Below are 55,465 nucleotides of genomic sequence, written 5' to 3' on the forward strand. Positions count from 1 at the left end.
TGCCGTTGGTCTCGTGCCAGAGTTGGAAGGTGGCGCCGGCCAGTGGTTGTCCGGTGGCGGAGTCGACCTTGGTGACCGTGGTGGAGCCGGTCGGGGCGGTGGCTTTGGTGTCCTGGACGGTGATCGGGACGTTCTGTCCGTTGGTGTCGAGGACGACGGTGGTGACGTTGAGTTCCGGCAGGTCGTAGCCGGGGGGAGCGGCGGTTTCCTGCCAGTAGTAGGTGCCCAACGGGAGACCTGTCGTGGAGCAGGCGCCGTTTGCTCCGGTGGTGCAGGGGGAGCCGACGGGGGTGTCGGGGTTGGTTCCGGTGGTTTGGAGGCCGGGGACGCCGTTGGTCTCGTGCCACAGCTGGAAGGTGGCGCCGACCAGCGGTTGCCCGGTGGCGGAGTCGACCTTGGTCACGCTTGTGGACCCGGTCTCGACGATCGGGGACTTGGTGTCCTGGACGGTCACCGGGACGTTCTGCCCGTTCGTGTCGAGGACCACGGTCGTCACCGCGGGCTGCGGCAGGTCGTAACCGGGGGGAGCGGCGGTCTCCTGCCAGTAGTAGGTGCCCAACGGGAGACCGGCCGTGGAGCAGACGCCGTTCGCCCCGGTCGTGCAAGGGGCGCCCACCTCGGTGTCCGGGGTGACCCCCGAGGTCTGGAGGCCGGGGACGCCGTTGGTCTCACGCCACAGCTGGAAGGTGGCCCCCGCCAGGGGCTGCCCGGTGGCGGAGTCGACCTTGGTCACGCTGGTCGAGGCGGTGGGAGCGGGACTTCCGCACGCCGGAAGGTCGCCGTTGAAGGGATAGGCGTGGAACTCGGTCCCGGTCATCCCCGAGCCGGAGTTCTGGAGCAGCGAACCGGTGGTGAAGAACCGTCCGTTCAGACCGGGCAGGCTCATGGTGGCGGTGCTGGCCGGGTTGCCGACCAGCACACTGCCCTGGAACTGCCCCGATCCCTTGAGCGTGACGGACGTCGCGGCGGGGAAGTTCCACAGGAGGCGCTCGCGCAGCCGGTTCCAGGGATCGGTGTCCTGGAGGCTCCCGCTGTAGGTGTTGATGGTGCGGGCGCCGCCCACGAGGTTGACGAGTACCGTCGCGTTCGCGGGGATGCCGGCGAACGCGATGCCCTGAGTGGAACCTCCGTTCCCGGCGATGTCGAAGTCGACGTTGAAGACCTGGAGTGCGGAGGTGCCGTCACCGGTGAACAGGGTCTGGTACCCCTGGTTGACCGCGGTTCCGGTGACGGGGCGGGGTGTGCCGACCCCGGCGTAGCACTCGCTCGCCGTCTGCAGCTGACCGCGCAGCGGCGTGTAGGCGGCCACGGCCTGTGCTTCCTGGACCTTCGTGCCGACGATGGTGCCCGTGGCCGTGCCCGCGTAGCGGACGACGCCGCCCTCCGCCAGGAGCCTCTGCCCCGGGGCCACCGTGACGTTGCCTCCGGCGGTGAGGAAGTCGGCGCCGTTCGGCGGGGGGACCCGTGAGCCGACGCCGACGATGCCGATGTTGTAGACGGAGCTGCCTCCCGGGGCCTTGTTCAGGTCGAAGTTGCCGAGGGTCACCACGTGCCCCTCGGCCTCCGCGGCGGAACCGCCGACGTTGAAGTCGCCGCCGACGAAGATGTTCACGCCGTCGTCGCGGCCTGCGAAGGGACCGTTGTTGACCGGGGGGAACGTCGCGGGACAGTCCGCACCCAGGCACGGCCCGAGGCCGCCCGGAAGACCGGCCGCGTACGCGGCCGGCGGTGCGACGAGTGACATGCCGAAGGGCACGAGCGTCAGGGCCAGGACGGAACCCACCGTCCTGCCGAGTCGGCGTCTCCAGGTGACGGTGGTCACCGGGTTCTGACTGGGCTTCACCTCAGTCCTCTCACCATGTGGACACAATGGGGCCCTCGGAGTGTTCCGGGCTGGAGGGCCGAGCATCGTGACTCGTTGGTGTTGTCATCTGAAAATCGTGTTAATGCACCCGTTCGGCTGTGTGTCGACGGGTGATCGGTCCGAGCGCGAGGGACGGCCTCCGGCCGTCGGCGGTCACTGGCCCTGCTGGTCCGCGGTGTACGACTCCATCGCGTGGTTGAAGCGGGCCAGCAGGGCGCAGAACGCCTGCTGTTCCTCGGGCGGCCAGTCGGCCGTCAGGCGGCGGGTCAACTCGGCCCGCCCGTCGCGGACTTCGGCCAGTCGGCCGGAGCCGACCGGGGTCAGCGCGAGGCGTACGGCGCGGCGGTCGGCCGGGTCCTGGACCCGGCCGACCAACCCGCCCGCGACCAGCGGGGCGACCTGCCGGGTCACCGTGGAGGAGTCGACGCCGAGCGACTCGGCCAGCGCCTTGACGTTGGCGGGCCCGTGCCGCTCCAGGCGGTCGAGCAGCAGGTAGGCGGCCCGGTCCAGCGCGCCGAGACCGCCGCCGGTGGTCCGGACCTGGTCCATCCGGCGGGCGAACACCGCCAGCTGGTACTGGAGTCGGGCGTGCACGGGGTCGGTGCGGTCGGTGGCCTGGGGCGAGGTCGTCGTCATCGCGGCTCACGATCGTCGTGCGGTGAGGGAGGCTCAGAAGCAGCAGCGTACGCGGGCGGGGCGGGCCCGGGAACAGCCCCGGCATCCCGGATTGCCGGTGTCGACCACCGTAGGCTGGCGTTATGCACAACTGGCCGGTCACCCTCGACGACGTCCGCGGCGCCCAGAAGATGCTCGCCGGAATCGCCCGGGTGACGCCGATGGAGGGCAGCCGGTACCTGTCCGGGCTGATCGGCGCGCCGGTCCACCTGAAGTGCGAGAACCTCCAGCGCACCGGTTCGTTCAAGCTGCGCGGCGCGTACGTGCGGATCGCCGGGCTCTCGCCGGTGCAGCGGGCCGGCGGGGTGGTGGCGGCGAGCGCGGGCAACCACGCGCAGGGGGTGGCGCTGGCGGCCTCGCTGCTGGGGGTGCACTCGACCGTGTTCATGCCGGTCGCGGCACCGCTGCCCAAGGTCGCGGCGACCCGGGAGTACGGCGCGCAGGTGAGGCTGCACGGTGCCACGGTGGACGAGGCGTTGCAGGCCGCGCAGCGGTACTCGGAGGCGACCGGCGCCGTGTTCATCCACCCCTTCGACCACTGGGACGTGGTCACCGGCCAGGCGACCGTCGGGCTGGAGATCCTGGAGCAGTGCCCCGAGGTGCGGACCATCCTGGCCGGGGTGGGCGGCGGCGGCCTGCTGGCCGGGATCGCGGCGGCGGTCAAGCCGTTGCGGCCGGACGTCCGGGTGGTGGGGGTGCAGGCGGCGGGCGCGGCCGCGTACCCGCCCTCGCTGGCGGCCGGGCGGCCGGTGTCGCTGGAGCACTACGCCACGATGGCCGACGGGATCATGGTCGGCCGGCCCGGGGACATCCCGTTCGAGGTGGTCAACTCGCTGGCGGACGGCGTCCGGACGGTCTCCGAGGACGCGCTGTCGCGGGCCCTGCTGCTCGGCCTGGAGCGGTTGAAACTGGTGGTCGAACCGGCCGGGGCGGCCCCGATCGCGGCGCTGCTGGAGCAGCCGGACTCCTTCGAGGGGCCGGTGGTGGCCGTGCTGTCCGGCGGCAACATCGACCCGCAGCTGATGCAGCGGGTGCTGCGGCACGGGCTGGCGGCGGCCGGCCGGTACCTGTCGCTGCGGGTGCGGCTGGCGGACAAGCCGGGCTCGCTGGCCGACCTGCTGGGGGTGCTGACCGGGCTGGACGCCAACGTGCTGGACGTCGCGCACGTGCGGATCGACCCGCGGCTGGGGCTGACCGAGGTCGAGGTGGACCTGCACCTGGAGACCAAGGGGCCGGAGCACTGCGCGGCCGTGGTCGGCGAGCTGCGGGACGCGGGGTACGTCGTTTCCAGCTGAGTCCCGAAGGTGCCTGAGGAGCCTGAGGAGCCTGAGGAGCATAAGGAGCCTGAGGCGCTTGGGGGGCTTGGGGGCCTGGCGTCTCGGGCGCCGGATGGTGCGGGGCGGGCCTCAGCGGATCTCGGTGGATGTCAGTGGTCCCTGTCACTATGGCGGAGCCCTATGCCTTGACGCGATATATCGCGTGCTGCCAGACTCGCGATACATCGCGTTCTGTGCGCCGGTAGGCGAAAACCGAGTCGCCCGCATGCCCGAAAAAGGGGCAGAGTGTGACAGATCGCCCATATTCGTCCGAGGAGATGAGGCAGGCCATGGCGCCAGCCATCCAAGCCGAGAACCTGGTCAAGACCTTCGGCGACGTACGAGCCCTGGACGGCGTGAGCCTCGACGTCCCCGAGGGCACGGTGCTCGGGCTGCTCGGCCCGAACGGCGCCGGCAAGACCACCACCGTGCGGATCCTCACCACCCTGCTGCGTCCCGACTCGGGCCGCGCGGTGGTCGCCGGCGTCGACGTGCTCAAGCACCCCAACAAGGTCCGCAGCCTGATCGGCCTGTCCGGCCAGTACGCGGCGGTCGACGAGTACCTCACCGGCTTCGAGAACCTCCAGATGGTCGGCGAGCTCTACCAGATGAGCGCCCGTCAGGCGAAGGTCCGGGCGCTGGAGCTGCTGGAGTGGTTCAACCTCGCCGAGGCCAAGGACCGCACCGCCAAGACCTACTCCGGCGGCATGCGCCGCCGCCTCGACCTCGCCGCCGCGCTGGTCGTCCGGCCGCCGGTGATGTTCCTCGACGAGCCGACCACCGGCCTCGACCCGCGCAACCGGCTCGCGCTCTGGGAGGTCATCGAGACCTTGGTCGAGCAGGGCACCACGCTGCTGCTCACCACCCAGTACCTGGAGGAGGCCGACCGGCTGGCGCACGACATCGCCGTCGTCGACCACGGCCGGGTGATCGCCCGCGGCACCGCCGACCAGCTCAAGGCCCAGATCGGCGGCGAGCGGATAGAGGTCGTGGTGCACGAGCCGGGCCTGGTCACCGACGCGGTCGCGGCGCTGTCCGGGTACGCGCTGGGCGAGCCGGCGGTGGAGAAGAACACCCGCCGGATCACCGTGCCGGTCAGCGGCGGCGCCCGGGTGCTCGCCGACGTCATCCGCGAACTGGACGCCCGCGGCATCGAGATCGACGACATCGGCCTGCGCCGCCCGACCCTGGACGACGTGTTCCTCACCCTCACCGGCCACGTCGCCGAGGCGGTGGAGGAGGAGAACGGCTCCGGCGGCCGCGGCCGGGGCGGCCGGGGCAAGGTCGGGCCGTCCGCCGAGGGGCCGCCCGCCGAGGGGCCGCCCGCCGAGGGGCCGCCCGCCGAGGGGCCGGACGGCTCCGACGGCCAGGGACCGGACAAGCGGGCCGTCGCGGCCGGAACGGAGCGCTGAGATGAGCACCGCCACCGAGCACGCCATCGGCGAGGCGATGCCCAGGCAGCGCCGCGGCGTCGCCGCCACCCTGCACGACTCCTGGGTGGTCGCCAAGCGCAACCTGCGCCGGATGACCAGGATCCCCGAGATCGTGGTCTTCGGGCTGATGCAGCCGGTCATGTTCGTGCTGCTGTTCTCGTACGTGATGGGCGGGGCGATCAAGATCCCCGGGGCGAGCTCCAGCTCCGACTCGTACATCCAGTTCCTGATGGCCGGCATCTTCGCCCAGACCGTCACCTTCGCCGTCGCCGGCGCCTCCGCCGGGATCGCGGAGGACATGACCAAGGGCCTGGTGGACCGCTTCCGCTCGCTGCCGATGGCCCGCTCGGCCGTGCTGGTCGGCCGCACCCTGGCCGACCTGTGCCAGACCGCGTTCACGGTGGTCGTGCTGGCCCTGGTCGCGCTGCTGGTCGGCTGGCGGATCCACGACGGCGTGCTCAACGCACTCGGCGCCTTCGGCCTGCTGCTCCTGCTCGGCTACGCGTTCTCCTGGATCGGCGCGCTGATCGGCCTCTCGGTGCGCAGCCCCGAGGCGGCCACCTCGGCCGGCCTGATCTGGCTGTTCCCGCTGACCTTCGTCTCCAACGCCTTCGTGCCGGTCAGCTCGATGCCGGGCTGGCTGCAGGCGGTCGCGTACTGGAACCCGTTCAGCGCCACCGTGCAGGCCTGCCGGGACCTGTTCGGCAACCAGGTCGGCCCGGTGGACGCCACCTGGCCGATGCAGCACGCCGCACTGGTATCGGTGCTCTGGTCGGTGCTGATCACCGCGGTGTTCTCCTGGCTGTCGGTGCGCAAGTACCGCTCGGCCGTGGGCTGAACCGCGCCCGGTACGCCGCGAGGGCGGCCGCGGAGTCCCTGGACTCCGCGGCCGCCCTCGTCGGTCGGTCAGGCCTGGCTAGGTCGGATCACGCCGGATCACGCCGGATCACGCCGGATCACGCCGGATCAGGCCTGGTCAGCCGGCGTGCGGCACGACCTTGACGATCTTCACCATGGCGGGCTTGCCGTTCGGCAGCTCGTAGGTCGCCTCGTCGCCGATCTGCTTGCCGTCGATCGCGCGGCCCAGCGGCGACTGCGGCGAGTAGACGTCCATGGTGTCGGCGCCGGCGACCTCGCGCGAGGCGAGCAGGAACTCCATGGTGTCGTCCTCGTCGCCGTCGAAGGCGACCGTGACGACCATGCCCGGGGCCACCACACCCGAGTCGGCCGGGGCCTCGCCGACCTTGGCACGCTCCAGCAGCTGGGTCAGCTGGCGGATGCGCAGCTCGTACTTGCCCTGCTCCTCCTTGGCCGCGTGATAGCCGGCGTTCTCCTTGAGGTCGCCCTCCTCGCGCGCCGCCTCGATCTTCTGGGCGATCTCGATGCGCCAGGGCCCGGTCAGGTGATCCAGCTCGGCCTTCAGCTGGTCGTAGCCGGCCTGAGTGAGCCAGGTCACGTTCTCACTGGTCTGGGTCACGGGTGCTCCTCGTAGGTGCTGGGGCTGTGCTGAGGGTGTGAGTCGTCAGCAGGGTTGGTGGTGATATCGGTCGTAACTACAAAGCAACGCCCGCTCCCGTACCATCCGGTGCGGAAGGGGCGAAACCACGAGCCTAACAAGTCCTGCCGACAAGCAGAAGGGTCGTTGGCGCGCCATTGACGTCGGCGTTGCGCCACGGTGTACAGCGAATGCGCCACGGTGTACGGGGGCGGTGCGTGCCGGGCCGGGTGCGGGACTTCCTACGGATGCCCGTTCTCCCGATCGGTTATGCGCCGGTGCCCGGCAGAGTACCGGTGGTGCCCGGCAGAGTACCGGTGAGCGCGGCGCGCTGCCGGTGCGACTCGGCGGCCGGGCCTCCTCCTCCGCGCTCCTTCGGGGGCTTACTTCTTCGCCGGCGTGCAGCCCAGCAGTTCGGCGGTGGTGCCACGGGCGGTGGTCCGCAGCGTGACCACGGCGTCGTAGCTGGAGCCGTCGGCCGGCACCGGGAAGTCGGCCACCCCGACCACCGAGCCGTCCGAACCCTGCGAGCGGACCGTGCAGCTGCCGGCCGTCCCGCCGCTCTTGCGCACCGCCAGGTGCAGCTCGACCTCGGAGTCCGAGACCGCCTGGAAGGTCGGCACCGAGCCGTTGATCGTGGTCTCGCGCAGCAGGTAGGAGCCGCCCAGCCAGGCCACCAGGCCCAGGCCCAGCACGCCGCAGACCGCGCCGACCACCTTCAGGCGGCGGTCCGAATCGCGGTCGCCGCGCCGGCCGTAGCGCCCCTCGGGCAGCTGCGGGGTGGTGGTGCTCGCGTTCATCGGACCCAGTCCTCTCCTGACGGGAGGGGCCGCGCGGGTGGTGCGGGGGAATGCGACGCTCCTCCAGTCCGTCACTATAGGAGGGGCACGCCCGCGGCCGGTCCGGCGGGGGCGGGGCTCGACCGGGCCGGGGTTCGTGCGCGGCCGGTCCCGCGGCGACGCGGCCCCGACGTGAGCGGCTCGTACGGTGGGCGGACCGGACTTCGCGGAACGCCCGATATGTGGAAGGAACGCAAGGCGTTGACTGAGCAGTTGCGACTGATGGCGGTGCACGCCCACCCGGACGACGAGTCCAGCAAGGGCGCGGCCACCATGGCCATGTACGTCGAGCAGGGAGTGGACGTGCTCGTGGCCACCTGCACCGGGGGCGAACGCGGGTCGGTTCTCAACCCCAAGCTCCAGGGGGACCCGTACATCGAGGAGAACATCCACGAGGTGCGCCGCAAGGAGATGGACGAGGCCCGGGCGATCCTGGGCGTCAAGCAGGCCTGGCTCGGCTTCGTCGACTCCGGCCTGCCCGAGGGCGACCCGCTGCCCCCGCTGCCCGAGGGCTGCTTCGCCCTGGAGGACGTGAAGGAGGCGGCCGAACCGCTGGTCCGGCTGATCCGGGAGTTCAAGCCGCAGGTCATCACGACCTACGACGAGAACGGCGGCTACCCGCACCCCGACCACATCATGACTCACAAGATCACCATGCTGGCCTTCGACGCCGCCGGCGACCCGGACGCCTACCCGGAGGCCGGCGAGCCCTGGCAGCCGCTGAAGGTCTACTACAACCACGGATTCCCGATGGGCCGCATCCGCGCCCTGCACCAGTACCTCACCGAGCACGGCCACGACTCGCCGTACGGGGAGTGGATCGCGGGCTGGGAGAAGAGCGGCCGCCAGGAGCGCGAGATCACCACCCGGGTGAGCTGCGGCGACTGGTTCGAGACCCGCGACCGCGCGCTGATCGCCCACGCCACCCAGATCGACCCCGACGGGCCGTGGTTCCGCGTCCCGCTGGACGTCCAGCGCGAGGTCTGGCCCACCGAGGACTACGAACTCGCCCGTACCCTGATCGACGTGGACCTGCCGGAGGACGACCTGTTCGCCGGCCTGCGCACCCCCACCCTGGCCGTCGAGGCCGCCGACACGCGCGACTGAACCACCCCCCGATGGCCCGGCTCCCCGTGAGCCGGGCCACCATAGAGATATGAGCGCCCCCGTGAACCTCGTCAACCTCGCCGCCGACCTCGCCGTCGACGACGCCAAGGTCACCCCCGGACTCCTCGGCTTCGTCGTCTTCGCCGCCCTCGGCGTGGCCACCTGGTTCCTGGCCAAGTCCATGAACCGGCAGTTCAAGAAGGTCGACTTCGCGGAGGAGCCGGAAGCCCCCAAGGAGTAGCGCGCGGGCGCGCGCGGGGCCCGGCTCGCCGCAGCCGGTGTCCCGGCGCCCGGCCCCCGATGCGCGAGGATGGGGGGCATGCCGAACCGTCTCGCGGACGCGACCTCGCCGTACCTGCTGCAACATGCCGAGAACCCGGTCGACTGGTGGCCCTGGGGGCCGGAGGCGTTCGCGGAGGCGGAGCGGCGGGGGGTCCCGGTGCTGCTCAGCGTCGGGTACGCGGCGTGCCACTGGTGCCAGTGAACTCGTCAACCGAGTAGTCGGTCCGGCGGGACGTTACCGGCACCGCCCGGCCCGGGCTGAGGACCCATGGCGAGCCACCCGCCCGGCAAGCAGGAGACGGGCGGATCAGAGTTTCCGCACCCCGAGGTCAGCGAAGAGCTTCCTGGTGGCGGGGTCGACCGAGTAGAGCACCAGGCCGCGGATGGAACGGGTCATCAGCACGCCGTAGGCCCTGCACAACGCTCGGGTGAGTTCGGTGTCGTCCTCGATGCGTGAGGCCTTGCTCTTCACGTGCTCGCGTTGGGCGACCCAGGCGCCGTCCTCCCACGTGAGATCGGGGCCCACGATCACGCCGCCCCACTCGTACTCGAGCCCCTGGGCCGTGTGCACGCACCCGATCTGCCCGAAGCCTCCGGGGTCGGTCGCCCAGAACTTCCGCTTGGGTATTCCCTGGGTGCTGTGGTTGTCGCCGGCATTCCAGGGGCGTGCCCAGTCGGGATCGGGGCTGACGTCGGGGAAGGTGCCGGTGTCGTCGGTCCAGCCCCAGCACATTCCGGCGCTCATCCGGGCGCTCACGCCCGCCGGGTCCCTGCTTTGGAGGAAGGACTCCATCTCGGCGGCACTGTCAGCGTAGTAGAGCTCGAAGGGTTCGGGATCGGTGGCGCCGTCCGGGCGCCACGTGATGGGGTCCCCGGCCATGAGTCGGCTGACCCAAGTGTCGTAGGTCGAGCTGCCGACGGTTCGGAGTACCCGGTCCAAGTTGATCGGCACGATCTCCACGCCGAGGCTCCAGAGCTCGCTCTTGAGTCTCTCCGGAGACCAGACCTCCTCCGCGAAGAGGCGTTGATCGCCGTCGATGAAGAAGACCGGCACGCGAGCGCGGGTGACGACTACCTCCACCGAGCTCGGCCCCGTCGACCGCATACTGAAGGAGCCGGTCATGGGCCGCTCGCTGAGGCGGTGGGCTTCGTCGCAGACGATCAGGTCCAGTTCGTCGGGTCCAAACTTGTCGGCGACCTGCACCAGCGGCCTGAAAACCTTCTGGTACCCCTTGGCGGCCCGCTTGAAGGTATCGCGGGAGGCGACGCCACCGGAAACGAAGGCAGCAGAGCGCCCGGCTTGCAGCGCGTCTCCCAGAGCGGTCAGCGCGACGAGCGACTTGCCGCTGCCCGCACGTCCCTCGATGACGAAGACCTTCTTCACCCCCTGAGGCTCGACGGCTCCGGTGGCATCGGCGATCGCCCGGACCGCCCGCAGTTGGTGTTCGACGAGACTGAATCGGGTGTGCCCGTTGACGATCGCCCCGGTCTCGTCGGTCAGAAGGTTGCTCGAGCGTCGACGCCCGAGCAACTCCTGCGCGGCCTCCGCGCCGGAGTCCGAGCTGAAGTTCGCGGTCAGGAACTTCTCCAGGTCCCCTGGCTGCCGCGCGGTGAATGTGGGGATCCCGGGGCGAGGGGACACCTGGCTGATCCACTGGTGGTCCGGATCCATCAGGTTGTGCAGGTAGGCCGCGCCCACGAGGTTGACGTAGCGGTCGTCGAACATGCTGTGGTGTCTGAGAAGGTCGTCCATGTTGTTACTGACCTGGACCGCAGGATGCTTGACGTGCCTCTCGTACTCAGAGAACGGCGCATAGACCAGATCCCTGGCGCAGCGCTCGCAGAGCGTGCTGTTTCCCGCGGTCCTGCAGGAGGCGCAGAGCCCGGCCGTCTTCGAGACGGTCGGACGCTCGATACTGCCCCACTGCTTGAGCTCGATGACCGCGTAGCTGAGCCGTCCCGACGGATGCCGGCCGGCCAGGACCACGTCGATGTGGTTCATCCGGCCGTCGGCTAGGTACTCGATGAACATCCGCACCTGGCCGAGCCCGAGGTTGTCCAGTGTGGTTGCCAGCTCGTAGACGCTTTCACGCCAGGCTCTGACCTCGGCGGGACTCGGCTTTTTGTCCTTCGGGTGCGCGGCGGTGTAGCACTCGCTGATCTTCCGGACCAACTGATGGCGGTCTCGTACCAGACGCTGTACGGACCAGAACGCCTCCAGCGGCTTCCAACCGCCCCCGACCGCCATCCCGTTTACCCTCCAGCGAATGGAAACTCTCCCGAGCCGATTCACTGGAACCTAGCAGAATCGTATTGTCATTCAATCTGGGTTTCCCTGGCCGGGTGCGAGTGCAAGGGTTGCGACGGCACCGGGATGGAATCCACGCCTCCGTGCGCCAGAGGCAAGAGAGGTACTCCGGTTGTGGTACCCGGACCACGGCGGCGCCGGCCCGGGTGAGCCCTCAGGGCTGAGCCGCGTGAGAGGCTGGTTCGCATGAACCGTCTCGCCGACGTGACCTCGCCCTATCTCCAGCAGCATGCCGAGAACCCGGTCGACTGGTGGCCCTGGGGGCCGGAGGCCTTCGCGGAGGCGGAGCGGCGAGGGGTCCCGGTGCTGCTCAGCGTCGGGTACGCGGCGTGCCACTGGTGTCACGTGATGGCCCACGAGAGCTTCGAGGACACCGGGGTCGCCGGCTACCTGAACGAGCGGTTCGTCGCCGTCAAGGTGGACCGGGAGGAGCGGCCTGACGTCGATGCCGTCTACATGGAGGCCGTGCAGGCCGCCACCGGGCAGGGCGGCTGGCCGATGACGGTGTTCCTCACGCCCGACAAGGAGCCGTTCTACTTCGGCACCTACTTCCCGCCGGAGCCCCGGCACGGCATGCCGTCCTTCCGTCAGGTGCTGGAAGGCGTCGACGCCGCCTGGCGGGGCCGGCGGCAGGAGGTCGCGGAGGTCGCCGGGCGGATCCGGGCCGACCTCGCCGAGCGCGCCGCCGTCTACTCGGCCGGTGCCCACCATCCGCCCGCCGGCGCAGATCTGCACCAGGCGCTGGTCGCCCTCAGCCGGGAGTTCGACGACCGGCACGGCGGCTTCGGGGGCGCGCCCAAGTTCCCGCCGGCCATGGTCGTCGAGTTCCTGCTGCGCCACCACGCCCGCACCGGCTCCGAGGCGGCCCTGGAGATGGCCGTCCGCACCGGCGAGGTGATGGCCCGCGGCGGCATCCATGACCAACTCGGCGGCGGCTTCGCCCGGTACGCGGTCGACGCCGGCTGGGTCGTGCCGCACTTCGAGAAGATGCTGTACGACAACGCCCTGCTGCTGCGCGCCTACCTGCACCTGTGGCGGTCCACCGGCTCCCCGCTGGCCCGTCGGACCGCGCTGACCACCGCCGACTTCCTGCTGCGCGAACTGCGCACTCCCGAAGGCGCGTTCGCGTCCGCGCTGGACGCCGACAGCCTCGACGAGGAGACCGGGCAGTCCACCGAAGGCGCCTACTACGTGTGGGAACCCGGCCAGTTGGTCGACCTGCTCGGCCCCGCCGACGCGGCCACCGCCGCCCGGCTGTTCACCGTCACCGCCGGCGGAACCTTCGAACATGGCACCTCCGTTCTCCAACTCCTCGCCGATCCCGAGGACTTCACCGAGTACGAGACCATCCGCGCCCGGTTGTTCGAGGCCCGCGCCCGGCGGCCCGCCCCCGCCCGCGACGACAAGGTCGTCGCCGCCTGGAACGGCCTCGCCATCGCCGCCCTCGCCGAGACCGGCGCCCTCCTGGAGCGCCCCGACCTCGTCGAGGCCGCCGAACGCGCCGCCGACCTGCTGCTCGCCGTCCACCTCACCCCCGACGGCCGGCTGCTGCGCACCTCCCGCGACGGCCGGGCCGGCACCAACGCGGGCGTCCTGGAGGACTACGCCGACACCGCCGAGGGCTTCCTGTCCCTGTACGCCGTCACCGGCGACGCCGCCTGGCTGCAACTGGCCGGCGGACTCCTCGACACCGTGCTCAAGCACTTCACCGACGAGGCCTCCGGCGCGCTCTACGACACCGCCGACGACGCCGAGGAACTCATCCGACGCCCCCAGGACCCCACCGACAACGCCACCCCGTCCGGCTGGACAGCCGCCGCCGGCGCCCTGCTCACCTACGCCGCCTACACCGGCTCCGACCGGCACCGGACGGCCGCCGAACGGGCCCTCGGCATCGTCGGCGCGCTCGCGTCCCGGGCCCCCCGGTTCATCGGCTGGGGCCTCGCCGTCGCCGAGGCGCTGCTCGACGGGCCGCGCGAAGTCGCCGTCGTCGGCCCGGCCGACGACCCGGCCACCGCCGCACTGCGCCGGGCCGCGCTGCTCGGGACCGCGCCCGGGGCGGTCGTCGCGGTGGGCGCGCCGACGGGCCCGGCGGATGGTTCGGTGGAGAACCCGGCGGATGGTTCGGCGGACGGTTCGGTGGAGGACGGCGGCGCGGAGGTGCCGCTGCTGGTGGGCCGGCCGCTGGTCGGCGGAGCGCCCGCCGCCTACGTCTGCCGGCACTTCGCCTGCGAAGCGCCGACCACCGACCCGGCGGTCCTCGGCGAGCGGCTGGGCGTCGCCGTCGAATAAAACGCTGGTGGGAGGGGTGCGGCCGGGCCAGAATGGGCCATGACCTGGACCTTGAGCAGCTCGTTCGACGACTTCCGGCGCCACGCGGAAGAGTTCCTCGCCGCCCGCCCGGCCGAGAGCACCGTCCTGCTCACGGTCGTACACCGGCTGGCCGAACGCGGCCTGGACGTGTTCGGGCAGCGGCCACCGGTCTTCGGCTGGTGGCGCCCGACGGACGGCGGTCCGGTCGAAGGAGCCTTCCTCCAGACGCCGCCGTTCGGCCCCCGGCTCTCCTGCACACCGGCGGCGGCAGTCGAGCTGGCGGTCGAACTGGCCTCCGCCGGGAGCGAGTTCACCGAGGTGTCCGGCGTCGGCGGAGGCGCGGACGCGGTCCGGGCCTTCGCCGCGGCCTGGACCGCCGCCACCGGTGCCGGCCAGTCCGTCCGCTTCAACGAACGGCTCTACCGGCTCGGCGAGTTGACCGACCCGCCCCGCCCGCCCGCCGGCCACCACCGGCCCGCCGCCCCGGCCGACCGCGAACTGGCGATCCGCTGGTACGAGGAGTTCCTCGTCGAAGCCGGGGTCGACCTGCCCAACGTCCCCCAGGCCGTCGACGACCGGATCGCCACCGGCGGCCTCCACCTGTGGGAGGACGGCGGCCGCCCCGTCGCCCTGGCCGGCAGTAGCCCGGTGATCGCCGGCATGTCCCGCATCGGCCCCGTCTACACCCCGACCGACCAGCGCGGACGCGGCTACGCCAGCGCCGTCACCGCCGCCGCCTCCGCCCACGCCCTCGCCCAGGGGGCGGCCGAGGTCCTGCTCTACACCGACCTCGCCAACCCGACCAGCAACTCCATCTACCAGCAGATCGGCTACCGGCCGGTCGAGGACTGCCTGACCCTGGACTTCACGACGCGGGGCGGAAATTACGCGTAGTCGACCGGGCGGCCGCCGACCACCTTCGTGTCGAAGGGGTCGACGGCCGCTGTCGCGGCGGGTGCCGGCAGGTGGTCCGCGTTCACGTACGTCTGCGCGCAGGTCAGCAGATTGCCGCCGGCCGACTTCATGTCACCGGCCAGGCCGTCCAGCAGCGCCTTCCAGGCCGCCCCGCACCCCTGCAACGCCGCCCCGCTCCGCCAACCCGCCAGACTCGCAGCCGCCTTGGCGCTCGGCTCGGCCAACTTCGCGGTCTCGTCAGGCACTTTCCCGGCGACGGTCAGCGCACTGTTCCCGGCTGCGGTCAACTCGCCCGGTTTGACGGTGAATCCTGGGTCGCTCGGCACGATGTCCCCCCGGACGTCCGATGTCGGTCGTGGGTTATGGTAGCGGCGAGTACTGGGGGGTGCACTCATGGTTGACACGGATCGGCAAGCGGGAGAGAACCGCCTCGATCTCGCGAGCCTGAAGAACGCCAAGCCGGAGGACCTGCACACGGCGGCGGACGCCTACGACGCGCTGCACAAGGCGTACACGCAGCACACCGCCGACTGGAAGAGCGGTACCGCCGACCGGGTCCACGGATCCGGCTGGACCGGCCCGGCGGCCGACGCCGCCTTCCACTCACTGGACGGCACCACCAGCCAACTGCACGCCGCCGAAACCGAACTGGCCGCCATCGGCCAGACCCTGCGAGACCACGCCGACCTCTTCGGGCTGGCCCAGTCGAAACTCCGTCAGGCCCTCATCGACGCCACCGCCAAGGGACTGACGGTCAGCGACACCGGGACGGTGAGCTGGCCCCCGGCGACCGGCCCCGTGGACGCCACCTGGGAGACGAAACAGAAGACGGCGGCCGAGGACGTCGCCAAGCGGATCAATGCCGCCATCACGGAGGCGAGTGCGGCCGACCAGACCCTGGCGGGGCTGCTCAAGGGCTTCACCCAGCACGCCACCAGCAAGTCGGGGCTGACCCTCGCCGTCGCCGAGGCCGACCAGAAGGCGGCGAACAGCCCGGGCTCCCCCTACCTCAGGGACATGCCCGCCGTGGGGACGCCCCCGACGGAGGTCAACAACTGGTGGAACGGCCTCGACCCGGCGGGCCGGCAGTGGTACATCGACCACCACCCGGAGAACATCGGAAACCTGGACGGGGTTCCGGCGGAGATGCGAAACCGGGTCAACCGGGCGTACCTGGACAAGCGGATGAGGGAACTCGAAGGTAGGAACCGGACGAAGGAAGAAGAGGCGGAGTACCAGAAGCTCAGGCCCATCCAAGAGCGCCTCGCCCAGGATGCCCGGGCGAAGGACGGTCGGCCACCCACCTACCTGATCGGCGTCGGCACCGAAGGCCAAGGCCGCGCGATCCTGTCCTTCGGAAACCCTGACACCGCCACCGACATCTCCTCCTACGTGCCGGGGATCACGACCACCCCCGATTCGCTCGGCGCGGCGAAGCCAGGTACCACGCCCGGCACCAACGAGGCGGAAAACGCGTTGAACGTCTGGCGAGAGGCCAACAAGAAGATCAAGCCCGGTGGATCGGCGGCCTCCATCATCTGGCTCGGATACGACCCGCCGGACATCGACATCAAAGCGGCCACGTCCGAGCGGGCGGTCAAGGGCGCACCCGATTATGCGAGGTTCGTCACCGGGCTCCGGGCGACCAACATGAGCGGCCAGAGCCCGCACATCACCTCGATGGGGCACAGTTACGGCTCGCTCCTCGTCGGACAGGCCACGAAGATGGCCGCCCACCAGGGGAACTACACGCTGCCGGACGACGTGGTGATCATCGGCAGTCCCGGTGTCGGCGTGACACACGCCTCGGACCTGGGGATGCCCGCCGGGCATGTGTGGGCGGGCGCGGCCGGCAACGACCCGGTCACCCAAATCCCCTCGGCGAACGCCGCGACGGTGCCCTGGCCCTTCGGCGGCTTGGTCGGCGCCGACCCGCACGACCTCTGGTACGGGAGAGACCCAGCGAGCGAGTCCTTCGGGGCAAAGCGCTTCACCGTCGACGGTTGGAGCAAGTCGTGGAGCTGGGAGGACTTCGGGATGCACACCAAGTACCTGGCCCCGGAGACCGGCGGCCCCTCGTTGGGCAACATTGCCTCGATCGTGACGGGCAAGGCAGACGACGTTCACCTGACGGAGGGCCGATGACGACCCGCTGGAAGGTGATCGGCTCGATCGTGCTGTCGTTCGTCGTCACGGTGGCTCTTGGTGCGGTGCTGTTCGCCAACGGGTACGGGCCGTTGGCGTTGGCCGATCGATCGGGCCGGGTGAGGACAAGCGAGGGGAAGGGCCGGATCGACCATGCCCTGCGCGCCACCATGGATGGAGTTTCGCCTTCATTCACCTATGCGGGGGCCGAGTTCGAGGTGCGAAGGGAGGACGATCTCTGGGACGGCGAGCGGAGTATGGGTTCGGCCGTCACCGAGATCGTCACCGTGCGGACCGCGGTCTCGCGGGCAAAACTGCCGACCTTGATGGATCAGGTGACCCAAGCCTGGAAGGCACTTGGGAGCCGGGTGGTCGATCGATCGGACCCCGCCGATGAGATTCAGGCCCTGCGCGGTATGGGAGACGTGGGTGGGGAGACGTTCCTGACGTTCTACGCGAGGGCCCAGCAAGACTCGACCTACCTGGTGACGTTCAGGGCAGAGGCCATTGGGGTGCTGTACCAGCCCGCCCATGAGTACAAGCCCGTGCCCCCGCTCGTCCGAACATCGCTCGACGCCAAGGTCGATGTGGTCGACGACCCGTACTGGTCGCACTGACGCCGCGCCCGTCACTCCCAGTCCCACCTGATTCCCAGCAGGCACGGCCGCAGTGCCGTCGCGACCAGGTGGACGCAGTGGTGGCCGTCCAGGGTCAGTTCCTCCGTCTCGTAGGGGGCTTCGCCCGGGGAGTGGAGGGCGAAGCGGTGGCAGCGGACGGGGAGGGCGGCGGGGTGGAAGGTGATCTGGAGGACGTACTGGCCGGCGCCGGAGTTGAAGCCGCGGACGTATTCGCAGCTGGGGTCGGGGGAGGGGGCGTCGTCGAAGCCGTAGCCGAGGAGGTGGGTGTCGCCGGCGCGTAGGCGGCGGTCGAGGAGGAGTTCGGCGACGAGCAGGTGGTGGGTCTGGTCGCGGCGGATGCGGCCGGGGCGGCAGTTCTCTTCGGCGCGGACGCCGACGCGGGTGATGTCGCTGCCGGGGTCGCCCTGGTAGAGGGCGAGGTAGCGGTCGATGCCGTCGCGGTGGGCGCGGAGGGCGTGTTGGGAGTCGCGACGGGCGAGTTGGCGGTCGGGGCCGAGGCGGATGCGTTCGATGTGGGTGATGGTGTGCAGGCCGGTGTCGCGGGGGCCGGCGATGGTGGCGAGCAGGTCGTCGACGGCGGTGGCGGGGGAGATGAGGTCGCGGTAGGGGCGTACGGGTGGGCCGGCGGGGGTGGTGTCGGCGGCGCGGCGGGGGCCGAGCAGGCGGGTGAGGGAGTGTTCGGGGAGGTCGAGGACGTCTTCGAGGGCGGCGACGGCGCGGAGGGATTCGGGGCGTTCGGGGCGGCGGCGGCCTTGTTGCCAGTAGCTGAGGCTGGTGAGTCCGACGTGGACGCCGCGCAGGGCGAGGTGGCGTCGGATGCGGTGGAGGGCGAGGCCGCGGGTGGCGATGGCGGTGCGCAGGGCGAGGTGGAAGGGGCCGGTGCGGAGGGCGGCGGTGAGGTCGGCCTGGTCGGTGCGGTGGATGACGGCCTCCTGGGGGACGGGCGCGGGCAGACCGTGTTTGACCGTGAATATTCACATCAGGGCGGCGGTTTGTCACCGGTCCTGGCGTGCCACGCGGGGGTTTTCGGGGTGGCGTTCACACCCGTGGCCGGTCGTTCACACCTGAACTGTGATGGTCCTGGGGGCCGTTGACCGGCTTCCGGGGGCGGCGGGATGCTCATGGCGCGATCCGGACCGCGCCCCCACACAGCACCTCGCTCCGCTTGTGCAAGGAGGCATTTCCCCCATGCCAGTTCCACGGATACGGCTGCGCCGCGCGGTCTCGCTGCTCGCCCTCGGCGTGCTGGGCCCGGCGTTGACCGCGGCGGCGGCCACTCCGGCGCTCGCCGCCCCCGCCCAGGATCTCGCTCCCGTCCAGGACCGTGCCCCGGCGCAGGTTCGCCAGGCTGCCGCGCCCGGCAGCACGGCCGATCTGGCCGGCACGTTCAAGAAGCTCAACATCACCATGCAGCAGCAACAGCAGACCAACTGGTGCTGGGCGGCGAGCGGGAACACCATCGCCACCTGGTTCGGCTACAACTACAGCCAGAACCAGTTCTGCAACGCCGCGTTCGGCCGTTCGGCCAACTCCAGCTGCCCCAACAGCCAGGCCTCGCTGGCCGATGTGCAGAACGGGCTGGACTGGGTCGGCATCAACCCGGGTTCGTACGTCACCGGCTACCTGCGCTACAACACCGTGCAGGCCGAGGTGGACGCGAACCGGCCGATCGAGACTCGGATCCAGTGGAGTTCCGGCGGCGGGCACATGCACGTCGTCTACGGCTACGACACCAGCAGCAACTGGGTGTACTGGGGCGACCCGTGGCCGTCCAACTACCGCTACAACTGGGCGGACTACAACTACTACGTGAACAACAACACGTTCTCGTGGACCCACTCCCTGTACCGGATCGGCGCGTGAGGGCGACCATGACTGACCTCGGAAAGGCCCGTCGGGCCGCCGTCACCGCCCTGCTCGCCGCCGGCCTCGGGCTGGCGCTGGCCCCGGCCGCGCACGCGGACGGGCCGGCCGGCGCCCCGGTGCCGGTGCCCGTCGCGGATCTGGCGAAGGCCCGTGGCGTGGTCCAGGACCAGGCCGTCCTCGACAAGGTGGGCCACTTCTTCGCCCGCAAGGGTGTCCCGCCGACCCAGCAGCTGACCATCGGTGCGGCGCAGGAGGCGCAGGCGGCGAGCGCGGCCGCGCCGCGGCTGGCCGGCGACACCGTGCCGGTGTACACCCTGGACGCGGGTTTCGTGGCCGGCGCCCCGGGTGCGCCGGTGGCGACGGCCGAGTTCACCGCGAGCAAGGTGGTCGCGGCGGACGGGCAGACGGCCTCGGTGTGGACGATCCGGCAGGGTGACTCCTGGCGGGTGGTCAACATCGCCTCCGGCGGTGACGAGAGCGACTACGCGGCGAAGGCGGCCGGTGGCGGTGGCGGTACGGCGTTCCGCGAGCCGCAGGTGAACGCCTGGTACGTGCTGCGCGACGGCCGGGTGCTGCCGCTGGACGACGAGGCCCGGCGCTCGGTGGGCGCGGGCGGGGTGTCGCTGGCCGCGTACCAGAAGCTGGTGCACCAGCGGTACGGGGACAAGCTGCCCGGCTCGGCGTACGACCGGGAGGGCAAGGGCGGCGGCTACCAGCTGGCGGCCGACCGGGAACGGGCGGCGGGCGGCGGTTCGGCGCTGCCGGCCGTGACGGCGGCCGCGGCCCTGGGCGTCACCGCGCTCGTGGGCGCGGGTGCGGCCGTGCGGCGCAGGGCGGGTGTCCGACGGGGGTAGGGCCTCTCGGGCGCGACGTGCGCGCCACACGTGGGATGCGGCGGGGTCCGGCTGACACAGCCGGGCCCCGCCGTGCTGCGTGCGGCCCCGGCACGCCAGCCCGTAGTCGAGCGGGCGTGCTGCGTGATGTGTCCTGGAAGTAATGCTTCCGCACAAGGAATTGACGCAACGTTGATCTGTCGTTCGCCGCCCGGGGGCAGCTCCGGGTGACGGACGGTAGATACCATGTGGCAATCGGTCAGTGCTGACTGACGCGTGCCGAGAGCGGAGAAGGGGTGGGGCGGCCGGAGCCGACCACGAGCCCGGCGCCGGGAAAGGGGAGTCGAATGGCCGGCAGGGAGTCGAACGCCCAGGTGTGGGGTGCGGCGGTGGTGGTGGCGTCCGCGCTCGCCGTGGTCGCGGCCTACCTGATCAACGGGGCGATGCTGGTCCTGGTCGTCGCCGGGGTCGAGGTGCTGCTGCTCATGGTCTACGTGGGCCGCCGCTGGCGGGCGCTCCACCGGCCGACCGCCCCGCGGGGGCACCGGCCGTCGGCCGTCACCCCGGACGCCGCGCACTGCGAGCGCTGCCGCCGGGCCCGCGAGGCGCTGGACGCCCGGCAGGCGCGCGGCCGCACCGCCGGGCCTGCGGTGGAGCCGTGGCCGGAGGCCGACGTGGCGGACCACCCGCCGTACCCGCGCCGCCCGCAGGGCCGGGCGCCGTACGAGCGCCCCTGGACGGCGGAGCGGGCGGTCGCCCGGTCCGTGGACCGCGCGGCCGCCCGCCGTGGCGCGCCGGGTTCAGCCGGCCGCGCTGTACGCCACCAGTGAGACCCCGACGTACTGCACGATGAACGCGCCCAGGGTGAAGGCGTGGAACACCTCGTGGAAGCCGAACCAGCGCGGTGACGGATTGGGCCGCTTGAGCCCGTACACCACGCCGCCGATGCTGTAGAGCACCCCGCCGACGATCATCAGCACCAGGACGGCGACGCCGCCGGCGTGCAGGAAGTCCGGCAGGAAGAAGGCGGCGGCCCAGCCGAGCGCGATGTACACCGGTGTGTACAGCCAGCGCGGCGCGCCGACCCAGAACACCCGGAACGCTATTCCGGCCAGCGCGCCGCCCCAGGCCACCCAGAGCAGCACCTGCTGGTCGGCGCCCTTGAGCAGCAGGATCGTGAACGGCGTGTAGGTGCCCGCGATGATCAGGAAGATGTTCGCGTGGTCCAGCCGCCGCAGCACGGCGTCCCCGCGCGGGCCCCAGTCGAAGCGGTGGTAGACCGCGCTGACCCCGAACAGCAGCCAGGCGCTGATCGAGTAGATCGCGCAGGCGATCTTGGCGGGGGTGGAGTCGGCCAGGCAGATCAGCACGATCCCGGCGGCGACGGTGGCGGGGAACATCCCGGCGTGCAGCCAGCCGCGCCACTTCGGCTTGCGTCCCGAGGCCTCGTTCTCCGCGCCCTCGTTCTCCGTGCTCTCGATGAGCTCAGCAGTCATGCGCAGCATGCTACCCGCTACCTACGGGGCCGTAGGTTACTGACGCGTAGGAAAGTGGTGATCATCACTCTTGGACGTTTTGGAGTATTCGAGGTGTCCGCGAGGGTGTCCGGGCCGGGATGTGGACGACCTATTACTGGCCGGTAATCGTACTTACTGTAGTAAAAGATAAGTCAATTTCGACGCTGTGCCGCAGTTTGGCGTTGGAGCCGGAGCTACGCTGCAAGCACCCTCAGACCCCCGCTACGCCACCTCCTCGCCGAGATGGTGTGAAACGGAGCGATCGTGTCGTACGAGATCTCTGCTCTCAGCGCCTCCGCGCCCACCCGCCACCAGCGCCTGCTCGCGTGGGTGAACGAGATCGCCGAGCTCACCCAGCCGGACCGCGTCGAGTGGTGCGACGGCTCCGACGAGGAGTACCAGCGCCTCGCGGACCTGCTGGTGGCTCAGGGCACCTTCAAGAAGCTCAACGAGGAAAAGCGCCCCAACTCCTACTACGCCGCCTCGGACCCGACGGACGTGGCGCGCGTGGAGGACCGCACCTACATCTGCTCCGAGCAGGAGAAGGACGCCGGTCCGACCAACAACTGGAAGGCCCCGGCCGAGATGCGGGAGGTCTTCCAGGGCGAGAAGGGACTGTTCCGCGGCGCGATGAAGGGCCGCACGATGTACGTCGTGCCCTTCTCGATGGGCCCGGTCGGTTCCCCGCTGGCCGCGTACGGCGTCGAGATCACCGACTCCGCCTACGTCGCCGTGTCGATGCGCGTGATGACCCGCATGGGCAAGGCGGTGCTGGACCAGCTCGGCGAGGACGGCGACTTCGTCAAGGCCGTGCACACCGTCGGCGCCCCGCTGGCCGAGGGCCAGGCGGACGTGCCGTGGCCGTGCAACAGCACCAAGTACATCTCGCACTTCCCGGAGACCCGGGAGATCTGGTCCTTCGGCTCCGGCTACGGCGGCAACGCCCTGCTCGGCAAGAAGTGCTACGCGCTGCGCATCGCCTCGACCATGGCCCGTGACGAGGGCTGGCTGGCCGAGCACATGCTGATCCTGAAGCTCACCCCGCCGTCCGGCGAGGTCAAGTACGTCGCCGCCGCCTTCCCGTCGGCCTGCGGCAAGACCAACCTGGCCATGCTCCAGCCGACCGTCCCGGGCTGGAAGGTCGAGACGATCGGCGACGACATCGCCTGGATGCGCTTCGGCGCCGACGGCCAGCTCTACGCGATCAACCCCGAGGCCGGTTTCTTCGGTGTCGCCCCCGGCACCGGCGTGGACACCAACGCCAACGCCATCGACACCCTGTGGGGCAACACGGTCTTCACCAACGTCGCGCTGACCGACGACGGCGACGTGTGGTGGGAGGGCCTGACCGAGGAGCCCCCGGCGCACCTCACCGACTGGCGCGGCAACGACTGGACCCCCGAGTCCGGCACCCCGGCCGCCCACCCGAACGCCCGCTTCGCCGTCCCGGCCGCGCAGTGCCCGACCATCGCCCCCGAGTGGGAGGACCAGTCGGGCGTGCCGATCTCGGCGATCCTGTTCGGCGGCCGCCGCGCCACCGCCGTCCCGCTGGTGACCGAGTCCTTCACCTGGCAGCACGGCGTCTTCCTCGGCGCCAACATCGCGTCCGAGAAGACCGCCGCCGCCGAGGGCACCGTCGGCGAGCTGCGCCGCGACCCGTTCGCGATGCTGCCGTTCTGCGGCTACAACATGGGCGACTACTTCGCCCACTGGCTGAAGGTCGGCGCCCAGGCGGACGCCGCGAAGCTGCCGAAGATCTACTACGTCAACTGGTTCCGCAAGAACGCCGAGGGCGCGTTCGTCTGGCCGGGCTACGGCGAGAACAGCCGCGTCCTCAAGTGGATCGTCGAGCGCCTGGAGGGCACCGGCGAGGGCGTCGAGACCCCGATCGGCGTGCTGCCGACCGTCGACGGCTTCGACCTCGGCGACCTGAAGCTGTCCCAGGAGGACCTCGACCTGCTCTTCACCGTGGACGCCGACATCTGGCGCCAGGAGGCCGCGCTGGTGCCGGCCCACCTGGAGCTGTTCGGCGACCACACCCCGAAGGAGCTGTGGGACGAGTACCGGAGCCTCGTCGCGCGCCTCGGCTGAGCCTGAGCCTCAGCAGAGCGAGAGGCGGTCGCGCGGCACGAACCGCGCGCCCGCCGAGTGACAGGACGGCCGGAGTTCCCCCGGGCGGTCTTTCCCCGACCAAGGAGACCGCCCGGGCCGGGACTCCGGCCGTAGTGCTTTCCCCGGGTGCCGGGTGCCGGGTGCCGGGCGCGGGGGCCACGGCTGGGTGCGGCCGTTCCGGGTTACGGCTGGGTGTAGCCGCTCAGGAAGTCGCCGATCCTGGTCACCGCGTCGGTGATCTCCTCCGCCCGGGGCAGCGTGACCAGCCGGAAGTGGTCCGGCTCGGGCCAGTTGAAGCCGGTGCCCTGGACCAGCAGGATGCGCTGGGAGCGCAGCAGGTCCAGCACCATCTGGGCGTCGTCCTTGATCTTGTAGACCTTCGGATCCAGCCGCGGGAACGCGTACAGCGCGCCCTTGGGCTTGACGCAGCTGACCCCCGGGATCTCGTTGAGCAGCCGGTACGCCGCGTCGCGCGAGGCGAGCAGCCGCCCGCCGGGCAGCACCAGGTCGCGGATCGACTGCCGGCCGCCGAGCGCGGCGGCCACCGCGTGCTGGGCGGGCATGTTGGCGCACAGCCGCATCGAGGCCAGCACGGCCAGGCCCTCGATATAGCTGTGGGCCCGCTGCCGGTCGCCGGAGAGCACCATCCAGCCGGAGCGGAAACCCGCGACCCGGTACGCCTTGGACAGGCCGTTGAAGGTGACGCAGAAGAGGTCGGGCGCCAGGGTGGCCAGCGGGACGTGCTCGGCGTCGTCGTAGAGGATCTTGTCGTAGATCTCGTCCGCGTAGACCACCAGCCGGTGCCGGCGGGCGATCTCGACGATGCCCTCCAGCACCTCGCGCGGGTAGACCGCGCCGGTCGGGTTGTTCGGGTTGATCACCACGATGGCCCGGGTCCGGTCGGTGACCTTGGCCTCGATGTCGGCGAGGTCCGGGTACCACTCGGCCTGCTCGTCGCAGCGGTAGTGCACCGCGGTGCCGCCGGCCAGCGAGACCGAGGCGGTCCACAGCGGGTAGTCGGGCGCCGGGACGAGCACCTCGTCGCCGTCGTCCAGTAGCGCGGTCATGGCCAGCTGGATCAGCTCGGAGACGCCGTTGCCGAGGAAGACGTCCTCGACGCTCAGCCCGTGCAGGCCGCGGTCCTCGTAGTGCATGACCACCGCGCGGCGGGCGGCGAGCAGGCCCTTGGAGTCGCCGTACCCGTGCGCGGTCGAGAGGTTGCGCAGGATGTCCTGGAGGATCTCCGGCGGCGCCTCGAAGCCGAAGACGGCGGGGTTGCCGGTGTTGAGCTTGAGGATGCGGTGGCCCTGTTCCTCCAGCCGCATCGCCTCGTCGAGTACCGGGCCGCGGATGTCGTAGCAGACATTGGCGAGCTTGCTGGACTGGATGACCTGCATGCCTGCCTACTTTAGGGGCACCTCCGGGCACTTCGGTGCGCGTCCCGGGACGCGCACCGAACCGCCCGGAGCGGCCTCCTTGGATCGGCAGGCGGGGGTGTCAGCCGACCTTCCAAACCAGGGGCGCGGTGTCCAGGATGTTCCCGTACGTGAGGAAGCTGGGCGGGGTCTCGTTCGGGACGAGATAGACGGCACACAGCTTGACGGACTGCCCGTCCGCGAGCGTGACCAGCGACCGGGTGTCGCACTGCGGGATCGCCTTCTGCAGGGTCGCGGCCGGCAGCGCGCCCGCCGAGTGGTCCTTGGGCTTCACCCAGACCCGCATCATGTAGGCGTCCTCGGCCAGCGGGGCGCCGGTGCGGTTGGTGAAGGAGACGGTGACGTAGTACGGCGTCTTGCCGCTGGTGCTCGTCGACGGGAGGTTGAGCGGGGCGATCTCCGCGGCGGTGCCCTTGACGATCGAGACCGCGGCGGCGTCCACCACCGAGCTCTTGCCGACGTAGCGGCCGGCGCTGCCGAGCGGCAGCGGGCGGTCGTAGCTGACCTGGGTGACGTTGTTGCCGCCGGCGGTGACGGACGGCTGCGGTCCGGCCGGGGCGGTCGGGGTGGTCGGGGTGGCCGGGGCGGTCGAGGCCGCGGAGCCGGTCGGGGTGCCGGGAGCCGTGGAGGCGCCGGCGGCGCCGGTGGGCGGCGCGGCCGGGGCGCTCGGGACGGCCGCCGGGTCGGCGTTGTCCGGCCCGCAGGCCGACAGCGCCAGGACGAGCGCCGCCGCCGGCAGGCCGGCCGCGATTCTCCGGATGGACTGGGTCTTCGTCATGGTCGTTCCCCCGTTGGATGATGTGGTCGGTGCGCCCCGCCCGGTTCCCGGGTGCCGCACGGGCGTGCAGGCGTTGATCGAAAAGGGGGTGCGCCGGTGATGCTAGCCGCAGTCGGCGCGGTGCTGGCCGCATTTCTGGTGGCTCCGCTGTTGCGCGGGCTGGTCACCAGGTTCGCCGTGCCGGAGGGCGAACCCTGGTGCGGTGCCTGCCCGTTGTGCGGGCGCGAGGTGCGACTGCTGCCGCCCACCGGACGCTGTCCGGGCTGCCGGGAGCGGTTGGGCGCGGGCGCCTGGTCGGTGGAGCTGGTGGCGGCCGTGGTCGCCGCCGGGCTGGCGTACGCGGCGGACGGGCCGTCGGCCGCGGCGCTGGGCTGGGCGGCCGGGCTCGGCGTGGTGCTCGGCTTCGTCGACGCCCGGGTGCGCCGGCTGCCGTACCGGCTGACCCTGCCGCTGGTCGGCGGGGTGGCCCCCCTGCTGGCGGTGGCGGCGCTGGCCGCGGGGCGCCCGGGGGTGCTGCTGCGCTGCCTGCTGGTGGCCCTCGCGGTCGGGGCCCTGCTCGAACTGGCGGTCTGGATCGGCGCGTTGGGCCCGGGTGACTCGCCGCTGGGGTTCGCCCTGGGCGGGCTGCTCGGCTGGTACGGCTGGCCGGTGGCGGTCGCCGGGCTGTTCGCCGCGGTGGTGCTCGCCGGGCTCTGGGCGATCCTGCGGGCCGCCGTCGCGCTGGCCCGCCGACGCCCGGTGCGCGGGCTCGACGTCCCGGTCGGACCGTTCCTGCTGCTCGGCGCGCTGCTGGCGGTGCTGGCCCGGTAGCCCCCGGGCCCGGGAGGCCGGACTTCCCGGGCCACCGCGACGCCACAGGTGGCGCCTGGGCCCGGGGGCCGGACCGGACCTGGCGCTACCGGGCCCGGACGCGGGAGGGCCCGCCGTACCGGGTCGGGTACGGCGGGCCCCGCCGCCGGCGCGCAGGCCCCACCCTCAAGGAGCGGCGCGCCGGTGGGGGATTGGCGGTGGGGGGTTACGGCATCTTGTGGACGAACGGGCCGACCGCGTTGGAGAACGCGTTGCCGTTGTTGGCGTCCCAGTTGGTGGACCAGGTCATCGCACCGCGGATGGTCGGCCACTTGGCCGGCGGGACGAAGCTGCCGCAGTTGTTGCCGGTGGCCAGGCAGTCCAGCGCGTTGTTCACCACGGTCGGCGAGACGTAGCCGCCGCCGGCCGCCTTGGCGGAGGCGGGGACGCCGATGCCGACCTGGTCGGGCCGCAGGCCGCCCTGGATGTGGGTGCAGACCTGCGAGGTGATGAAGTCGATGGTGCCCTGGTTGTAGACCTTGCCGTCGCAGCCGTTCATGCCGCCCGAGTTGTAGAACTGGGTGTTGACGACGGTGAGGATGTCCTTGGTGTTCAGCGCCAGCTGGAAGTAGGCGCCGGCGGTGCTGTACATCCCGATCGTCTCGGGCGCCATGGTCAGGATGAAGCCGGGGCCGACCTTGGCCTGGAGGGTGTGCAGCGCGTTGCCGAGCGGGCCGGCCTGGACGCCGTTCTCCAGGTCGACGTCGATGCCGTCGAAGCCGTAGTCCTTGATGATCGCGTAGGCGCTGTTGGCGAAGTTGTTGCCGGCGGTGGCGTCGCCGACGGTGATCGCGCCGTTCTGGCCGCCGATGGAGAGGACGACCTTCTTGCCGGCCGCCTGCTTGGCCTTGATGTCGGCGCGGAACTGCGCGTCGCTGTAGCCGCCGAGGGCCTTGGACAGGCCGGGGTCGAGGGTGAAGCTGATCGCGCCGGTCTGGGTGGGCACGGCGTCGGCGAAGGACACCGCGATGATGTCGTAGGCGCTCTGCACGTCGCCGAGGCGCTGCGGGGTCGAGCCGTTGTCGAAGTTCTGCCAGTAGCCGGTGACCGCGTGCGCGGGCAGGCCGGTGACCGGCGGGGTGGTGGCGGTCGCGGTGGCCGTGGGGGTCGGCGTCGCGGTCGCGGTGGCGGTCGGGGTCGCGGTGGCCGTCGGCGTGCCGGTCGCGGTGGGGGAGGAGGTCGCGGTGGCCGTGGCGGTCGGTGACGGGGTGGCGGTGGCGGTCGGGCTCGGGGTGGAGGGGCCGCCGGGGCCGATCAGGCTCACGTCGTCGGCGAGGTAGGCGCTCTGGCCGTACCAGCCGTGCAGGTAGACGGTGACGCTGGTGGCGTTCGCGCCGGTGGTGAAGGTGGAGGACAGCTGGTTCCAGCTGTTCTGGTTCGACCAGGTGGACGGGTCGGTGCCGCCGGTGCCGCGCGCACCGAGGTAGACGTACGGGCCCTGGACCCAGGCGCTCAGCGTGTAGCTGGTGTTGGGCAGCACGCTGATGGTCTGGGTGCACTCGGCGGTGTCGCCGGCGCCCGGGGTGGCCTGCAGCGCGCCGGTGCCGGAGTGGGCCGGGGAGGAGACGGTGGTCGCCGCGCCGGCGCAGTTCCAGCCGCCCAGCCCGCTGTCGAAGCCGCCGTTGGTGACCAGGTTGCCGACGGCCGCGCTGGCGCCGCCGGCGAAGAGGGCCAGGCCGCCGCCGGCCAGGGCGAGGGCGGTGGCGCCGGCCGCGACGGCCGGGAGGGGGCTGCGCCGGCGCTTGTGCGCGGGCTGGTTCAGCGTACGGGCCATGGGGTGACGCTCCTGGGGAGGGAGCGGCCGCCGCGGTGGGGGGCGCGGCGGCCGCGTGTGGGGGAGGGGAGGTCCGTCGTGGTGCGTGGGGTCGTCGTACCTGGGGGTGGGCGACCGCGGCGGTGCATGGTGGTGCACGGTGGTGCGTGGGGGTGGGGCGGGGCCGTGGGGTTCGTTCCGCCTTGGATCAAAAGCTGGACTAGACCATTGCCGGTCGTCAAGCATTGGACAGTCGGCTTACGGATTCCTTAAGGATTCGGAAACCGTTCCGTGTCCGCCGTCGGAGCCGTCGGGCAAGGCCCGCGACACGCCCGCCGGGACGGACTCCGTACAGGACCGTGACCAGACCGCTACCTGCGGCTTTACCGTGTGCCTGCCCGCCGGAGTAGGCTGCGCCGGGGCGTTGACGCACCAGCTGAACGAGCACGGAGGGGCCGGGAATCATGGGTCTGCGCGATGTCGCCGAACGGACGCCGGGTCTGCGTACCCTGCTGGGCGGGATGTACGGGCTCTACGGCCGCCGGGTCGAGGTCCACCTCGCCCGCACCCCGCACCACATCGGCGTGATCCTGGACGGCAACCGCCGCTGGGCGAAGGCCGCCGGGGGCACCACCGTGTACGGCCACCAGCGCGGCGCCGACAAGATCAGCGAGTTCCTCGGCTGGTGCGACGAGACCCACGTCAAGGTCGTCACCCTCTGGATGCTCTCCACCGACAACCTCGACCGCCCCGCCGACGAGCTCGTCCCGCTGCTGGGCATCATCGAGGACGCCGTCACCGGGCTGGCCGCCGCCCGCCGCTGGAAGGTCCACCCGGTCGGCGCACTGGACCTGCTCCCGCAGCACACCGCCGACGTGCTCAAGCGGGCCGCCGAGGAGACCGCCGACATCGACGGCATCACGGTCAACGTCGCGGTCGGCTACGGGGGCCGGCACGAGATCGCCGACGCCGTCCGCTCGCTGCTCCAGGAGCACGCCGGGCGCGGCACCTCGATCGAGGAACTGGCCGAGATCCTCGACGTCGAGCACATCGCCGAGCACCTCTACACCCGCAACCAGCCCGACCCGGACCTGATCATCCGCACCTCGGGCGAGCAGCGCCTGTCCGGTTTCCTGCTCTGGCAGAGCGCGCACAGCGAGTTCTACTTCTGCGAGGCGTACTGGCCGGCCTTCCGCAAGGTCGACTTCCTGCGGGCGCTGCGGGCGTTCGAGCAGCGCAACCGGCGACTGGGCCTCTGAACGGGTGAAGTGACCGCCGTAGGGCTGGCCTACCCGGAGCCCTCGTGAGGCCAAACGTTCACCGGCAATGATCCGTCAGTTCGCCGGGGGCGCGAATGCACCGCCCCTCGCCTGGGAATACTCCAGGCAGTCCGGTCCCGAGGCCACCGGGGCAGCGGGGGCCGGCTTGCCGCGGATGACGCAGGGTCATCCGCTCTGGAGGCCTAGTGGTCAGTTCCAAGAGCCGCCGGACGCCAGACCGGCGCACGTACGTTCTCGACACCAGCGTGCTCCTGGCGGACCCGCTCGCCATGACCCGCTTCGAGGAGCACGAGGTCGTCCTGCCGGTGGTGGTCGTCACCGAGCTGGAGGCCAAGCGGCACCACCCGGAGCTGGGCTACTTCGCCCGCCAGGCGCTGCGACTGCTCGACGACTACCGCATCCGCCACGGCCGGCTCGACGAGCCGATCCCGGTCGGCGAGCTCGGCGGCACCATCAGGGTCGAGCTCAACCACTCCGACCTGTCGATACTGCCGGCCGGCTACCGGGTCGGCGGCGGCGAGGCGGACTCGCGGATCCTCGCGGTCGCCCGGAACCTCCAGGCCGAGGGGTACGACGTCACGGTCGTCTCCAAGGACCTGCCGCTGCGGATCAAGGCCAGCTCGGTGGGCCTGCTCGCCGAGGAGTACCGGGCCGAGCTCGCCATCACCTCCGGCTGGACGGGGATGTCCGAGCTGCACGTCCCGGCGGAGCAGGTGGACGCGCTGTTCGCGGCCGGCCACGACGCCGCGGTGGACGTCGAGGGGGCGGACGAGCTGCCCGTGCACACCGGGCTGGTGCTCACCTCGGAGCGCGGCCGGGCGCTCGGCCGGGTGACCGGCGACGGCCGGGTCCGGCTGGTGCGCGGCGAGCGCGAGGCGTTCGGACTGCGCGGGCGCAGCGCCGAGCAGCGGGTGGCGCTGGACCTGCTGCTCGATCCGGACGTCGGCATCGTCTCGATGGGCGGCCGGGCGGGCACCGGCAAGTCCGCGCTGGCGCTGTGCGCGGGGCTGGAGGCGGTGCTGGAGCGGGGGCAGCACCGCAAGGTGATGGTCTTCCGGCCGCTGTACGCGGTCGGCGGGCAGGAGCTCGGCTACCTGCCGGGCTCCGAGACGGAGAAGATGAGCCCCTGGGCGCAGGCGGTCTTCGACACCCTCTCCGCCGTCACCACCCCGGACGTGATCGAGGAGGTGATCTCCCGGGGGATGCTGGAGGTGCTGCCGCTGACCCACATCCGGGGCCGCTCGCTGCACGACGCCTTCGTGATCGTGGACGAGGCCCAGTCGCTGGAGCGGAACGTCCTGCTGACGGTGCTGTCCCGGATCGGCCAGGGTTCGCGGGTGGTGCTCACCCACGACGTGGCGCAGCGCGACAACCTCCGGGTGGGCCGGTACGACGGCGTGGTGGCGGTGGTGGAGAAGCTGAAGGGGCATCCGCTCTTCGCGCACATCACGCTCACCCGCTCGGAGCGTTCGCCGATCGCGGCGCTGGTCACGGAGATGCTGGAGGACATCCACCCGTGATTCGTCCCTGACCAGGACATAGTCGGACAATACGGTCAACTCTTGGTGCGGGGCCCGCTCCTGACGGGGCGGGCCCTCACCCCTTTCATCACATCGAGTGCTTTCCGCCCGGGGAACTCCCGTGCGGTGAATGTGACGTGCGCCACGCGAACGGGAATTGCGTCGACAGCGTCCGGTGCGGCATGGTGAGGGTTCTGTCAGGCCCCGCGTACGGCGTGGCAGGGCTTCCGGACTCCACGAGTCCGGGCCCGGATGGTCCACCAACTCCGGTCGGTGGACGCACAATTGAAGACCGATGAGCCGTACGCCGCCCGATTCCAACGCCCGGTCGCCTCACCTCGGCCGGACGCCGGGCCAGCACCTCCCGTGACCAGAGCACCTGCGGAGGTCAGTGCCAAGGGGCATGTTGCGCCCGCACGGTCACGCGTGGGCGATGCTGGAAGGAATCCATGTGACTCGGATCTCGGTCCGGGGAGTCGCTGTGGCCTCCGCCACCGCCGTCACCGCTGTCGGTGCCGTCGTGGGTGTGGCCTCGGGCAGCGAGGGCAAGACGACGCAGACGGTCGACGTCGCGGGCGCGACCCTGCTTGCCGAAGTCCCCTCTGGCGCCCAGGCGCAGACCATCAGTGACAACATCGGCCAGCAGGCATCCGCCCAGCAGGCCTCCGCCGACGCCGCGGCCAAGGCCGCCGCCGAGCAGAAGGCCGCCGAGGAGGCCGCGCGCCAGAAGGCCGCCGCGGACGCCCAGGCGAAGGCCGATGCCCAGGCCAAGGCCGACGCGGACAAGGCTGCCAAGGCCGCCGAGGACAAGCGCAAGGCCGACGAGGCCGCTGCCAACCGTTCCAAGGCGCGTTCGGCGATGGCCGCCACCGACAACAGCGCCCCGCCGGTCTCGGCCAGCCCCGGATCCGTCCAGGACATCGCCCGGCAGGTCGTCGGTGACGACGCCCAGTTCCAGTGCTTCAGCCAGATCGTGAAGCGCGAGAGCGGCTGGGACTACACCGCGACCAACCGGAGTTCCGGCGCGTACGGCCTGGTCCAGGCGCTGCCCGGCACCAAGATGGCCTCGGCCGGTGCCGACTGGCGCACCAACCCGGCCACCCAGATCAAGTGGGGTCTGGGCTACATGAACAGCCGCTACGGCAGCCCCTGTGGCGCCTGGTCGTTCTGGCAGTCCCACAACTGGTACTAGGAGCCGCCACCGCCCGGCGGTGGACTCTCCCGTACGGCCCCCGGCCGCTCGTCCCGCCCGACGAGCGACCGGGGGCCGTCGCGTTCTCGCCCATCGGGAGCCGGGTCGGGCCGCGCCGCCCGGGCTGCGCTGACCAGTGCGCCTGCGGGCGGTGCGGACCCGGTGCGGACGCGGGGCGCGGGAAGGGGTCCTGGTCGCTTCCCGCACCGGCCGGTCCGCCGACAGTTGGTCCGTGGTCCGAGACCTCGCTCTCCCCGGGGGCCTCGTTTCGACTCCTCCCCAGCGACCGCGGTCCGAAACCATCTGAAACCTGACGCTTTGCCCCGGTTTGATGGCGAGGTTGTTCGAGCCGAACCCGGCGGGGGCCGGACTCGCCGGGCCGCCGCCGGGTAGCGTCATCCCTGACGGCCGTGGCGGGACCCACGGCGTACCGCCGGGCACGGCGGCTCAGCAGGGGAGCGGTGGTAGCGAGGATGGCGCGGGGCGGAAAGGCCTTCAAGGCCGTGGCCAAGGGCATGGCCGTGGTGGCGAGCGCGGCCGCCGTGATCGAACGGCGCCGGCGTGCCGCGATGGCGGCCGACCCGCACGAGCTCGCCGTCCCCGCACTGGCCGAGGCGCCCGATCCGGTGCCGGCCCCGCGGGTCGAACCCGCCGCGGTACCGGCCGCCGCCCCGGCGGCCCCCGCGCCGGCCGCACCGCCCGGCCTGGCGCGGGAGTACCACCCCGGCCGGCCGGCCACCCCGGCCGAGGCCGTGCCCTGGGGGCTGCGGGTGGCCGCCGAGTCGACCTGGCGGCTGCTGCTGCTCGGCGGCGCGCTCTACGTCGTCTTCTACATCGTCGACATGCTGCGGCTGGTCGCCTTCGCGGTGCTGGCCTCGCTGCTGATCTCCGCGCTGCTGGAGCCGACGGTCTCCTGGCTGCGCCGGCACGGGGTGCCGCGCTCGCTGGCGGCGGGCGGGGTGTTCCTGAGCGGTCTGGCCGGAATCGGGCTGGTCGGCTGGTTCGTGGTCTGGCAGGTGTCCACCAACCTGTCGACGGTCACCAGCAAGGTGAAGGACGGCGTCGACCAACTGCGGGACTGGCTGAGCACCGGGCCGCTGCACCTGACCCAGCAGCAGATCAACGACTACGCCGACCAGATCGGCAAGGCGATCACCACCAACACCGACCAGATCACCTCGGCCAGCCTGACCGGCGCGCAGATCGCCGTCGAGGTGCTGACCGCCGTGGCGCTGGCCTTCTTCACCACCTTCTTCTTCCTCTACGACGGCGCGCGGATCTGGAACTGGGCGTTGCGCGGACTGCCCCGGCACTCCCGCTTCGCCATGGCCGGAGCCGGCCCGAAGGCCTGGGCGACGCTCACCGCGTACGTGCGCGGCACCGTCTGCGTGGCCTTCATCGACGCGGTCTGCATCGGCATCGGCATCGACCTGCTGGGCGTGCCGATGGCGATGCCGCTGGCCGTGATCATCTTCCTGGGCGCCTTCGTCCCGCTGGTCGGCGCACTCGTCACCGGCACGGTCGCGATGCTGATCGCCCTGGTCACCGAGGGGCCGTGGACGGCGCTGATGGTGCTGATCGTGCTGGTCGCGGTGATGCAGATCGAGAGCCACATCCTGCAGCCGCTGATCCTCGGCCGGGCCGTCCGGGTGCACCCGCTGGGCGTCGTCCTCGGCGTCGCGGCCGGCGGCATCATCGGCGGCATCGGCGGTGCGGTGGTGGCCGTCCCGCTGATCGCCGTCACCAACACCGTGATCACCCACCTGCGCCGCCGCAACGAGGCCGGCCAGGCCGTCTTCACCGCCATGGAGGCCGCCCGCGAGGCCGCGGGCCGGACCTCCGCCGCCCCGGCCGGGGACGGCTGAGGCCGAAGCGCAACGCCGACGGGCCCTCCCGGACGTGGTGTCCGGGAGGGCCCGTCGGCGTTGGTGCGGGGTCCGTCAGGCGCCGGCGGCGGCGAGGGCGGCCTCGGAGTCGAGGACGCCCGCCACGGCCTGGAGGACGGCGGCGATCTTCATCGAGGCCTGGACGACCTCGCGCTCGACGCCGGCCTTGCGCAGCACGGCCTCGTGCGAGTCGAGGCACTGGCCGCAGCCGTTGATGGCCGAGACGGCGAAGCACCAGAGCTCGAAGTCGACCTTCTCGACGCCCGGGGTGCCGATGATGTTCATCCGCAGACCGGCCCGCATCGTGCTGTACTCCTTGTCGGAGAGCAGGTGCAGCGTCCGGTAGTAGACGTTGTTCATCCCCATGATCGCGGCCGCGCCCTTGGCGGCGGTGTACGCCTCCGGGGAGAGGTTGGCCTTGGCCTCGGGCTCCAGCTCACGCAGCAGGGCGGCGCTGCGGGTGGCCATCGCGCAGGACAGCACGGTGCCCCAGAGCTGCTGGGCGGGGAGGTCGGAGTTGCCGATGACCGAGCCCAGGTTGAGCTTGAGGTCCTTGGCGTAGTCCGGGAGGGCGGCCTTCAGGTCGTCGAGGGCCATGGGTCAGCCCGCCAGCAGGGCCTGGGCGTCGAGGGTGTCCTCGCCCTTGGTCCAGTTGCACGGGCACAGCTCGTCGGTCTGCAGGGCGTCCAGCACCCGCAGGACCTCCTTGGGGTTACGGCCGACGGAGCCGGCGGTCACCATGACGAACTGGATCTCGTTGTTGGGGTCGACGATGAACACCGCGCGCTGGGCGGTGCCGTCGGCGCCCTCGACGCCGCAGGCGCGCATCAGGTCGTGCTTGACGTCGGCCAGCATCGGGAAGGGCAGGTCGCGCAGGTCCTTGTGGTCCTTGCGCCAGGCGTGGTGCACGAACTCGGAGTCGCCGGAGACGCCGAGGATCTGGGCGTCGCGGTCCGCGAACTCGTCGTTCAGCTTGCCGAACGCGGCGATCTCGGTCGGGCAGACGAAGGTGAAGTCCATCGGCCAGAAGAAGACGATCTTCCACTTGCCCTCGTAGGACTTGTGGTTGATCTCGGCGAAGGCGTTCGCGGCGTCCAGGTCGACGCAGGCGTTGAGTTCGAACTCGGGGAACTTGTCACCGATCGTGAGCACGTTCGCTTCTCCTGAAGTGAGACTGAGGGGAGTTTTGTCCGGATTCCGGACACGCCCTACGTTTCCACATCGTGGACTGATCGGGGAAATAGCTACACTTGATGTGTCTGATCGGAGATGGCTATCAGTACCGAACCGCCCACGTCGCGGCCCCGCCCCCGCAGGGTCGCCGCCGCCAAACCCGAGGCCGCTGTGGCGAGCGCCACAGTCCGCAGCCCCCGGGCGCCGACCGTCGCCCAGCTCAAGGCCTTCCTCGCGGTCGCCGAGCACCGGCACTTCCGGGAGGCCGCCGCCGCCACCGGGACCAGCCAGCCGGCCCTGTCCGGGGCGGTCGCGGCACTGGAGGAGTCGCTGGGCGCGCAGCTGGTCGAGCGTACGACGCGCAGGGTGATTATCACCCCCCTGGGTGAGCGCGTGCGCGAGCACGCACGCCGGGTGCTCGCCTCGCTGCAAGCCCTCACCGAGGAGGTCGAGGCCGCCCGCCGCCCGTTCACCGGGCCGCTGCACCTCGGCGTCATCCCGACCGTCGCGCCCTACCTGCTGCCCACCGTGCTGCGGCTGGTCCGCGACCGCTTCCCGGAGCTGGAGCTGCACGTCCACGAGGAGCGCACCCCCGCGCTGCTGGAGGGGCTGGCCGCCGGGCGGCTGGACGTCCTGCTGCTCGCGCTCCCGGCCGGCGGTACCTCGCCGACCCGCGACATCCCGCTGTTCGACGAGGACTTCGTCCTGGTCACCCCGCCCGAGCACCCGCTCGCCGGGCGGATCGACGTCCCGCGCGACGTGCTGCTCGACCTGGACGTGCTGCTGCTGGAGGAGGGCCACTGCCTGCGCGACCAGGCCCTCGACATCTGCCGTGAGGTCGGTGCCGATCCCGGGGGCTCCACCACCCGCGCGGCCGGCTTGTCCACCCTGGTCCAACTGGTCGCCGGCGGCCTCGGGGTGACGCTGCTGCCCGCCACCGCGCTGGACGTCGAGGCCGGCCGCACCGACCGGCTGGCCGCCGTCCGCTTCGCCGCCCCGGCCCCCGGCCGCCGGATCGGGCTGGCCACCCGCCCGGGCTCGGCCCGCAGCACCGAGTACGAGCGCTTCGCGGCCGCGCTGCGCGAGGTGCTGGCCGAACTCCCGGTCCGGATCGCCTCCTAGCGGCCTGCGGTCCTACGGCCTCACGGCTTCGCCGGGGCGCCGAGGCAGAGCCCGACCGTGGTGGCCACCAGCAGGTCCAGGGCCCGCAGGGTGCCGTGGTCGGGCTGCTCGCCGGGCGCGCGCAGGGCCAGGTAGCGGTCGGTGAGACCGTCGAAGCCGGTGAGGAAGTGGACGGCGATCTCCTCGGCGGGCATGGCCAGTTCGAGGCCGTGCGCCTCGGCGAGGGTCGTGAGCATCTCCGCCGCGGTGCGTTCGATCCCGTGCTGGAGCGCCCGCATGATCTCCTGTAGGTCCGGGTCGCGCATCGCCAGCGCCGCGAACTCGCCCAGCAGCGCGCAGCGCCCGTCCGCGCCGGTCGAGCTCTCCCAGAGCGCGTGGACCAGCGTGGCGACCTGTTCGCCGAAGGAGCCGTCGCCCGGGTAGGCGGCGCGGACGTGGCCGATGAACTCGGCGGTCAGCTGCTCGACGACGGCCCGGTAGAGGTCCTTCTTGGTGCCGAAGGTGTAGTGCACCGTCGCCTGCGCCACGCCCAGCTCGGCCGCGATCGCCCGGGTGCTGCCGGCGGCGACCCCCTCCCGGGTCATCAGGTCGAGGGCGGCCTGGACCAGTTGCGGTCGGCGTTCGGAGGCGGGGACATGAGCCATCCAGCCAGGGTATCGCCATGGTCGGATAACTGCGTCGAATGATTCCGTCACTTGATTCTGTCGACCAACTTTGTCGCCTGACAATATTGCGCGTACGGTGGACCGCGACCTGTTCAGGCACCTGCCTGCCCGACGACCTGACCGAGGGGTCACCCATGGCCACGCACCTCTACCGACTGGGCCGCTACTGCTTCCGGAGACGGCGGGCGGTGCTGGCGGTCTGGATCGCGGTGCTGATCGCGATCGGCGGGGCCGCGGGTGCCTTCGCCGGCAAGACCAGCGACGAGTTCAAGGTGCCGGGCACCGAGGCGCAGACCACCCTGGACCGGATCAAGGACACCTTCCCGGAGCAGGGCCACGGCTCCGCCCAGGTCGTCTTCGCGGCCCCCGCGCCCGGCGGCGCCACCACGCCCGAGGCGGGCAGGGCGGTCAGCGAGGCGGTCGCCCGGATCACCGCCGTCCCCGGCGTGGCCGCCGTGCCCGACCCGTACGCCACCCACGCCGTCTCACCGGACGGCCGGGTCGCGATCGCCCTGGTCTCCTTCGACCACAAGCTCGCCGACGTCACCGACCAGCAGCGCGATGCCGTCAAGGCCGCCGCCGAACCGGCCCGCGCGGCCGGGCTGGACGTCGCCTTCGGCGGTGACGCGTACAACCGGATGGCGCAGGTCGACGGCGGCGAGGCGATCGGTCTGGCCGTCGCCGGGGTGGTCCTGGTGATCACCCTCGGCTCGTTGGTCGCCGCCGGGCTGCCGCTGCTGACCGCGCTGGTCGGGGTCGGTGTGGCGATGGCCGCGATCATGGCGCTGTCCGGCTCGTTCGAGATCATCACCACCGCGCCGGTGCTGGCCCTGATGGTCGGTCTCGCCGTCGGCATCGACTACGCGCTGTTCATCCTCTCCCGGCACCGCCGCCACCTGGACGAGGGCCTGGAGCCGGACGAGGCCGCCGCCCGCGCCACCGCCACCGCCGGCAGCGCCGTCGTCTTCGCCGGCCTCACCGTGGTCGTGGCGCTCGCCGGGCTCGCCGTCGCCGGCGTCCCCTTCCTGACCGTGATGGGCCTGGCCGCCTCCGGCGCCGTCGTGGTGGCCGTCCTGGTCGCGATCACGCTGCTGCCCGCACTGCTCGGCTTCGCCGGCCGCGCCATCGACCGGCTGCCGGTCTGGAAGCGGGCGCTGCGCACCGGCAGCCGGACCACCCTGGGCGAGCGCTGGGGCCGGTTCGTGGTCCGCCGCCCGCTGGCCGTGCTGCTCGTCGGACTGGCCGGACTGGGCCTGCTCGCGGTGCCCGCCGCGAGCCTCCGGCTCGGCCTGCCGGGCGGCGGCTCGCAGGCCGCCGGCACCGATGCGCGCAAGGCCTACGACCTGGTCGGCGAGAGCTTCGGGCCGGGCTTCAACGCGCCACTGGTGGTCGTCGTGGACGCCGAGGGCGTGCCGCAGCCGGAGCAGGCGGTGCAGGGGGTGGCGGCCAGGCTGCAGACCCTGCCGGGCGTGCGGACACTGCTGCCCCCGGCCGTCGACCAGGCCGGGCGCACCGCCCTGCTCACCGTCATCCCGCAGACCGGACCGGACGACGCCGGCACCAGGACACTGGTCAACGAGATCCGCGACCAGCGCGCGCCGCTCAAGACCTCGACCGGCGCGGACATCGCCGTCACCGGTACCACCGCCGCCAACATCGACGTCTCCACCAAGCTCGGCCAGGCACTGCCGCCGTTCCTCGCGGTGATCGTCGGCATCGCGGTGGTGCTGCTGGCGCTGGCGTTCCGCTCGGTGCTCGTCCCGCTCAAGGCGGTGGCCGGCTTCCTGCTCAGCATCACCGCCTCGCTCGGCGCGGTGGTCGCGGTCTACCAGTGGGGCTGGCTGGACGGCCTGATCGACGTGCCGAAGGTCGGGCCGGTGGTGAGCTTCGTGCCGATCCTGCTGATCGGCGTGCTGTTCGGGCTGGCGATGGACTACGAGCTGTTCCTGGTCTCCGGGATGAAGGAGCAGTACGTCCACGGGAAGGCGCCGCGGGACGCCGTGGTGGCCGGGGTGCGCGGCGGCGCCCGGGTGGTCACGGCGGCGGCGCTGATCATGGTGTCGGTGTTCGGCTCGTTCGTCTTCGGCCACGACCCGATCGTGCAGCCGATCGGCTTCGCCCTCGCGGTGGGCGTGCTGGTGGACGCCTTCGTGGTGCGGATGGCGCTGGTGCCGGCCGCGATGGCGCTGTTCGGCAAGGCCGCCTGGTGGTTCCCGAAGAGGCTGGAGAAGGTCGTGCCGCGGGTCGACATGGAGGGCGAGCAGCTGATCGCGCGGCTGGAGCAGCATCCGGTGAAGGAGCCGGCCGGGGTCTGAACCGCTCCCGGGCGCTCGGCGGGCCGCTCCCGTCGGGCGCCCGCGCGCTGCGGCAGCCGCTGCTCGACGGGCGGCTGCGGGTGGTTACGGGTGGTTACGGGTGGTTACGGTAGCCGCTGCTCGACGGGCGGTTGGGGCAGTCGCTGCTCGAACCAGACCACCTTGCCGGTGCCCAGCCGGGTGGCGCCCCAGCGGTCCGCGCACCGGGCCACTATCTGCAGGCCGCGACCGCGTTCGTCCTCCAGCCCGGTACGGCGCGGCCGCGGCAGCAGCGGGCTGTCGTCGCCGACCTCGCAGCGCAGCCGAGTGGTGCGCACCAGGCTCAGGGTGACCGGGCGGGTCGCGTGCTGGACGGCGTTGGTCACCAGCTCGCTGATCATCAGCTCGGTCGCCTCGCTGAGCTCGCCGAGCCCCCAGCGGCGCAGCGTGTGGGCGGCCAGCCGGCGGGCCCGGCCGGGCGTCTCGTTGCGCGGCTGGAGGTACCAGTGCGCGACGTCCCCGGCCGGGATGCCGTCGAAGCACGCGCCCAGCAGGGCGATGTCGTCGCCGCGGTCGCCGGGCGGCAGGATCCGCAGCGCCTCCTGGCACAGCTGCTCGGGGGACTGCCAGCGGGCGGCGGCGATCCGGGCGCGGAGGACCTCCAGGCCGTCGCTGATCGGGCGGCTGCGGGTCTCCACCAGGCCGTCGGTGAACAGCAGCAGGGCCGAGCCGGGCGGGGCGGGAAGTTCGACCGAGTTGAAGTCCACCCCGCCGACCCCGATCGGGGCCCCGGAGTCCAGCTCCACCAACTCGGCGGTGCCGTCCGGCCGGACCAGGACGGGCGGGACGTGCCCGGCGTTGGCCAGCACCACCCGGTTGGCGATCGGGTCGTACACCGCGTACACGCAGGTCGCCAGGTGCTGTTCGCGGCCGAGCCGTTGGGCCTGCTCGTCCAGGTGGTAGAGCACCTCGTGCGGCGGAAGGTCGAGGGCGGCCAAGGTCTGGGCGCTGGTGCGCAGTTGGCCCATGATGGCGGCCGAGGTGAGCGAGTGGCCCATCACGTCGCCGACGATCAGGGCGACCCGGTTGCCGGGCAGTGGCACGGCGTCGTACCAGTCGCCGCCGACCTGCGCGCCGCGCTCGCCCGGCAGGTAGCGCTGGGCGAGGCGGACGCCGTGCGGCTGCGGCAGGCGCAACGGCAGCATGCTGCGCTGGAGTTCGTTGGCTATCTCCCACTCGCGGGCGTACCGCAGGGCGGTGTCCACCGCCAGCCCCGCCTGGGTGGCGAGGTGCGCGGCGGTCGCGGTGTCGGCGGCGTCGAAGGCGGGCCGGCCGGTGCGTTCAGGAGGGCGGCGGATCAGCACCAGCAGGCCGAGCACGGCCTTGCGGCCGCGCAGCGGCAGGGCCAGCACCGACGTGCCCGCGGCCAGGCGGGCCAGCCCGCGGGTGCCGTACAGCTCGCGCAGCAGCGCCTCGGTGCGTTCGGCGCCGGGCGTGCCGAGCACCGCGGACTCGGCGGGGCGGCGGCTCAGCAGGGCGTGCGCGAGCGCCCCGCCGCGGGTCACCGGGGTGGCGGGGCCGGTGTCGGCGGTGGAGCGGGAGCCGTACCGGGAGCGGTGCCGGTCGTCCGCGCCGCTCGGCCGGCCGCGTCGCCCGATCCGGGTGCCGGTGCTGTGGTGGATCCGCAGCTCGTCCGGGAAGCCGGGCTCGCGCTCGACGTTGGGCAGCGGATCGCGCAGGTGGACCACGGCGGCGTCGGCCAGCGTGGGAACGAGTACCCGGCCGATGTTGCGCAGCGTCGCGGACAGGTCGAGCGCGCTGTTGATCCGCCGGGTGGCCAGGTCGAGGTAGCCGAGCCGGCCCGCCACGTCCTCGCGCTCCGGGCGCGCGGTCGGTTGGTGTGCCGGTGCCGGTGCCGGTGCCAGGGGCAGGCCGCGCTGGCCCGGGACGGCAGCCGGCTGTCCGGCCTCGGTCTTGAGCTGGTCGCGCACGGCTGCCTGTCCTGGATTCGGTGTGGTCTCTGTGGTGGTCTGCGGTGTCCTGCTGGCGGGCCCTGCTGCCGTGCGGTGGGTCAGCCGACGCGTCGACAGCACAGGAACAGCTGTTCCTCCGGCGGCAGCGTGGTGCTGGCCGGCGCGTACGGATGCCCCGAGCACTCCTCGACGGCGAAGCCCGCCGTGACGAGAACCCGCTCCAGATCCTCCCTCAGATACCCACTGATCCGCAGCTCTCTGCCAAGGAACGGAAGCGGAACGTGATCCAGATCCGCCTCGACCATACCGAGCGCCAGCAGTCCGCCCGGCCGGAGGAGTTCGCGCAGCCGCGCGAGCACGGTCGGGATCTCGTCCTGCGGCAGCAGGATCAGGGAGAAGAACGCGGTGACGGCGGCGAACCCGTCCTTGCCCAGCGGCCCCAGCCCGGGGGCGTTCCAGACCTGCCCGGCGCGCTCGGTGGCCAGATCGAACAGGTCGATCCGATGGAACTCCGGCGGGTGTTCGCCCGGGAACCGGGCCTGCCGGGCCAGCGAGAGCATCACGTCCGAGAGGTCTATCCCGGTCACCCGCAGCCCGCCCGCGACCAGCTGCCGGACCGTCGGGTCCCCGGTGCCGCAGCCCACGTCCAGCACCCGCGCGCCGGGTTCGAGCTCGGCCAGCAGCTGCCGTCCGCAGGCCAGCTGCCCGTCCTTGGCCGGGAACGCCTCGCCGTACCCGGCGCCGATGGTGTCGAAGGCGACGGCTTGCAGGGCACGCGCCGCCCGGCGCCGCCGCACGTCGGGCCCGTCGTCTCCCGCGTCCTCGTCGACGGGGAACGAGTCGGATATCTGTCCGGTCGTCACGATTGAGAGGCACCCTTCCACCCGTGGCCTCCGGCCGGCTGCACGCGGCCGCACGGGAGCGGGATGCCGTCCGCCCCGGCGCCCGTCCTGCCTCGCCGGCCCACACGTTGCCGGCAGACACTCGTGTGTGTACTGGCATCTGAGAATATGCGTGATCTCTGCGCCATGGGGTCCCTTTCCAGCCAACTCGTCATGCTTGGGCCGGTGTGGACGGGGTTGCGGAAGCACGACGGTGCGGGCGGGGGTGGTGCGCGCGGGCTCCGCGCGCCGCATGGCGCGCCGTGGTGGAACGGCTGACCTGCGGTTTCGCCGGGGCGAGGGCCGGCCGTCGGGCGTTTATCGAACGTCAATCGCCGGGGTGCAGAGTGGAGTCCAGCGCCGGGGAAGCGTTGAGGGCGCTCCCGCAGCCGGGGGGCTGCGGGGGCGCCGACGCGCACAACGGGGGTAGGGGCTCTGCCGGGGGGCGGAGACCTACGGCGCTGGGGAAGATGGGGGAGGCTCGGTGTGCTGTTGGGAGATGAGGTCCGCCACGGGGGAGGCCTCCGGCACACCGAGCCGCGTGAAGATCGCGTGCGCCTCGCGCAGGCAGGCGAGTCCGCGGGCCGGCTGGGCCAGGGCGAGCAGCGACTCGCCGAGGGTGGCGTTCGCGAGGCCCTGGCAGTAGGCGGAGTCCAGTTCCTGGGCGATCACGAGCGACTCGTCGGCCGCTTCGGCCGCCTCGGCGTGTTGTCCGGCGGCGAGCAGGGCGGAGGCCAGGCGGGCGAGGGTGTAGCCCTCCCAGAGCGGATTCTGCTGGGCCTGGAACAGCTGGTGAGCCTCTCGCAGGTAGCCCACCGCCGCCCTCGGCTCGTCGGTGGAGGCGAGCACCACACCGGTCTGGTACAGGGTGTCGGCGAGGCAGGGACCGTTCCTCGACGTCCGGGCCGTCGCCACCGCCTCGATGACCGAGCGGACAGCGGTCTCGGTGTCGCCCAGCTTGAGCTGTGCCCGCGCCATGTTGCCGAGCAGCCGAGCCTCGTTGATCGGAACGCGGACCACCCGGCTGATGCCGAGGGCCTGCTCGAAGAGCGGGATGGCTTCGGCGGGGCGGTTCGTCAGGCTGAGGATGATCCCCAGGTCGTTGCTCGCCGCCGACCGCAGGATCGTCATGTCGTCGGAGCGCTGGAGGGTCAGGCTCTTGCGGAGCGACTGTTCGGCGCCCTGGAAGTCATTGGTGATCGACTGCAGCGTGCCGAAGGCGAAGTGCACCCGGGCCAGGGCGGCAGCGTCTCCGTAGGCGGCGGCGTTGCGCTCGGCGGTCACCAGGAACCGGCGCATCCGCGAGCCGTGCGTGGGATCCCTGACCAGGCTGTTCAGGACGATCAGCAGGTCGACGGCCGGGCGCAGCACGAAGTCCGGTCCTCGCACGGCCGCCTCGACGGCGCTGAGCAGGAAGGTGATCTCCGTCCGCAGCCACTGCCGGGCGTCCCGGCTCGTCGGCAGATCCAGGCCTGACGAGCCCAGGGGGTTGAGCGGTTCCGGGAGCTGGTCGTCGGGCTCGATCACCTGGGCCGCGTTGCGGACGGTCGGGATCAGCAGGTCGAGCAGGCGCAGCACCGCCCGCTCCTGCTCCGTGGTGTCCCCGATCCGCTCGTTCTGCCGTTGGGCGTAGAGCCGGAGCAGGTCGTGGTAGCGGTAGCGGCCGGGGGTGAAGCACTCCAGCATGTTCGCCTCGACCAGCGCCTCGGCGAGGTCCTCGGCGGTGTACTCGTTCGCGCCGAGCAGCGCCGCGGCGGCGGGCAGCGGGATGTCCGGGGAGTCGATCAGGGCGAGCAGCCGAAAGGCACGGGCCTCGTCCGTCGAGAGCTGCCCGTAGCCGAGTCCGATGGTGGTCTCCACGGCGAGGTTGCCGAGCTGGAGTTCGTCCAGTCGCCGCCGCTGGTCGGCTAACCGTCTGGCCAGGTCGGAGACGCTCCAGCGCGGACGGCTGGCCAGCCGGGCGGCGGCGATGCGGACGGCGAGCGGCAGGAACCCGCAGGCGGTGACCACCTGCATGGCCGCCTCCGGTTCGGCGGCGACCCGCTGCTCGCCGACGATGGCCGAGAACAGCGCCAGCGCTTCGTTCGGGGTCAGCTCCTCGACGTCGAACAACTGTGCACCCGGGATGCCGGCCAGCCGGGAGCGGCTGGTGGCGAGCACGGCGCAGCCGGAGACGCCGGGGATCAGCGGTCGGATCTGCTCGGCGTCGCGCGCGTTGTCGAGCAGGATGAGCATCCGCCGGCTGGCGAGCAGCGACCGGTAGAGGGCGGCGCGCTGTTCGAGCGAGTCGGGGCTGTCGGTGACGCCGAGCGCGTGCAGGAAGTCGCCCAGGACGGCCACCGGGTCGGCCGGCGAGGTGCCGGCGCCGCGCAGGTCGACGTACAGCTGCCCGTCCGGGAACTCGCCGCGGACGCGGTGGGCGACGTGGACGGCGAGGGTGGTCTTCCCGACCCCGCCGATACCGGCCAGCGAAGTCACCACCACGGCCTGGCCGGTGGCGTTCATCAGGACCGTCGAGAGGTCGCTCACCAGGTCGGTTCGGCCGCTGAAGTCCGATACGTCGGCCGGGAGTTGGGCGGGCGCCGGGGGAGCGGCCGGACCGTCCTCACGGCTCGCCGGGGTGGGTACGGCCGGGAGGGCGAGTGTCGGGTCCGCCGCCAGGATGCGGGCGTGCATCGCGGACAGGCCGGCTCCGGGTTCGACCCCGAGCTCCTCGATCAGCAGCTTGCGGGTGTCGGTGTAGACGCCGAGCGCCTCGGCCTGGCGCCCGCAGCGGTACAGCGCCAGCATCAGCAGCTCGCTCAGGCGCTCGCGCAGCGGGTGTTCGGCCGTCAGGCCGTTCAGCTCGCCGACGATCTCGGCGTGCAGGCCGATGTCGAGGGCGACGGCGCACAGCTCCTCGGCGGCGGCCACCTGCCGTTCGGCGAGCCGCAGCCGCTGGGTGTCGGCGTAGGGGCCGGGGATGCCGGTGAGCGGCCGGCCGCTGAACAGGTCCAGCGCCCGCGCCAGCAGCCGGTGCGCCTCGTGCTTGTCGCCCGAGGCCCGGGCGGACGCGGCCTCGGCGCAGAGCCGTTCGAAGACCGTCAGGTCGAGGGCCTCGCCGGGGATGCGCAGCGCGTAGCCGTCGGCGACCGAGATCAGCAGTTCGGAGGGCCGGCGCACCTCCCGCCGGGGCTCGATGACGGAGCGCAGGCGGGAGACGTAGGTGCGCAGTGCCGCCACCGCCTGGGCCGGGTGCCGCTCGCCCCAGAGTGCGTCGACCAGGTCCTGCGTGGTGACCGGGCGTCCGGAATGCAGCAGAAGGGTGGTCAGAACTGCCTGTTGCTGGGGAGATCCGAGGGAAAGGGGCTTGCCGTCGAGCCAGGCCTGGACCGGACCGAGGACTTGGAAGCGCAGCGCAGGGGTCTGCGGCGTCTCCCGAAACTCCATGAAAGTCCCCCGATGGCCTGTGGTGTCGATTCCGTGAAAGGGCGCTCGGCGGTCCGCCGTGGTGCTTCAGCTTAGGCGGACGCCCGACTCTGCCGGGCGGCAGCGCAAGCCGCGCGATGTTTATCGGACATTTAATCAACCCTACGATACTGTCCGCACGCCCGTGCCACGGAGGTCGGGCGAGACACATTTGATGACCGAAAGGCGGCCGCCCAATGGCCAACGACCAGAGCGAGACCCCGGTGGCTTCGGCGCCCGAGAACGCGGCGACGACGGATGTCCCGGCCGTCGCTGTGGAGGCGGGCGAGGCTGTCGAGGGCGCGGTGGCCGCGTCCTCGAACACGACCGAGTACACCGCGCCGTCCGACGCGCAGAAGGCGGCGATAGAGAACGACCTGTTCGGGGACGAGGCCGCGCACGTGGTGGAGCCCGTCGCGCCGGCCACGGGCGGGCCGGGCAAGCGGTACGAGCCGGAAGGCATGATCTCCGGCCACCCGTAAGCCGGTCCGGCCGAAGGCCCCGTGCCCCCCGTGTCCCGGTCCGGGCACGGGGGCGCTGTGGGTTTTGGGCGTGCTCCATTCGGCACCGGTGCCCGCCCGGTGGCCGAATCCCGCCCGTGATGCACTCATGGTGACCGGTGATATCCGTAACGTGCCCGACGGTGGGTGCGGGGCGTTCCGGAATTCCGGATTCACTCGGGGGGATTGCGGGTGGGAATGTTGCTGTTTGCGTGCTTTTTGCCGCAATTAGCGCGGAAGATCGTATTCGGCTGAATCGCGGGGCCTGGGAACGGGCGAGACCCGTCCGGGTTCGGCGGTCCATTCGCGGCCGCCGCCCTCGGGGCGCAGGTAGTGCTCCCCGCCGATGGTGTCCATGTAGATGCCGGTGCGTCCGGTCCTCCGGTCGAGGACGAGTTCACCCACGTGCGGCCGGTAGGCCGCGGAGTCGCGCTGACGGGTGCTCACCGCACTGCTCCTCGCTGTTCTGGTGCGGGTGCGGCGCCGGGTGGGGGCCGCGCCCTGGTCGCTGTCCGTGTGTGTGGTGCTCGGCGACTACCCAGCATCTCTAGAGAAGCTAATATCTCTAGAGATGTCAATGGTCGTATCGGCTTACCGTCGGCCGTGGGCGCGCCTACGATTTGTCCGAGGGAGAGGGAGCGGCGATGACCGGCAGCAGTGGCGACAAACAGCCCAAGTACCAACGGATCGCCGACACGCTGAAGGCGGCCATCGACGACGGCCGGTACCGCGCGGGTGACCGGCTGCCGGGCGAGAACGACCTCATGGACGAGTACGGCGTGGCCCGGATGACCGCCCGCCAGGCGCTCGGCGTGCTGCAGAGCGAGGGCATCGCCGAGGCGCGCCGGGGAGCGGGGGTCTTCGTCCGGGACTTCCGGCCGCTGCGCCGGCGCGGGATCCAGCGGCTGGCGCAGGGGCAGTGGGGCTCGGGCCGGTCCATATGGTCGGCGGACATCGACAACCGCCTGCTGGTGGTCGACCAGGTGTCCGTCACCGAACGGGGCGCGCCGGAGCACGTCGCCCGGGTGCTGGGAGTGGATCCGGGCGCGTCGATGTGCGTACGGCACCGCCGCTTCGTGCTGGACGGCAAGCCGGTGCTGCTGTCGACCTCCTACCTGCCGGCCGGCCTGGTCGCCGGTACGGCCATCACCCGCGAGGACACCGGCCCGGGCGGCACCTACGCCCGGCTGGCCGAGATCGGCGCGAAGCCCGTCCACTTCCGCGAGGAGGTCCGCTCCCGGATGCCCGGCGCGGACGAGGCCGCCCGCCTGGAGCTGTCGGCGGGCACCCCGGTCATCCTGATCTGCCGCACCGCCTTCGCCGACGACGGCCAGGTCGTCGAGCTCAACGAGATGATCCTCGACGCCGCCTCCTACGTCCTGGAGTACGACTTCGACGCGTGAGCACGCGCAACGCGGCCGCCCCGGTCGCGACGGACGCGGCCGGGGCGGTTGACGAACGCGGCGCGGCTACTCCTTGGAGCGGACCCGGAGGCTGGTGATCAGCGGGCCCTCGGTGGTCTCGCGGAAGAAGTCGTTGCCCTTGTCGTCGACCACGATGAAGGCCGGGAAGTCCTCGACCTCGATGCGCCAGACGGCCTCCATGCCGAGCTCGGCGTACTCCAGGACCTCGACCTTCTTGATGCAGTCCTGGGCGAGACGGGCGGCGGGGCCGCCGATGGAGCCGAGGTAGAAGCCGCCGTGGGCGGCGCAGGCGTCGGTGACCTGCTTGCTGCGGTTGCCCTTGGCGAGCATGACCATGGAGCCGCCGGCGGCCTGGAACTGGTCGACGTAGGAGTCCATCCGGCCGGCGGTGGTGGGGCCGAAGGAGCCGGAGGCGTAGCCCTCGGGGGTCTTGGCCGGGCCGGCGTAGTAGACGGGGTGGTCCTGGAGGTACTTGGGCATGCCCTCGCCGGCGTCCAGGCGCTCCTTGATCTTGGCGTGGGCGATGTCGCGGGCGACGACCAGGGTGCCGGTGAGCGAGAGCCGGGTCTTGACCGGGTACTTGGACAGCTCGGCGCGGATCGCGGACATCGGCTGGTCGAGGTCGACGCGCACGACGTCGTCGTCCAGGTGCTCGTCGGTGGTGTCCGGCAGGTACTTGGCCGGATCGGTCTCCAACTGCTCCAGGAAGACGCCCTCGGCGGTGATCTTGCCGAGCGCCTGGCGGTCGGCGGAGCAGGAGACGGCCATGGCGACCGGCAGCGAGGCGCCGTGGCGCGGCAGGCGGACGACCCGCACGTCGTGGCAGAAGTACTTGCCGCCGAACTGGGCGCCGATGCCGATCTTCTGGGTCAGCTCGGTGACCTTCGCCTCCAGCTCCAGGTCGCGGAAGCCGTGGCCGGTCTTGGCGTCGCCGGAGGTCGGCAGGTTGTCCAGGTAGTGCGCGGACGCGTACTTGGCGGTCTTGAGCGCGAACTCGGCGCTGGTGCCGCCGATCACGATCGCCAGGTGGTACGGCGGGCAGGCGGCGGTGCCGAGGGAGCGGATCTTCTGCTCCAGGAACGAGAGCATGCTCGCCTCGTTCAGGATGGCCTTGGTCTCCTGGTACAGGTACGACTTGTTGGCGGAGCCGCCGCCCTTGGCCATGAAGAGGAACTTGTACGCGCCGCCGTCGGTGGCGTACAGCTCGATCTGGGCCGGCAGGTTGTTGCCGGTGTTCTTCTCGTCCCACATGGTCACCGGGGCCATCTGGGAGTAGCGCAGGTTGAGCTTGGTGTACGCGTCGAAGACGCCGCGCGCGATGGCCGACTCGTCGCCGCCCTCGGTGAGCACGTTCTGGCCGCGCTTGCCCATGACGATGGCGGTGCCGGTGTCCTGGCACATCGGCAGGATGCCGCCGGCCGAGATGTTGACGTTCTTCAGCAGGTCGAGCGCGACGAAGCGGTCGTTCGGGCTGGCCTCCGGGTCGTCCAGGATGCGGCGCAGCTGGGCGAGGTGGGCGGGGCGCAGGTAGTGCGAGATGTCGTGCATCGCCTCGGCGGTGAGCAGCCGCAGCGCCTCGGGCTCGACCTGGAGGAAGGTGCGACCGCCGGCCTCGAAGGTGGAGACACCCTCGGAGGTCAGCTTGCGGTACGGGGTCGGGTCAGCGCCCAGGGGGAGCAGGTCGCTGTACTCGAAGTCTGGCGTGGGAGCCATGGGGGCGGTCCTTAGGTTTCCAGTGGTCCGGCTGCGTCGGCGAAGCACCCTCAAGGGTAGGACCCGGCTCCGCGTCGCACGCGGACAGGGCAGCCTGCGTGACCGGGCTCACTCGGCCGCACGTACGAGCGACTAGTCTTGGGCCGTGGACAACTCGCCGTCGCAGGACGATCCGGGGCAGCCGTCCGTGCCGGCGCCCGTACCGATGACCAAGCCCGAGAGCCGGCCCGAGCCGCAGCCGCAACTCCGGCCGCTGCCGGAGCAGCAGACCCAGCCGTCGCACGCCCCGGTGGCGCAGGCGGAGATGCGGGTGTCGGACGCCGACCGCGAGCGGATCGCGGAGCTGCTGCGTGACGCCTACGCCGAGGGCCGGCTGGACGCGGACGAGCACGCGGACCGGATCGGGGCCGCGTACGCCGCCAAGACCTTCGGCGATCTGGTGCCGCTGACCAGGGACCTGCCGGGCCACCGGCCGCTGTCGTTCGAGAAGCCGCCGCTGGAGGCCCCGGCGCCGCGGGCGGTGACGCCGGCGCTGCCGCCCGCCCGCCAGGAGTCGCCGTCGATGGTGGCGATCTTCGGCGGCTCGTCCCGCAAGGGCCGCTGGCGGGTGGGGTCGCACCTGAAGGCGTTCGCGGCGTTCGGCGGGGTGGAGATCGACCTGACCGACGCCGTCTTCGAGTCGCCCGAGGTGGAGATCGAGGTGACGGCGCTGTTCGGCGGCGTCGAGATCCGGGTGCCGGAGAACGTGAGCCTGCACGGCGGCGGCGTCGGCATCTTCGGCGGATTCGACGTCAAGGAGCAGACGGCGGCGGACCCGTACGCGCCGGTGGTCCGGGTCAAGGGCGTCGCGGTGTTCGGCGGTTGCGAGGCCAAGCCGCGCCGGGGCAAGAAGCTCAAGGAGTGGGTGCGCAAGCAACTCGGCACCGAGTAGTCGGGGTTGGCGGGTCGAACGCCCGGCCGGGGATCAACTCCCGGCCGGGCGTTCCGCGTTGTCTCCGGTGCGCTCCGTAGTCGATTGCGTGCAGTGTGCATGAATCGCGGGCGGGCGGGGTAGTTCCTTCCGCACATCGCTTCTTGTACGGCTGCGCACCGGAGGCGGCCCAGCGGCCGACTCGGGGTTGGACAGCGGGGGCTCGCAGCCGGGCAGGGGAGCGAGCTTCCCCGTGTCCGAGAGTCTCGTCAGGAGTACGGCCGTGCTGCATCCGATCGAGTCCCGCACCACCTCGCCCGTCGCCGCCGCGCAGTTGCTGGAGCGCAGTCCGCAGCCGCACCCCCCGGGCGGCCAGGGCCCCCAGACCGCCGCCCAGGGCGCGTCCTCGGGCGAGGACAGCCCCTGGCACACCGGCGCGGCCTGCCGGCGGGACGAGGTGGGGCTGTTCTTCGCGCCCTCGAAGGAGCCGACGGCGGCCCGGCTGTCGCGCGAGGAGCAGGCGAAGCAGGTGTGCGCCCGGTGTCCGGTGCTGCTGGAGTGCCGCGAGCACGCGCTGGCGCAGCCGGAGCCGTACGGGGTCTGGGGCGGGCTGACGGCCGCCGAGCGCCGGGTGGTGCTGGCCCGTCGCCGCCGCCGGGAGTCGGAGCTGCGCGAGGCGACCCGGGTGGTCGCGGGGCAGCGGCGGATAGCGGGCTGACGGGGCTCCTGGTGCGCCCCGGGCCGGACGCGCCGCGGCCTCGGCGGAGGGGGATTCCGCCGAGGCCGCGGGTGCGGTCGCCCGGTGTCAGTTGGCGCGGTCGAAGTCGATCGCGCTGTAGGCCCGCAGCTTCGACAGCTTGTGGACGGAGTTGATCTCGCGGATCGTGCCGCTCTTGGAGCGCATCACCAGCGAGCTGGTGGTGGCGGTCTCCTGGCGGTAGTGCACGCCGCGCAGCAGCTCGCCGTCGGTGATGCCGGTGGCGACGAAGAACACGTTCTCGCCGCTGACCAGGTCGTCGGTGGTGAGCACCCGGTCCAGGTCGTGGCCTGCGTCGAGGGCCTTCTGCCGCTCGGCGTCGTCCTTGGGCCACAGCCGGCCCTGGATGACGCCGCCCATGCACTTCATGGCGCAGGCCGCGATGATGCCCTCGGGGGTGCCGCCGATGCCCATCAGCAGGTCGACGCCGGTGCCCTCGCGGGCGGCCATGATGGCGCCGGCCACGTCGCCGTCGGAGATGAACTTGATCCGGGCGCCCGCTTCGCGGATCTCCCGGACCAGGCCGTCGTGGCGCGGGCGGTCGAGGACGACGACGGTGACGTCCTCGACGGCGCTGCCCTTGGCCTTGGCGACCCGGCGGATGTTGACGGCCGCGGGGGCGGTGATGTCGACGAACTCGGCGGCCTCGGGGCCGGCCACCAGCTTGTCCATGTAGAACACGGCGCTGGGGTCGAACATGGTGCCGCGGTCGGCGACGGCCAGGACGGCGACGGCGTTGTTCATGCCCTTGGCGGTGAGCGTGGTGCCGTCGACCGGGTCGACCGCGACGTCGCACTCGGCGCCGGTGCCGTCGCCGACCCGCTCGCCGTTGTAGAGCATCGGGGCTTCGTCCTTCTCGCCCTCCCCGATGACGACCACGCCGTTCATCGAGACGGTCGAGACGAGGGTGCGCATCGCCTTGACGGCGGCGCCGTCCGCGCCGTTCTTGTCGCCACGGCCGACCCACCGGCCGGCGGCCATCGCGGCCGCCTCGGTGACCCGGACGAGTTCGAGCGCGAGGTTCCGGTCCGGAGCCTCGGGCGCGACCTCCAGGGCGCTGGGAAGGTGGTTCGGGTACTGCGTGGTCATCGTCGTTACCTCTCTGTACGCGACGGCCAGTAAGCGCCCGACTACTGCCTGGTCGAACGCCGTGGTGAGGGTCCTGCGATCGTATCTGCCTATGAGATGACTGTCTGTGGCGCGGGTCGCCACCCGGCGCCCGACCAGGTCGGTTCGTCCCGCTTCACCCGTACGCGGGCACCCCGGGTGGCCGTACCGCCGTAGGGATGAGTCACCATGTGGGGGTGGCTGGAGAGAGCAAACGCATGAGGGGCCGGGAGACCGTACGGGACATGGTCCTGTCGATGCTGGCGGTCGGCGCCGTGGTCTGGATCGGGTACCTGTTCCTTCCGCACGACGCGAACAGCGACCCGGTGCACGTGGTCGAGTACAAGGTGGCGGCGGCCTCCGCGAAGCGCGGCGCGCCGTACCCGCTGCTCTCCCCGGACGGGCTGTCCGACCGGTGGCGGGCCACCTCCGTCGGCTACCAGCCGGCCGCGATCAGCAAGGGCAAGGGCAACGCCTGGCACCTGGGCTTCGTCACGCCGTCCGGCCAGTACGCGGCGGTCGAGCAGAGCGACGTCCCGCGCGACGCGCTGCTGGCCGACAAGATCGCGGGCGGCAAGCCGGACGGCACCTCGGAGGTCGCCGGGCGCACCTGGGAGCGGGTGCAGGGCGAGAAGTCCCGCGCCCTGACCGTGCAGACCGGTGACGCGACCACCGTGCTCACCGGCACCGCCTCCTACGAGGAACTGGCCGAGCTGGCCCAGGCGCTCAAGTAGCCCGTGCCCCCCGGGTCACCCCCGGGGGGGAACGGCTCCGTACGCCCCCGCGAACGCCCCGCGGACGCGCCCGTACGACCCCGAACGCCCCCGTGCGCATACGGAGAGGGCCCGCACCGGACGAACCGGTGCGGGCCCTCGCGCGTGCGGCGGATCAGACCGTGGTGACGACCTGGTCGTACTCCAGGCGCGGCGAGCGCGGGAACCACGCGTCGTCGCCCGGCTTGCCGATGTTGACCACGGCCAGCACCGAGTGCTCGCCGTCGCCGAAGAACTCCTTGTTGATGCCCTCGGCGTCGTAGCCGGTCATCGGGCCGGCGGCCAGGCCGGCGGCGCGCACGCCGATGATGAAGTAGGCGGCCTGCAGCGCGCCGTTCAGCGAGGCGGAGCGCTCGCGGACGGTGCGCTCGGAGAAGAACACGTCCTTGGCCTGCGGGAAGTGCGGGAACTGGGTCGGCAGCTCCTCGTGGAACTCGTTGTCCGCGGCGAGGATGGCGACCAGCGGGGCGGTGCTGGTCTTGGCCTTGTTGCCGTCCGCCAGGTGCTGGACGAGGCGCTCGCGGCCCTCGGTCGAGCGGACCAGGACGACGCGCAGCGGCTGCTGGTTGAAGGCGGTCGGGCCGTACTTGACCAGCTCGTAGATGGCCTGGACCTGCTCCTCGGTCACCGGCTCGTCGGTGAAGGTGTTCGCGGTGCGGGCCTCGCGGAACAGCAGGTCCTGAGCGGCGGCGTCGAGTACCAGGGCGTCGGTGGTCATGCTTGTCTGCACCTCATGCGGGAGGGGGTTCGTCGGATTGACCGGCCGTGGCCGGTCAGACCATCTCAACATGGATGAAGTTTCAACGATTCCCCGGCCTACTGTGAGCCGCGTCACTGCCCGCCCGCGGCCCCGTCCTCCTCGGCGGCCAGCGCCGCGTCCAGCCGGGCCCGGGCGCCGTCCAGCCAGCGCTGGCACACCTTCGCCAGCTGCTCGCCGCGCTCCCACAGCGCCAGCGACTCCTCCAGCGACGTCCCGCCGTTCTCCAGCTGCCGGACCACCTCCAGCAGCGCGTCCCGGGCGTGCTCGTAGCCCAGCGCGTCGTCCGGGGTCGGTGCCGCCGCGTCCTGCTGCTCCTGCTGCTCTGCCATGCGTGCCAGCGTAGGGGCTGGAGCCGACAGAGCCCGCGCAGCACCGACACAACGGCCGTGGCGGGGTGAAAGCGGCAGGGCGAAGGCGGCGGGCGAAGGCAGCGGTGGAGGCAGCGGCGAAATCGGATGCAACCGGCCGGCCGGCGGCGCTACCCTCCGCCGCATGATCACGGTCCGACCCGCCGCCCCGGCCGACGCCTCCGAGCTCGTCCGGCTGCGCAACCTGATGTTCGAGGCGATGCCCAGCATGGCCGGCCTGACCGGGCCGGGGCCCTGGCAGGCCACCGCCGAGCGGATACTGCGCGAGCGCCTCGCCGCCCCGGCCGGGGAACTGACCATGCCGTCCTTCGTGGTGGACGACCCGCGGCGGCCCGGCCGGCTCGCCGCCTGCGCGGTCGGCACGCTGGAGCACCGGCTGCCCGCGCCGGGAAACCCGGACGGCCGGTTCGGCTTCGTCTTCAACATCTGCACCGACCCCGGCCACCGGCTGCGCGGCTACGCCCGGGCCTGCACCGAGGCGCTGCTGGACTGGTTCGACGACCAGCGGGTCGGCCGGATCGACCTGCACGCCAGCAGTGGCGGCGAGGCGCTCTACCGCAGCCTCGGCTTCGGCGAGCACTCCCGCGCACTCTCCCGGCAGCGCTCCTACGAGGCCTGACCGTCGTCCACCGTGACGCCGGGCGTTCCTACGAGCCCTGGCCGTCCGCCACCGCGACGCCGGGCGTTCCTACGAGCCCTGGTCGTCCGCCACCGCGACGTCGAAGGCCCCGCCCGCGACCCGGGCGCGCAGCCCCTCGCCGACCGTGACCTGCGCCGGGTCGGTCACCACCGTGCCGTCCGTCCGCTGGAGCACCGCGTAGCCGCGCTCCAGGGTGGCCGCCGGGGACAGCGCGACCACCCGGGCGAGGGTGTGCCCGAGGTCGCTCTGCGCGTGGTCCAGCCGGTGCCGCAGGGTGCGCCGGGCCCGCTCCAGCAGCGCGGTGACCTCCTGGCCGCGCCCGTCCAGCATCCGGTGCGGAGCGGCCAGCGCGGGGCGGCTGCGCACGCCGTCCAGCCCGTGCTGCTCGCGCTCGACCCGGCCGAGGACGTGCCGCCGGGCACGGTCCCGCAGCAGGCGGACCTTGGCCAGCTCCTCGCCGACGTCCGGAACCACCCGTTTGGCGGCGTCGGTCGGGGTGGAGGCGCGCAGGTCGGCGACGAAGTCCAGCAGCGGCTGGTCCGGCTCGTGGCCGATCGCGCTGACCACCGGCGTACGGGCGGCCGCGACCAGCCGCACCAGCCCCTC

General features: G+C 72.0%; 49 protein-coding genes and 1 pseudogene (1 of these 50 running past the window's edge). 27 read left to right on the top strand and 23 right to left on the bottom strand.

What is annotated here, in order from left to right; genetic code table 11:
• Together ACIOGZ_RS37330 and ACIOGZ_RS37335 are read right to left on the bottom strand one after the other, a co-directional pair.
• A partial coding sequence (locus ACIOGZ_RS37330) for a choice-of-anchor A family protein (RefSeq protein ID WP_400989201.1) occupies positions 1 to 1,843 on the bottom strand: 1,843 nt, incomplete at its 3' end.
• A gap of 174 nt (positions 1,844 to 2,017) precedes the next feature.
• Complete coding sequence (locus ACIOGZ_RS37335) at positions 2,018 to 2,500, bottom strand: MarR family winged helix-turn-helix transcriptional regulator (RefSeq protein ID WP_063348015.1); 483 nt, start codon at positions 2,498 to 2,500, stop codon at positions 2,018 to 2,020.
• A gap of 122 nt (positions 2,501 to 2,622) precedes the next feature.
• Here ACIOGZ_RS37335 and ilvA point away from each other — a divergent pair, with 122 nt between their 5' ends.
• The 3 genes from ilvA (at position 2,623) to ACIOGZ_RS37350 (ending at position 6,126) form a co-directional block, all read left to right on the top strand.
• Positions 2,623 to 3,834, top strand: coding sequence for a threonine ammonia-lyase (gene ilvA, locus ACIOGZ_RS37340; RefSeq protein WP_400989203.1), 1,212 nt, complete (start codon positions 2,623 to 2,625; stop codon positions 3,832 to 3,834).
• Positions 3,835 to 4,145: 311 nt separating this feature from the next.
• Positions 4,146 to 5,267: an ATP-binding cassette domain-containing protein gene (locus ACIOGZ_RS37345; RefSeq protein ID WP_400989205.1), complete on the top strand. Its 1,122-nt coding sequence runs from the start codon at positions 4,146 to 4,148 to the stop codon at positions 5,265 to 5,267.
• A gap of 1 nt (position 5,268) precedes the next feature.
• On the top strand, positions 5,269 to 6,126 hold the full coding sequence (locus tag ACIOGZ_RS37350; protein WP_363621326.1) for an ABC transporter permease: 858 nt from the start codon (positions 5,269 to 5,271) through the stop codon (positions 6,124 to 6,126).
• A gap of 138 nt (positions 6,127 to 6,264) precedes the next feature.
• On the opposite strand, the gene greA is transcribed toward ACIOGZ_RS37350, so the two are convergent.
• Both greA and ACIOGZ_RS37360 read right to left on the bottom strand, forming a co-directional pair.
• Positions 6,265 to 6,765: a transcription elongation factor GreA gene (greA, locus tag ACIOGZ_RS37355; protein WP_363621328.1), complete on the bottom strand. Its 501-nt coding sequence runs from the start codon at positions 6,763 to 6,765 to the stop codon at positions 6,265 to 6,267.
• A gap of 401 nt (positions 6,766 to 7,166) precedes the next feature.
• Complete coding sequence (locus ACIOGZ_RS37360; RefSeq protein ID WP_363621330.1) at positions 7,167 to 7,583, bottom strand: DUF4307 domain-containing protein; 417 nt, start codon at positions 7,581 to 7,583, stop codon at positions 7,167 to 7,169.
• Between the two features lie 240 nt (positions 7,584 to 7,823).
• On the opposite strand from ACIOGZ_RS37360, the gene mca reads away from it, so the two are divergent.
• From mca to ACIOGZ_RS37375, 3 genes and pseudogenes are all read left to right on the top strand, one after another.
• Complete coding sequence (gene mca / locus ACIOGZ_RS37365; RefSeq protein ID WP_063351176.1) at positions 7,824 to 8,729, top strand: mycothiol conjugate amidase Mca; 906 nt, start codon at positions 7,824 to 7,826, stop codon at positions 8,727 to 8,729.
• Positions 8,730 to 8,778: 49 nt separating this feature from the next.
• Positions 8,779 to 8,970 (top strand): hypothetical protein, encoded by a 192-nt coding sequence (locus tag ACIOGZ_RS37370; RefSeq protein WP_063348010.1) that lies wholly within the window; start codon positions 8,779 to 8,781, stop codon positions 8,968 to 8,970.
• A 78-nt stretch (positions 8,971 to 9,048) separates the two neighbouring features.
• Positions 9,049 to 9,207: pseudogene (locus ACIOGZ_RS37375) on the top strand (DUF255 domain-containing protein); the annotation flags it as partial.
• Positions 9,208 to 9,318: 111 nt separating this feature from the next.
• Here ACIOGZ_RS37375 and ACIOGZ_RS37380 read toward each other — a convergent pair.
• Positions 9,319 to 11,184: a DNA/RNA helicase domain-containing protein gene (locus tag ACIOGZ_RS37380; protein WP_400989206.1), complete on the bottom strand. Its 1,866-nt coding sequence runs from the start codon at positions 11,182 to 11,184 to the stop codon at positions 9,319 to 9,321.
• 321 nt (positions 11,185 to 11,505) lie between these two features.
• Between ACIOGZ_RS37380 and ACIOGZ_RS37385 the strand changes: the two genes are divergently transcribed.
• Together ACIOGZ_RS37385 and ACIOGZ_RS37390 are read left to right on the top strand one after the other, a co-directional pair.
• On the top strand, positions 11,506 to 13,611 hold the full coding sequence (locus ACIOGZ_RS37385; protein WP_400989207.1) for a thioredoxin domain-containing protein: 2,106 nt from the start codon (positions 11,506 to 11,508) through the stop codon (positions 13,609 to 13,611).
• 39 nt (positions 13,612 to 13,650) lie between these two features.
• Complete coding sequence (locus ACIOGZ_RS37390) at positions 13,651 to 14,526, top strand: GNAT family N-acetyltransferase (protein WP_400989208.1); 876 nt, start codon at positions 13,651 to 13,653, stop codon at positions 14,524 to 14,526.
• Here the strand turns inward: ACIOGZ_RS37390 and ACIOGZ_RS37395 are convergent.
• Complete coding sequence (locus tag ACIOGZ_RS37395) at positions 14,517 to 14,792, bottom strand: hypothetical protein (RefSeq protein WP_400989210.1); 276 nt, start codon at positions 14,790 to 14,792, stop codon at positions 14,517 to 14,519. The genes ACIOGZ_RS37390 and ACIOGZ_RS37395 overlap by 10 nt on opposite strands.
• Before the next feature lie 148 nt (positions 14,793 to 14,940).
• Here ACIOGZ_RS37395 and ACIOGZ_RS37400 point away from each other — a divergent pair, with 148 nt between their 5' ends.
• Together ACIOGZ_RS37400 and ACIOGZ_RS37405 are read left to right on the top strand one after the other, a co-directional pair.
• On the top strand, positions 14,941 to 16,692 hold the full coding sequence (locus ACIOGZ_RS37400; RefSeq protein WP_400989212.1) for an alpha/beta hydrolase: 1,752 nt from the start codon (positions 14,941 to 14,943) through the stop codon (positions 16,690 to 16,692).
• A complete protein-coding gene (locus ACIOGZ_RS37405) occupies positions 16,689 to 17,309 on the top strand; it encodes a hypothetical protein (protein WP_400989215.1) in 621 nt (206 codons plus the stop codon). The genes ACIOGZ_RS37400 and ACIOGZ_RS37405 overlap by 4 nt, the downstream gene beginning before the upstream one ends.
• Before the next feature lie 11 nt (positions 17,310 to 17,320).
• On the opposite strand, the gene ACIOGZ_RS37410 is transcribed toward ACIOGZ_RS37405, so the two are convergent.
• The gene (locus tag ACIOGZ_RS37410; RefSeq protein ID WP_363629619.1) at positions 17,321 to 18,253 is read right to left on the bottom strand and encodes a hypothetical protein; all 933 of its coding nucleotides are present in this window, start codon (positions 18,251 to 18,253) and stop codon (positions 17,321 to 17,323) included.
• A gap of 265 nt (positions 18,254 to 18,518) precedes the next feature.
• On the opposite strand from ACIOGZ_RS37410, the gene ACIOGZ_RS37415 reads away from it, so the two are divergent.
• The 3 genes from ACIOGZ_RS37415 to ACIOGZ_RS37425 all read left to right on the top strand — a co-directional run bounded on the left by ACIOGZ_RS37415 (position 18,519) and on the right by ACIOGZ_RS37425 (position 20,859).
• Complete coding sequence (locus ACIOGZ_RS37415; RefSeq protein ID WP_400809798.1) at positions 18,519 to 19,193, top strand: papain-like cysteine protease family protein; 675 nt, start codon at positions 18,519 to 18,521, stop codon at positions 19,191 to 19,193.
• A gap of 8 nt (positions 19,194 to 19,201) precedes the next feature.
• Positions 19,202 to 20,050 (top strand): hypothetical protein, encoded by an 849-nt coding sequence (locus tag ACIOGZ_RS37420; RefSeq protein WP_363585459.1) that lies wholly within the window; start codon positions 19,202 to 19,204, stop codon positions 20,048 to 20,050.
• 326 nt (positions 20,051 to 20,376) lie between these two features.
• Positions 20,377 to 20,859: a hypothetical protein gene (locus ACIOGZ_RS37425; RefSeq protein ID WP_400809800.1), complete on the top strand. Its 483-nt coding sequence runs from the start codon at positions 20,377 to 20,379 to the stop codon at positions 20,857 to 20,859.
• Here ACIOGZ_RS37425 and ACIOGZ_RS37430 read toward each other — a convergent pair.
• On the bottom strand, positions 20,830 to 21,534 hold the full coding sequence (locus ACIOGZ_RS37430) for a hemolysin III family protein (RefSeq protein ID WP_400989217.1): 705 nt from the start codon (positions 21,532 to 21,534) through the stop codon (positions 20,830 to 20,832). The two genes, ACIOGZ_RS37425 and ACIOGZ_RS37430, sit on opposite strands and share 30 nt — an antisense overlap.
• 276 nt (positions 21,535 to 21,810) lie before the next feature.
• Between ACIOGZ_RS37430 and ACIOGZ_RS37435 the strand changes: the two genes are divergently transcribed.
• Entirely contained in the window at positions 21,811 to 23,637 is a 1,827-nt protein-coding gene (locus ACIOGZ_RS37435) for a phosphoenolpyruvate carboxykinase (GTP) (RefSeq protein ID WP_363585457.1), read from the top strand.
• 203 nt (positions 23,638 to 23,840) lie between these two features.
• Here the strand turns inward: ACIOGZ_RS37435 and ACIOGZ_RS37440 are convergent, their stop codons facing one another.
• Positions 23,841 to 25,055, bottom strand: a complete 1,215-nt coding sequence (locus tag ACIOGZ_RS37440; RefSeq protein WP_350879977.1) for a pyridoxal phosphate-dependent aminotransferase — start codon at positions 25,053 to 25,055, stop codon at positions 23,841 to 23,843.
• Between the two features lie 100 nt (positions 25,056 to 25,155).
• Positions 25,156 to 25,872, bottom strand: coding sequence for a hypothetical protein (locus ACIOGZ_RS37445; protein WP_400989219.1), 717 nt, complete (start codon positions 25,870 to 25,872; stop codon positions 25,156 to 25,158).
• Positions 25,873 to 25,971: 99 nt separating this feature from the next.
• On the opposite strand from ACIOGZ_RS37445, the gene ACIOGZ_RS37450 reads away from it, so the two are divergent.
• Entirely contained in the window at positions 25,972 to 26,682 is a 711-nt protein-coding gene (locus ACIOGZ_RS37450) for a prepilin peptidase (protein ID WP_400989249.1), read from the top strand.
• 205 nt (positions 26,683 to 26,887) lie between these two features.
• Here the strand turns inward: ACIOGZ_RS37450 and ACIOGZ_RS37455 are convergent, their stop codons facing one another.
• Positions 26,888 to 28,495, bottom strand: coding sequence for a chitinase (locus ACIOGZ_RS37455; RefSeq protein WP_400989220.1), 1,608 nt, complete (start codon positions 28,493 to 28,495; stop codon positions 26,888 to 26,890).
• A gap of 443 nt (positions 28,496 to 28,938) precedes the next feature.
• On the opposite strand from ACIOGZ_RS37455, the gene ACIOGZ_RS37460 reads away from it, so the two are divergent.
• The 4 genes from ACIOGZ_RS37460 (at position 28,939) to ACIOGZ_RS37475 (ending at position 34,331) form a co-directional block, all read left to right on the top strand.
• Positions 28,939 to 29,733 carry an isoprenyl transferase gene (locus tag ACIOGZ_RS37460; protein WP_208869076.1) on the top strand — a complete coding sequence of 265 codons (795 nt, stop codon included), beginning with the start codon at positions 28,939 to 28,941 and terminating at the stop codon, positions 29,731 to 29,733.
• Between the two features lie 206 nt (positions 29,734 to 29,939).
• A complete protein-coding gene (locus ACIOGZ_RS37465) occupies positions 29,940 to 31,274 on the top strand; it encodes a PhoH family protein (protein WP_063347994.1) in 1,335 nt (444 codons plus the stop codon).
• Positions 31,275 to 31,725: 451 nt separating this feature from the next.
• Entirely contained in the window at positions 31,726 to 32,466 is a 741-nt protein-coding gene (locus ACIOGZ_RS37470; RefSeq protein WP_400809806.1) for a transglycosylase SLT domain-containing protein, read from the top strand.
• Positions 32,467 to 32,939: 473 nt separating this feature from the next.
• Complete coding sequence (locus ACIOGZ_RS37475) at positions 32,940 to 34,331, top strand: AI-2E family transporter (protein WP_363585454.1); 1,392 nt, start codon at positions 32,940 to 32,942, stop codon at positions 34,329 to 34,331.
• Between the two features lie 75 nt (positions 34,332 to 34,406).
• On the opposite strand, the gene ACIOGZ_RS37480 is transcribed toward ACIOGZ_RS37475, so the two are convergent.
• Together ACIOGZ_RS37480 and ACIOGZ_RS37485 are read right to left on the bottom strand one after the other, a co-directional pair.
• The gene (locus tag ACIOGZ_RS37480) at positions 34,407 to 34,949 is read right to left on the bottom strand and encodes an alkyl hydroperoxide reductase (protein WP_363629586.1); all 543 of its coding nucleotides are present in this window, start codon (positions 34,947 to 34,949) and stop codon (positions 34,407 to 34,409) included.
• 3 nt (positions 34,950 to 34,952) lie between these two features.
• Complete coding sequence (locus ACIOGZ_RS37485) at positions 34,953 to 35,504, bottom strand: peroxiredoxin (RefSeq protein WP_063347991.1); 552 nt, start codon at positions 35,502 to 35,504, stop codon at positions 34,953 to 34,955.
• Between the two features lie 117 nt (positions 35,505 to 35,621).
• Here ACIOGZ_RS37485 and ACIOGZ_RS37490 point away from each other — a divergent pair, with 117 nt between their 5' ends.
• Positions 35,622 to 36,647, top strand: coding sequence for a LysR substrate-binding domain-containing protein (locus ACIOGZ_RS37490; protein ID WP_363585453.1), 1,026 nt, complete (start codon positions 35,622 to 35,624; stop codon positions 36,645 to 36,647).
• Positions 36,648 to 36,667: 20 nt separating this feature from the next.
• Here ACIOGZ_RS37490 and ACIOGZ_RS37495 read toward each other — a convergent pair whose 3' ends face one another.
• The gene (locus tag ACIOGZ_RS37495) at positions 36,668 to 37,291 is read right to left on the bottom strand and encodes a TetR/AcrR family transcriptional regulator (RefSeq protein ID WP_363585452.1); all 624 of its coding nucleotides are present in this window, start codon (positions 37,289 to 37,291) and stop codon (positions 36,668 to 36,670) included.
• Positions 37,292 to 37,446: 155 nt separating this feature from the next.
• Here ACIOGZ_RS37495 and ACIOGZ_RS37500 point away from each other — a divergent pair, with 155 nt between their 5' ends.
• A complete protein-coding gene (locus tag ACIOGZ_RS37500; RefSeq protein WP_400989221.1) occupies positions 37,447 to 39,627 on the top strand; it encodes an MMPL family transporter in 2,181 nt (726 codons plus the stop codon).
• Between the two features lie 104 nt (positions 39,628 to 39,731).
• Here the strand turns inward: ACIOGZ_RS37500 and ACIOGZ_RS37505 are convergent, their stop codons facing one another.
• From ACIOGZ_RS37505 to ACIOGZ_RS37515, 3 genes are all read right to left on the bottom strand, one after another.
• Positions 39,732 to 41,597: an ATP-binding SpoIIE family protein phosphatase gene (locus ACIOGZ_RS37505; RefSeq protein WP_363585450.1), complete on the bottom strand. Its 1,866-nt coding sequence runs from the start codon at positions 41,595 to 41,597 to the stop codon at positions 39,732 to 39,734.
• A gap of 80 nt (positions 41,598 to 41,677) precedes the next feature.
• The gene (locus ACIOGZ_RS37510) at positions 41,678 to 42,442 is read right to left on the bottom strand and encodes a class I SAM-dependent methyltransferase (RefSeq protein WP_363585449.1); all 765 of its coding nucleotides are present in this window, start codon (positions 42,440 to 42,442) and stop codon (positions 41,678 to 41,680) included.
• A gap of 471 nt (positions 42,443 to 42,913) precedes the next feature.
• A complete protein-coding gene (locus ACIOGZ_RS37515) occupies positions 42,914 to 45,889 on the bottom strand; it encodes an AfsR/SARP family transcriptional regulator (protein ID WP_400989223.1) in 2,976 nt (991 codons plus the stop codon).
• 215 nt (positions 45,890 to 46,104) lie between these two features.
• Here ACIOGZ_RS37515 and ACIOGZ_RS37520 point away from each other — a divergent pair, with 215 nt between their 5' ends.
• On the top strand, positions 46,105 to 46,389 hold the full coding sequence (locus ACIOGZ_RS37520; protein ID WP_363585447.1) for a hypothetical protein: 285 nt from the start codon (positions 46,105 to 46,107) through the stop codon (positions 46,387 to 46,389).
• A 246-nt stretch (positions 46,390 to 46,635) separates the two neighbouring features.
• On the opposite strand, the gene ACIOGZ_RS37525 is transcribed toward ACIOGZ_RS37520, so the two are convergent.
• Complete coding sequence (locus ACIOGZ_RS37525) at positions 46,636 to 46,854, bottom strand: hypothetical protein (RefSeq protein ID WP_363585446.1); 219 nt, start codon at positions 46,852 to 46,854, stop codon at positions 46,636 to 46,638.
• 197 nt (positions 46,855 to 47,051) lie between these two features.
• On the opposite strand from ACIOGZ_RS37525, the gene ACIOGZ_RS37530 reads away from it, so the two are divergent.
• Positions 47,052 to 47,810, top strand: coding sequence for a GntR family transcriptional regulator (locus ACIOGZ_RS37530; protein WP_363585445.1), 759 nt, complete (start codon positions 47,052 to 47,054; stop codon positions 47,808 to 47,810).
• 66 nt (positions 47,811 to 47,876) lie between these two features.
• Here ACIOGZ_RS37530 and ACIOGZ_RS37535 read toward each other — a convergent pair whose 3' ends face one another.
• Entirely contained in the window at positions 47,877 to 49,544 is a 1,668-nt protein-coding gene (locus ACIOGZ_RS37535) for a fumarate hydratase (protein WP_063347981.1), read from the bottom strand.
• A gap of 145 nt (positions 49,545 to 49,689) precedes the next feature.
• Here ACIOGZ_RS37535 and ACIOGZ_RS37540 point away from each other — a divergent pair, with 145 nt between their 5' ends.
• Together ACIOGZ_RS37540 and ACIOGZ_RS37545 are read left to right on the top strand one after the other, a co-directional pair.
• Complete coding sequence (locus ACIOGZ_RS37540; RefSeq protein WP_363585444.1) at positions 49,690 to 50,475, top strand: DUF1707 domain-containing protein; 786 nt, start codon at positions 49,690 to 49,692, stop codon at positions 50,473 to 50,475.
• Between the two features lie 313 nt (positions 50,476 to 50,788).
• Complete coding sequence (locus ACIOGZ_RS37545) at positions 50,789 to 51,172, top strand: WhiB family transcriptional regulator (RefSeq protein WP_371522692.1); 384 nt, start codon at positions 50,789 to 50,791, stop codon at positions 51,170 to 51,172.
• A gap of 87 nt (positions 51,173 to 51,259) precedes the next feature.
• Here ACIOGZ_RS37545 and glpX read toward each other — a convergent pair whose 3' ends face one another.
• Positions 51,260 to 52,300 carry a class II fructose-bisphosphatase gene (gene glpX, locus ACIOGZ_RS37550; RefSeq protein WP_063347979.1) on the bottom strand — a complete coding sequence of 347 codons (1,041 nt, stop codon included), beginning with the start codon at positions 52,298 to 52,300 and terminating at the stop codon, positions 51,260 to 51,262.
• A gap of 236 nt (positions 52,301 to 52,536) precedes the next feature.
• Between glpX and ACIOGZ_RS37555 the strand changes: the two genes are divergently transcribed.
• Positions 52,537 to 53,052, top strand: a complete 516-nt coding sequence (locus ACIOGZ_RS37555; RefSeq protein ID WP_363621363.1) for a DUF4245 domain-containing protein — start codon at positions 52,537 to 52,539, stop codon at positions 53,050 to 53,052.
• A gap of 154 nt (positions 53,053 to 53,206) precedes the next feature.
• Here ACIOGZ_RS37555 and ACIOGZ_RS37560 read toward each other — a convergent pair whose 3' ends face one another.
• Positions 53,207 to 53,809 (bottom strand): malonic semialdehyde reductase, encoded by a 603-nt coding sequence (locus tag ACIOGZ_RS37560; RefSeq protein ID WP_363585443.1) that lies wholly within the window; start codon positions 53,807 to 53,809, stop codon positions 53,207 to 53,209.
• Positions 53,810 to 53,922: 113 nt separating this feature from the next.
• Positions 53,923 to 54,180: an exodeoxyribonuclease VII small subunit gene (locus tag ACIOGZ_RS37565; protein ID WP_363585442.1), complete on the bottom strand. Its 258-nt coding sequence runs from the start codon at positions 54,178 to 54,180 to the stop codon at positions 53,923 to 53,925.
• Positions 54,181 to 54,343: 163 nt separating this feature from the next.
• Here ACIOGZ_RS37565 and ACIOGZ_RS37570 point away from each other — a divergent pair, with 163 nt between their 5' ends.
• Complete coding sequence (locus ACIOGZ_RS37570; RefSeq protein WP_363585441.1) at positions 54,344 to 54,838, top strand: GNAT family N-acetyltransferase; 495 nt, start codon at positions 54,344 to 54,346, stop codon at positions 54,836 to 54,838.
• 69 nt (positions 54,839 to 54,907) lie between these two features.
• Here the strand turns inward: ACIOGZ_RS37570 and xseA are convergent, their stop codons facing one another.
• Positions 54,908 to 55,465, bottom strand: the final stretch of a protein-coding gene (gene xseA, locus ACIOGZ_RS37575; protein ID WP_400989226.1) for an exodeoxyribonuclease VII large subunit. The gene runs 663 nt beyond the window's last position; 558 of the gene's 1,221 nt are visible here — the last part of the coding sequence; its start codon lies beyond the right edge, outside the window — the gene reads right to left on this strand; it ends in the stop codon at positions 54,908 to 54,910.

The organism is Kitasatospora sp. NPDC088160, from assembly GCF_044741445.1.
In the GTDB taxonomy this organism is placed as follows: domain Bacteria; phylum Actinomycetota; class Actinomycetes; order Streptomycetales; family Streptomycetaceae; genus Kitasatospora.

Bases quoted from the DNA above. Each gene is read 5' to 3' on its own strand.
- ACIOGZ_RS37345 (WP_400989205.1), top strand. From the start codon at position 4,146: ATGGCGCCAGCCATCCAAGCCGAGAACCTGGTCAAGACCTTCGGCGAC.
- ACIOGZ_RS37480 (WP_363629586.1), bottom strand. From the start codon at position 34,949: ATGGCCCTCGACGACCTGAAGGCCGCCCTCCCGGACTACGCCAAGGAC.
- ACIOGZ_RS37535 (WP_063347981.1), bottom strand. From the start codon at position 49,544: ATGGCTCCCACGCCAGACTTCGAGTACAGCGACCTGCTCCCCCTGGGC.
- ACIOGZ_RS37555 (WP_363621363.1), top strand. From the start codon at position 52,537: ATGAGGGGCCGGGAGACCGTACGGGACATGGTCCTGTCGATGCTGGCG.
- ACIOGZ_RS37350 (WP_363621326.1), top strand. From the start codon at position 5,269: ATGAGCACCGCCACCGAGCACGCCATCGGCGAGGCGATGCCCAGGCAG.
- ACIOGZ_RS37520 (WP_363585447.1), top strand. From the start codon at position 46,105: ATGGCCAACGACCAGAGCGAGACCCCGGTGGCTTCGGCGCCCGAGAAC.
- ACIOGZ_RS37430 (WP_400989217.1), bottom strand. From the start codon at position 21,534: ATGCTGCGCATGACTGCTGAGCTCATCGAGAGCACGGAGAACGAGGGC.
- ACIOGZ_RS37450 (WP_400989249.1), top strand. From the start codon at position 25,972: ATGCTAGCCGCAGTCGGCGCGGTGCTGGCCGCATTTCTGGTGGCTCCG.
- ilvA (WP_400989203.1), top strand. From the start codon at position 2,623: ATGCACAACTGGCCGGTCACCCTCGACGACGTCCGCGGCGCCCAGAAG.
- ACIOGZ_RS37515 (WP_400989223.1), bottom strand. From the start codon at position 45,889: ATGGAGTTTCGGGAGACGCCGCAGACCCCTGCGCTGCGCTTCCAAGTC.
- ACIOGZ_RS37570 (WP_363585441.1), top strand. From the start codon at position 54,344: ATGATCACGGTCCGACCCGCCGCCCCGGCCGACGCCTCCGAGCTCGTC.
- ACIOGZ_RS37460 (WP_208869076.1), top strand. From the start codon at position 28,939: ATGGGTCTGCGCGATGTCGCCGAACGGACGCCGGGTCTGCGTACCCTG.
- ACIOGZ_RS37500 (WP_400989221.1), top strand. From the start codon at position 37,447: ATGGCCACGCACCTCTACCGACTGGGCCGCTACTGCTTCCGGAGACGG.
- ACIOGZ_RS37370 (WP_063348010.1), top strand. From the start codon at position 8,779: ATGAGCGCCCCCGTGAACCTCGTCAACCTCGCCGCCGACCTCGCCGTC.
- ACIOGZ_RS37445 (WP_400989219.1), bottom strand. From the start codon at position 25,872: ATGACGAAGACCCAGTCCATCCGGAGAATCGCGGCCGGCCTGCCGGCG.
- ACIOGZ_RS37360 (WP_363621330.1), bottom strand. From the start codon at position 7,583: ATGAACGCGAGCACCACCACCCCGCAGCTGCCCGAGGGGCGCTACGGC.
- ACIOGZ_RS37425 (WP_400809800.1), top strand. From the start codon at position 20,377: ATGGCCGGCAGGGAGTCGAACGCCCAGGTGTGGGGTGCGGCGGTGGTG.
- ACIOGZ_RS37440 (WP_350879977.1), bottom strand. From the start codon at position 25,055: ATGCAGGTCATCCAGTCCAGCAAGCTCGCCAATGTCTGCTACGACATC.
- ACIOGZ_RS37405 (WP_400989215.1), top strand. From the start codon at position 16,689: ATGACGACCCGCTGGAAGGTGATCGGCTCGATCGTGCTGTCGTTCGTC.
- ACIOGZ_RS37565 (WP_363585442.1), bottom strand. From the start codon at position 54,180: ATGGCAGAGCAGCAGGAGCAGCAGGACGCGGCGGCACCGACCCCGGAC.
- ACIOGZ_RS37415 (WP_400809798.1), top strand. From the start codon at position 18,519: ATGCCAGTTCCACGGATACGGCTGCGCCGCGCGGTCTCGCTGCTCGCC.
- ACIOGZ_RS37335 (WP_063348015.1), bottom strand. From the start codon at position 2,500: ATGACGACGACCTCGCCCCAGGCCACCGACCGCACCGACCCCGTGCAC.
- ACIOGZ_RS37420 (WP_363585459.1), top strand. From the start codon at position 19,202: ATGACTGACCTCGGAAAGGCCCGTCGGGCCGCCGTCACCGCCCTGCTC.
- ACIOGZ_RS37385 (WP_400989207.1), top strand. From the start codon at position 11,506: ATGAACCGTCTCGCCGACGTGACCTCGCCCTATCTCCAGCAGCATGCC.
- ACIOGZ_RS37400 (WP_400989212.1), top strand. From the start codon at position 14,941: ATGGTTGACACGGATCGGCAAGCGGGAGAGAACCGCCTCGATCTCGCG.
- glpX (WP_063347979.1), bottom strand. From the start codon at position 52,300: ATGACCACGCAGTACCCGAACCACCTTCCCAGCGCCCTGGAGGTCGCG.
- ACIOGZ_RS37475 (WP_363585454.1), top strand. From the start codon at position 32,940: ATGGCGCGGGGCGGAAAGGCCTTCAAGGCCGTGGCCAAGGGCATGGCC.
- ACIOGZ_RS37490 (WP_363585453.1), top strand. From the start codon at position 35,622: ATGGCTATCAGTACCGAACCGCCCACGTCGCGGCCCCGCCCCCGCAGG.
- ACIOGZ_RS37455 (WP_400989220.1), bottom strand. From the start codon at position 28,495: ATGGCCCGTACGCTGAACCAGCCCGCGCACAAGCGCCGGCGCAGCCCC.
- ACIOGZ_RS37495 (WP_363585452.1), bottom strand. From the start codon at position 37,291: ATGGCTCATGTCCCCGCCTCCGAACGCCGACCGCAACTGGTCCAGGCC.
- ACIOGZ_RS37530 (WP_363585445.1), top strand. From the start codon at position 47,052: ATGACCGGCAGCAGTGGCGACAAACAGCCCAAGTACCAACGGATCGCC.
- ACIOGZ_RS37560 (WP_363585443.1), bottom strand. From the start codon at position 53,809: ATGACCACCGACGCCCTGGTACTCGACGCCGCCGCTCAGGACCTGCTG.
- ACIOGZ_RS37390 (WP_400989208.1), top strand. From the start codon at position 13,651: ATGACCTGGACCTTGAGCAGCTCGTTCGACGACTTCCGGCGCCACGCG.